This is a genomic window from Pseudomonas sp. GW822-FHT04C11 (genome assembly GCF_058800905.1).
The window spans coordinates 57,672-112,640 of the sequence record NZ_JBXAMS010000021.1; the positions used below are offsets into that span (position 1 = coordinate 57,672).

General features: G+C 59.4%; 57 protein-coding genes and 1 pseudogene (2 of these 58 running past the window's edge). 25 read left to right on the forward strand and 33 right to left on the reverse strand.

Translation table 11 applies throughout. The features are described from left to right. Nucleotides 1-1,127: the 3' portion of an ATP-binding protein gene (locus AC1RJ3_RS26445; protein WP_489112107.1), read on the forward strand. 151 nt of this gene lie to the left of the window's left edge; 1,127 of the gene's 1,278 nt are visible here — the last part of the coding sequence; its start codon lies beyond the left edge, outside the window; the stop codon is at nucleotides 1,125-1,127. An 84-nt stretch (nucleotides 1,128-1,211) separates the two neighbouring features. Here the strand turns inward: AC1RJ3_RS26445 and AC1RJ3_RS26450 are convergent, their stop codons facing one another. From AC1RJ3_RS26450 to AC1RJ3_RS26465, 4 genes are all read right to left on the reverse strand, one after another. Next, nucleotides 1,212-2,015, reverse strand: coding sequence for a MipA/OmpV family protein (locus AC1RJ3_RS26450; protein WP_347929825.1), 804 nt, complete (start codon nucleotides 2,013-2,015; stop codon nucleotides 1,212-1,214). Between the two features lie 91 nt (nucleotides 2,016-2,106). Continuing rightward, nucleotides 2,107-2,595 (reverse strand): GFA family protein, encoded by a 489-nt coding sequence (locus AC1RJ3_RS26455; protein ID WP_054597035.1) that lies wholly within the window; start codon nucleotides 2,593-2,595, stop codon nucleotides 2,107-2,109. A gap of 153 nt (nucleotides 2,596-2,748) precedes the next feature. Beyond that, a complete protein-coding gene (locus AC1RJ3_RS26460) occupies nucleotides 2,749-3,243 on the reverse strand; it encodes a Spy/CpxP family protein refolding chaperone (protein ID WP_054597036.1) in 495 nt (164 codons plus the stop codon). Nucleotides 3,244-3,339: 96 nt separating this feature from the next. Next, complete coding sequence (locus AC1RJ3_RS26465; RefSeq protein WP_493081369.1) at nucleotides 3,340-3,726, reverse strand: hypothetical protein; 387 nt, start codon at nucleotides 3,724-3,726, stop codon at nucleotides 3,340-3,342. Between the two features lie 265 nt (nucleotides 3,727-3,991). On the opposite strand from AC1RJ3_RS26465, the gene AC1RJ3_RS26470 reads away from it, so the two are divergent. The 3 genes from AC1RJ3_RS26470 to AC1RJ3_RS26480 all read left to right on the forward strand — a co-directional run bounded on the left by AC1RJ3_RS26470 (nucleotide 3,992) and on the right by AC1RJ3_RS26480 (nucleotide 7,031). Beyond that, a complete protein-coding gene (locus tag AC1RJ3_RS26470) occupies nucleotides 3,992-4,345 on the forward strand; it encodes a BON domain-containing protein (protein WP_103314370.1) in 354 nt (117 codons plus the stop codon). 504 nt (nucleotides 4,346-4,849) lie between these two features. Further along, nucleotides 4,850-6,139 (forward strand): MFS transporter, encoded by a 1,290-nt coding sequence (locus AC1RJ3_RS26475; protein ID WP_493081371.1) that lies wholly within the window; start codon nucleotides 4,850-4,852, stop codon nucleotides 6,137-6,139. A gap of 328 nt (nucleotides 6,140-6,467) precedes the next feature. Further along, nucleotides 6,468-7,031 carry a hypothetical protein gene (locus AC1RJ3_RS26480; protein ID WP_103314372.1) on the forward strand — a complete coding sequence of 188 codons (564 nt, stop codon included), beginning with the start codon at nucleotides 6,468-6,470 and terminating at the stop codon, nucleotides 7,029-7,031. A gap of 150 nt (nucleotides 7,032-7,181) precedes the next feature. Here the strand turns inward: AC1RJ3_RS26480 and AC1RJ3_RS26485 are convergent, their stop codons facing one another. Further along, complete coding sequence (locus AC1RJ3_RS26485) at nucleotides 7,182-8,054, reverse strand: undecaprenyl-diphosphate phosphatase (protein WP_103314373.1); 873 nt, start codon at nucleotides 8,052-8,054, stop codon at nucleotides 7,182-7,184. 344 nt (nucleotides 8,055-8,398) lie between these two features. Here AC1RJ3_RS26485 and AC1RJ3_RS26490 point away from each other — a divergent pair, with 344 nt between their 5' ends. From AC1RJ3_RS26490 to AC1RJ3_RS26525, 8 genes are all read left to right on the forward strand, one after another. Beyond that, entirely contained in the window at nucleotides 8,399-9,166 is a 768-nt protein-coding gene (locus AC1RJ3_RS26490) for a COG4705 family protein (protein WP_493081373.1), read from the forward strand. Between the two features lie 29 nt (nucleotides 9,167-9,195). Next, entirely contained in the window at nucleotides 9,196-9,633 is a 438-nt protein-coding gene (locus AC1RJ3_RS26495; RefSeq protein ID WP_493081375.1) for a hypothetical protein, read from the forward strand. A 120-nt stretch (nucleotides 9,634-9,753) separates the two neighbouring features. Further along, the gene (locus tag AC1RJ3_RS26500; protein WP_054597042.1) at nucleotides 9,754-10,419 is read left to right on the forward strand and encodes a response regulator transcription factor; all 666 of its coding nucleotides are present in this window, start codon (nucleotides 9,754-9,756) and stop codon (nucleotides 10,417-10,419) included. Continuing rightward, nucleotides 10,395-11,780 (forward strand): ATP-binding protein, encoded by a 1,386-nt coding sequence (locus tag AC1RJ3_RS26505; protein ID WP_493081377.1) that lies wholly within the window; start codon nucleotides 10,395-10,397, stop codon nucleotides 11,778-11,780. Before AC1RJ3_RS26500 ends, AC1RJ3_RS26505 begins: the two co-directional genes overlap by 25 nt. A gap of 83 nt (nucleotides 11,781-11,863) precedes the next feature. Then, on the forward strand, nucleotides 11,864-12,235 hold the full coding sequence (locus tag AC1RJ3_RS26510; RefSeq protein WP_493081379.1) for a hypothetical protein: 372 nt from the start codon (nucleotides 11,864-11,866) through the stop codon (nucleotides 12,233-12,235). A 3-nt stretch (nucleotides 12,236-12,238) separates the two neighbouring features. Further along, entirely contained in the window at nucleotides 12,239-12,421 is a 183-nt protein-coding gene (locus AC1RJ3_RS26515) for a DUF1289 domain-containing protein (RefSeq protein WP_123580624.1), read from the forward strand. 76 nt (nucleotides 12,422-12,497) lie between these two features. Next, on the forward strand, nucleotides 12,498-13,154 hold the full coding sequence (locus AC1RJ3_RS26520) for a VOC family protein (protein ID WP_347929830.1): 657 nt from the start codon (nucleotides 12,498-12,500) through the stop codon (nucleotides 13,152-13,154). Between the two features lie 166 nt (nucleotides 13,155-13,320). Then, the gene (locus tag AC1RJ3_RS26525) at nucleotides 13,321-14,766 is read left to right on the forward strand and encodes a SulP family inorganic anion transporter (RefSeq protein WP_493081382.1); all 1,446 of its coding nucleotides are present in this window, start codon (nucleotides 13,321-13,323) and stop codon (nucleotides 14,764-14,766) included. 41 nt (nucleotides 14,767-14,807) lie between these two features. Here AC1RJ3_RS26525 and AC1RJ3_RS26530 read toward each other — a convergent pair whose 3' ends face one another. Then, entirely contained in the window at nucleotides 14,808-16,226 is a 1,419-nt protein-coding gene (locus AC1RJ3_RS26530) for a M15 family metallopeptidase (RefSeq protein WP_493081384.1), read from the reverse strand. A gap of 205 nt (nucleotides 16,227-16,431) precedes the next feature. Here AC1RJ3_RS26530 and AC1RJ3_RS26535 point away from each other — a divergent pair, with 205 nt between their 5' ends. From AC1RJ3_RS26535 to AC1RJ3_RS26550, 4 genes are all read left to right on the forward strand, one after another. Then, nucleotides 16,432-17,559 (forward strand): saccharopine dehydrogenase family protein, encoded by a 1,128-nt coding sequence (locus tag AC1RJ3_RS26535; protein ID WP_493081386.1) that lies wholly within the window; start codon nucleotides 16,432-16,434, stop codon nucleotides 17,557-17,559. Between the two features lie 2 nt (nucleotides 17,560-17,561). Continuing rightward, entirely contained in the window at nucleotides 17,562-18,053 is a 492-nt protein-coding gene (locus AC1RJ3_RS26540; protein WP_054597048.1) for a DUF2269 family protein, read from the forward strand. Between the two features lie 171 nt (nucleotides 18,054-18,224). Continuing rightward, nucleotides 18,225-18,941, forward strand: coding sequence for a class I SAM-dependent methyltransferase (locus tag AC1RJ3_RS26545; RefSeq protein WP_054597049.1), 717 nt, complete (start codon nucleotides 18,225-18,227; stop codon nucleotides 18,939-18,941). A 264-nt stretch (nucleotides 18,942-19,205) separates the two neighbouring features. Then, nucleotides 19,206-19,436, forward strand: a complete 231-nt coding sequence (locus AC1RJ3_RS26550; RefSeq protein WP_493081389.1) for a hypothetical protein — start codon at nucleotides 19,206-19,208, stop codon at nucleotides 19,434-19,436. Nucleotides 19,437-19,478: 42 nt separating this feature from the next. Here the strand turns inward: AC1RJ3_RS26550 and scpB are convergent, their stop codons facing one another. From scpB to AC1RJ3_RS26565, 3 genes are read right to left on the reverse strand one after another with little or no spacing between them, the layout of a single operon-like run. Further along, nucleotides 19,479-20,279, reverse strand: a complete 801-nt coding sequence (scpB, locus tag AC1RJ3_RS26555; RefSeq protein WP_493081391.1) for a methylmalonyl-CoA decarboxylase — start codon at nucleotides 20,277-20,279, stop codon at nucleotides 19,479-19,481. After that, nucleotides 20,276-21,532 carry a CaiB/BaiF CoA transferase family protein gene (locus tag AC1RJ3_RS26560; RefSeq protein ID WP_493081393.1) on the reverse strand — a complete coding sequence of 419 codons (1,257 nt, stop codon included), beginning with the start codon at nucleotides 21,530-21,532 and terminating at the stop codon, nucleotides 20,276-20,278. Before AC1RJ3_RS26560 ends, scpB begins: the two co-directional genes overlap by 4 nt. Nucleotides 21,533-21,566: 34 nt before the next feature. Further along, on the reverse strand, nucleotides 21,567-22,856 hold the full coding sequence (locus AC1RJ3_RS26565) for an MFS transporter (protein ID WP_493081395.1): 1,290 nt from the start codon (nucleotides 22,854-22,856) through the stop codon (nucleotides 21,567-21,569). 210 nt (nucleotides 22,857-23,066) lie between these two features. Here AC1RJ3_RS26565 and AC1RJ3_RS26570 point away from each other — a divergent pair, with 210 nt between their 5' ends. From AC1RJ3_RS26570 to AC1RJ3_RS26580, 3 genes and pseudogenes are all read left to right on the forward strand, one after another. Then, on the forward strand, nucleotides 23,067-23,984 hold the full coding sequence (locus AC1RJ3_RS26570) for a LysR substrate-binding domain-containing protein (RefSeq protein WP_493081397.1): 918 nt from the start codon (nucleotides 23,067-23,069) through the stop codon (nucleotides 23,982-23,984). 174 nt (nucleotides 23,985-24,158) lie between these two features. Then, complete coding sequence (locus AC1RJ3_RS26575; protein WP_081013800.1) at nucleotides 24,159-24,818, forward strand: LysE family translocator; 660 nt, start codon at nucleotides 24,159-24,161, stop codon at nucleotides 24,816-24,818. A gap of 77 nt (nucleotides 24,819-24,895) precedes the next feature. Next, nucleotides 24,896-25,081, forward strand: a pseudogene (locus tag AC1RJ3_RS26580) (IS66 family transposase); the annotation flags it as partial. Nucleotides 25,082-25,121: 40 nt separating this feature from the next. On the opposite strand, the gene AC1RJ3_RS26585 reads toward AC1RJ3_RS26580, so the two are convergent. After that, nucleotides 25,122-26,456 carry an aminotransferase-like domain-containing protein gene (locus AC1RJ3_RS26585; RefSeq protein WP_493081399.1) on the reverse strand — a complete coding sequence of 445 codons (1,335 nt, stop codon included), beginning with the start codon at nucleotides 26,454-26,456 and terminating at the stop codon, nucleotides 25,122-25,124. A 112-nt stretch (nucleotides 26,457-26,568) separates the two neighbouring features. On the opposite strand from AC1RJ3_RS26585, the gene AC1RJ3_RS26590 reads away from it, so the two are divergent. Next, a complete protein-coding gene (locus AC1RJ3_RS26590) occupies nucleotides 26,569-27,183 on the forward strand; it encodes a DJ-1/PfpI family protein (RefSeq protein ID WP_493081401.1) in 615 nt (204 codons plus the stop codon). Between the two features lie 30 nt (nucleotides 27,184-27,213). Here the strand turns inward: AC1RJ3_RS26590 and AC1RJ3_RS26595 are convergent, their stop codons facing one another. Next, nucleotides 27,214-28,107, reverse strand: coding sequence for a LysR family transcriptional regulator (locus tag AC1RJ3_RS26595; protein WP_493081403.1), 894 nt, complete (start codon nucleotides 28,105-28,107; stop codon nucleotides 27,214-27,216). A gap of 176 nt (nucleotides 28,108-28,283) precedes the next feature. Here AC1RJ3_RS26595 and AC1RJ3_RS26600 point away from each other — a divergent pair, with 176 nt between their 5' ends. Together AC1RJ3_RS26600 and AC1RJ3_RS26605 are read left to right on the forward strand one after the other, a co-directional pair. Next, complete coding sequence (locus AC1RJ3_RS26600; protein WP_054597057.1) at nucleotides 28,284-28,928, forward strand: hydrolase; 645 nt, start codon at nucleotides 28,284-28,286, stop codon at nucleotides 28,926-28,928. 77 nt (nucleotides 28,929-29,005) lie between these two features. Then, nucleotides 29,006-29,581, forward strand: a complete 576-nt coding sequence (locus tag AC1RJ3_RS26605; RefSeq protein ID WP_054597058.1) for an antibiotic biosynthesis monooxygenase — start codon at nucleotides 29,006-29,008, stop codon at nucleotides 29,579-29,581. Between the two features lie 70 nt (nucleotides 29,582-29,651). Here the strand turns inward: AC1RJ3_RS26605 and yghX are convergent, their stop codons facing one another. The 18 genes from yghX to AC1RJ3_RS26695 all read right to left on the reverse strand — a co-directional run bounded on the left by yghX (nucleotide 29,652) and on the right by AC1RJ3_RS26695 (nucleotide 47,646). Then, nucleotides 29,652-30,539: a YghX family hydrolase gene (yghX, locus tag AC1RJ3_RS26610; protein WP_493081406.1), complete on the reverse strand. Its 888-nt coding sequence runs from the start codon at nucleotides 30,537-30,539 to the stop codon at nucleotides 29,652-29,654. Nucleotides 30,540-30,826: 287 nt separating this feature from the next. Continuing rightward, the gene (locus AC1RJ3_RS26615) at nucleotides 30,827-32,056 is read right to left on the reverse strand and encodes a hypothetical protein (protein WP_493081408.1); all 1,230 of its coding nucleotides are present in this window, start codon (nucleotides 32,054-32,056) and stop codon (nucleotides 30,827-30,829) included. A 389-nt stretch (nucleotides 32,057-32,445) separates the two neighbouring features. Further along, entirely contained in the window at nucleotides 32,446-33,405 is a 960-nt protein-coding gene (locus tag AC1RJ3_RS26620; RefSeq protein ID WP_347929848.1) for a PDR/VanB family oxidoreductase, read from the reverse strand. 29 nt (nucleotides 33,406-33,434) lie between these two features. Next, the gene (locus AC1RJ3_RS26625) at nucleotides 33,435-34,469 is read right to left on the reverse strand and encodes a Rieske 2Fe-2S domain-containing protein (RefSeq protein ID WP_493081410.1); all 1,035 of its coding nucleotides are present in this window, start codon (nucleotides 34,467-34,469) and stop codon (nucleotides 33,435-33,437) included. A 21-nt stretch (nucleotides 34,470-34,490) separates the two neighbouring features. After that, nucleotides 34,491-34,718 carry a recombinase-like helix-turn-helix domain-containing protein gene (locus AC1RJ3_RS26630; RefSeq protein ID WP_493081412.1) on the reverse strand — a complete coding sequence of 76 codons (228 nt, stop codon included), beginning with the start codon at nucleotides 34,716-34,718 and terminating at the stop codon, nucleotides 34,491-34,493. A 16-nt stretch (nucleotides 34,719-34,734) separates the two neighbouring features. Further along, nucleotides 34,735-35,700, reverse strand: a complete 966-nt coding sequence (locus AC1RJ3_RS26635; RefSeq protein WP_054597064.1) for a VOC family protein — start codon at nucleotides 35,698-35,700, stop codon at nucleotides 34,735-34,737. Further along, entirely contained in the window at nucleotides 35,697-37,193 is a 1,497-nt protein-coding gene (locus AC1RJ3_RS26640; protein ID WP_493081414.1) for an aldehyde dehydrogenase, read from the reverse strand. Before AC1RJ3_RS26640 ends, AC1RJ3_RS26635 begins: the two co-directional genes overlap by 4 nt. 10 nt (nucleotides 37,194-37,203) lie before the next feature. Then, nucleotides 37,204-38,007, reverse strand: a complete 804-nt coding sequence (locus AC1RJ3_RS26645; RefSeq protein ID WP_054597066.1) for an aspartate dehydrogenase — start codon at nucleotides 38,005-38,007, stop codon at nucleotides 37,204-37,206. A gap of 10 nt (nucleotides 38,008-38,017) precedes the next feature. Beyond that, the gene (locus AC1RJ3_RS26650; protein WP_493081416.1) at nucleotides 38,018-39,700 is read right to left on the reverse strand and encodes a thiamine pyrophosphate-binding protein; all 1,683 of its coding nucleotides are present in this window, start codon (nucleotides 39,698-39,700) and stop codon (nucleotides 38,018-38,020) included. Then, complete coding sequence (locus AC1RJ3_RS26655; protein ID WP_347929853.1) at nucleotides 39,693-40,490, reverse strand: SDR family oxidoreductase; 798 nt, start codon at nucleotides 40,488-40,490, stop codon at nucleotides 39,693-39,695. The genes AC1RJ3_RS26650 and AC1RJ3_RS26655 overlap by 8 nt, the downstream gene beginning before the upstream one ends. Nucleotide 40,491: 1 nt before the next feature. Then, nucleotides 40,492-41,328: an IclR family transcriptional regulator gene (locus tag AC1RJ3_RS26660; RefSeq protein WP_081013801.1), complete on the reverse strand. Its 837-nt coding sequence runs from the start codon at nucleotides 41,326-41,328 to the stop codon at nucleotides 40,492-40,494. Continuing rightward, nucleotides 41,325-42,209 (reverse strand): alpha/beta fold hydrolase, encoded by an 885-nt coding sequence (locus AC1RJ3_RS26665; RefSeq protein ID WP_347929854.1) that lies wholly within the window; start codon nucleotides 42,207-42,209, stop codon nucleotides 41,325-41,327. The genes AC1RJ3_RS26660 and AC1RJ3_RS26665 overlap by 4 nt, the downstream gene beginning before the upstream one ends. A gap of 4 nt (nucleotides 42,210-42,213) precedes the next feature. Further along, the gene (locus tag AC1RJ3_RS26670) at nucleotides 42,214-42,777 is read right to left on the reverse strand and encodes a cupin domain-containing protein (protein WP_054597070.1); all 564 of its coding nucleotides are present in this window, start codon (nucleotides 42,775-42,777) and stop codon (nucleotides 42,214-42,216) included. 13 nt (nucleotides 42,778-42,790) lie between these two features. Continuing rightward, on the reverse strand, nucleotides 42,791-43,558 hold the full coding sequence (locus tag AC1RJ3_RS26675) for an SDR family oxidoreductase (RefSeq protein ID WP_173859995.1): 768 nt from the start codon (nucleotides 43,556-43,558) through the stop codon (nucleotides 42,791-42,793). Continuing rightward, nucleotides 43,555-44,331 (reverse strand): ABC transporter permease, encoded by a 777-nt coding sequence (locus tag AC1RJ3_RS26680; RefSeq protein ID WP_054597071.1) that lies wholly within the window; start codon nucleotides 44,329-44,331, stop codon nucleotides 43,555-43,557. Before AC1RJ3_RS26680 ends, AC1RJ3_RS26675 begins: the two co-directional genes overlap by 4 nt. Before the next feature lie 28 nt (nucleotides 44,332-44,359). After that, complete coding sequence (locus AC1RJ3_RS26685) at nucleotides 44,360-45,361, reverse strand: ABC transporter substrate-binding protein (RefSeq protein WP_054597072.1); 1,002 nt, start codon at nucleotides 45,359-45,361, stop codon at nucleotides 44,360-44,362. A gap of 39 nt (nucleotides 45,362-45,400) precedes the next feature. After that, a complete protein-coding gene (locus AC1RJ3_RS26690; protein ID WP_054598309.1) occupies nucleotides 45,401-46,237 on the reverse strand; it encodes an ABC transporter ATP-binding protein in 837 nt (278 codons plus the stop codon). A 350-nt stretch (nucleotides 46,238-46,587) separates the two neighbouring features. After that, nucleotides 46,588-47,646, reverse strand: coding sequence for a LacI family DNA-binding transcriptional regulator (locus AC1RJ3_RS26695; RefSeq protein ID WP_347929856.1), 1,059 nt, complete (start codon nucleotides 47,644-47,646; stop codon nucleotides 46,588-46,590). Nucleotides 47,647-47,784: 138 nt separating this feature from the next. Here AC1RJ3_RS26695 and AC1RJ3_RS26700 point away from each other — a divergent pair, with 138 nt between their 5' ends. Together AC1RJ3_RS26700 and AC1RJ3_RS26705 are read left to right on the forward strand one after the other, a co-directional pair. Continuing rightward, the gene (locus AC1RJ3_RS26700) at nucleotides 47,785-48,708 is read left to right on the forward strand and encodes a TIM barrel protein (RefSeq protein WP_493081421.1); all 924 of its coding nucleotides are present in this window, start codon (nucleotides 47,785-47,787) and stop codon (nucleotides 48,706-48,708) included. 25 nt (nucleotides 48,709-48,733) lie between these two features. Further along, on the forward strand, nucleotides 48,734-49,903 hold the full coding sequence (locus tag AC1RJ3_RS26705) for a Gfo/Idh/MocA family protein (protein ID WP_103314407.1): 1,170 nt from the start codon (nucleotides 48,734-48,736) through the stop codon (nucleotides 49,901-49,903). A gap of 78 nt (nucleotides 49,904-49,981) precedes the next feature. On the opposite strand, the gene AC1RJ3_RS26710 is transcribed toward AC1RJ3_RS26705, so the two are convergent. After that, entirely contained in the window at nucleotides 49,982-50,662 is a 681-nt protein-coding gene (locus AC1RJ3_RS26710) for a hypothetical protein (protein WP_347929858.1), read from the reverse strand. A 358-nt stretch (nucleotides 50,663-51,020) separates the two neighbouring features. Between AC1RJ3_RS26710 and katG the strand changes: the two genes are divergently transcribed. Continuing rightward, on the forward strand, nucleotides 51,021-53,255 hold the full coding sequence (gene katG / locus AC1RJ3_RS26715) for a catalase/peroxidase HPI (protein WP_347929859.1): 2,235 nt from the start codon (nucleotides 51,021-51,023) through the stop codon (nucleotides 53,253-53,255). A gap of 186 nt (nucleotides 53,256-53,441) precedes the next feature. Here the strand turns inward: katG and AC1RJ3_RS26720 are convergent, their stop codons facing one another. From AC1RJ3_RS26720 to AC1RJ3_RS26730, 3 genes are all read right to left on the reverse strand, one after another. Then, entirely contained in the window at nucleotides 53,442-53,867 is a 426-nt protein-coding gene (locus AC1RJ3_RS26720) for a DUF1810 domain-containing protein (protein WP_493081424.1), read from the reverse strand. Nucleotides 53,868-53,907: 40 nt separating this feature from the next. Continuing rightward, on the reverse strand, nucleotides 53,908-54,207 hold the full coding sequence (locus AC1RJ3_RS26725) for a DUF4189 domain-containing protein (RefSeq protein ID WP_054597078.1): 300 nt from the start codon (nucleotides 54,205-54,207) through the stop codon (nucleotides 53,908-53,910). A 235-nt stretch (nucleotides 54,208-54,442) separates the two neighbouring features. After that, on the reverse strand, nucleotides 54,443-54,969 hold the end of the coding sequence (locus AC1RJ3_RS26730) for an alpha/beta fold hydrolase (protein ID WP_103314412.1). It continues 541 nt past the right edge of the window; 527 of the gene's 1,068 nt are visible here — the last part of the coding sequence; its start codon lies beyond the right edge, outside the window — the gene reads right to left on this strand; its stop codon occupies nucleotides 54,443-54,445.

Genomic DNA, 54,969 nt, shown 5'->3' on the forward strand with positions numbered 1-54,969 from the left:
TCGAATTGCTCCGTCCGGTCACCGGCATTGCGCGTGATGAGCGCCTGGCGGAGCTGAAAACCCACTACGGGCTGCGCCTGAAGCTGGTGCAGAGCAGTGAGCTGGATCTCACTGAGCGAGAGCAAAAACTGCTGGCTGACGGTCTGTTGGTCGTGCGCGGGGATTTCAACGAGTTTATCGCCAGCATCGATGGCGGCCCGCAGTTGTTGAACATCAAACTCCCGGAGGAGCCCAAGTGGCTGTATGTCTGGGCCTACGCTTTACTGGGCGTGTTCCTGGCTTTTGTCCTGTACTTCTGGGTGCGACCGCATTGGCGCGACCTCGAACTGATCAGAGTGGCCGCGCAACGTTTCGGCGATAACGATCTGACCTCGCGCATTCAATTGTCCAAACGCTCGAACATTCGCGTGCTGGCCGAGCACTTCAACCAGATGGCTGCGCGTATCGAAGGCTTGATTGCCAATCAGCGCGAGCTGACCAATGCGGTGTCCCATGAGTTGCGCACGCCGATTGCGCGCTTGTCGTTCGAACTCGATCAACTCAAGCAACAGGCCGATCCGAGCGAGCGCAAAGCACTGATTGCCGACATGTACGCCGATCTCGGTGAACTGGAAGAGATGGTTTCCGAGTTACTGACCTACGCCAGTCTTGAACGCGGTGCCACGGTGATCAGTCTCGAAAACATTCAGGCCCACAGTTGGCTCGACAGCGTGGTCGGCAGCGTTGCCCTGGAGGCCGAGGCGGCCGGGGTGCAGCTGTTGATTCGCGCCTGTGAGGTCGACTCTGTGCGGATCGAGCCGCGCTTTATGGCGAGGGCGGTGATCAACCTGCTGCGCAATGCCATTCGCTACGCCGAGCGACGGGTGGAGGTGTCGCTGACGCTGGGTGAAGACGGTTATGAAGTGTTGGTCAACGACGATGGCCCGGGCGTGCCGATGGAAGGACGCGAGAAGATTTTCGAGCCGTTCTCGCGACTCGACACCAGTCGCGACCGTCGCACCGGTGGTTTCGGTCTGGGCCTGGCGCTGGTTCGGCGGGTGTCGCAATCGCACGGCGGCAAGGTCGACGTCAGCGATTCGCCGTGGGGCGGCGCGTCGTTTCGCATGACCTGGGCGCAGGCTGACTAAGTCAGATCTCAGCCTTAACACATAACCGATCACCCGTAGCAGCAGGCTGCTACGAGGTCTGGGGCGTACTGCGGGGGAGGCAACTCAGAAGCTGTATTTCACCTGGCCAGCCAGCGACGTTTGCGTCCGTCGTTCGACGATCGGGCTGTCCGCTGCATCGCCATTGAGGTACTGCATCGCCAGCACCGTCGAGAATTCGGTCTGGTCGTTGATCGGCACCGCCCAGGTCAACGCTGCGCCTCGGCTGACCATCCCGCCGTGGGTGGCGTAGGCCCGGAACTGGCTGCGTGACGCCTGGGCCGTGCTCACGCCGTACCAGGTCCGCACGTAGTCGGCATCACCAAACACGCTGTTGAGGCTGCCATCCAGGCTGCCGTATTCGCCTTCATAGAGGTTGGTGCTGATACTCAGCTCCAGCCGGTTGTAGGCGGAGCCGGTGTCGCGGTCGTCATCGCTCTTTTTCAGCGCGTGCTCCAGGGTGGCGCCGACAACCACTTCGCCCAAGGTGTAGTGAATACTGGCGCCCAGTTGCGGGCGGGATTTGATCGAGCCCATACCATCCAGGCGATTCGAGCCCTCGAACCTCGACTTGCGGTCCTTGCGCGTTTCACTCAGGCCAATGTAGGTGCTGAATGCCAGGTCCCCCCATTCGTTCTGCCAACCCAGACCGCGTTCGGTGTCGAGGAAGAGGCCATAAGGGCTGACAATCTGGCCGCCGAGCAGCGGCGCAGTCACGCGTTCATCGCTGCCGCTATAGCGTGGCGCGTTAGCCACACCGGCCTGCGCGCTGTAATGCCAGTCTTCGGCTTGCACGTAATCGGTCGAGGCCAGCAGGCAGATGGACGTCAGCGAAAGACAAAAGGTTTTGCGGTTTTTCAGAGCAAGCATGAGGCACCCGGCAGGGATTAGGATGCCATCATGCTAGGGGCGTACGGGTAGGCAATCTTTGAGAGCTTTGTCGGGAAACTGTCAAAGACTGTTAACGGCTCAGGCCCAGCCGCTCGTGCCACTCGGCAATGGATTCTTGCGGGTAGACCTCGAACTGCTGATCGCCGGGATGTAGCTCGACTTCGACCCACGAGGCTTTTGAACCGAGCATCAGGTGCGTGTGTTCCGGCGGCACCGGCAGCGGGGTGTCGATGGCCGAAGCAAAGGGGTGAATCAACTCGGGCCATTCAGGGCTGAACAACCACAAACCACTGCCGCAAAGCGAGCAGAAGTGCCGTTCGGCGCTGCTGCTGTGGGCACGCCGGGCGCCGTCATCCTTGAGACGCGCGTGATAGATCGAGATGTGTTTGCGACCGCGGACTTTCAGGCTTTTCGCCTCGCCGCCGAGGTTGATCGCGTAGCCACCCGAGCCTTGGGTCTTGCGGCAGATCGAGCAATAACAACGTTGATACGGGTAGGGGTGGGCACTGTTCAGACTGAACGACACCGCGCCGCAATGGCAGGAACCTTCAAGCTGCATGGGGCAAACCTCCAAAAAGTCGCGCGGACTTCCTGGAACAGCCTAGCAGTTGAGCAATACTTCAGCCCTTGGCATCAGCCTCTGCGGGTCGCTGCGTTCCAGTGCGAACCGAGCCTGCTGCGGCCGGTTCGCCTGGTTGAAGGTCGTGGCATATCACTTGGATTTTTTCGCGGCCTCGAGCCGGTCCTCGCGTTTTTCCTGTTCATTGCGGAACAGCTTGTCGGCATTTTTTTTCTGATCGTCGGAAAACGTGCCATACAGAGCGCTAAACGTCGTTGCAAGCTTTTGCATATTGTCCGCGTGCAACTGGGCTAATTTGGCATAGGAGGCCATTGCGTCATCGGCATTCAACGATGGCAGCTTTTCCGCTCGCTCCAGAAAGGCGGTATCGGCGTTGTGCGCATTGTCGCGGATGGTTTGCGCGTAGGCCTCCCATTGAGTTGACTGCTTGTCGGTGATTTTCAGCTTGGCGTGCAGTTCCTTGATCCTCTTCTCCACAACGTCCATGTGCTTTTTGGTATGACTGGCAGCTGTCTGTGACGTTGCAGCAGGACTGTTCGTTGCCGTCGTCTGTGCCGAGACAGAAGTGCTGAGCAATGCCAGCATCAACGCTGCCGGCATAGCTGCTTTGAGTACGAAGTTATTCATGTCTTTATATCCGGATTGAGTTGTCGAACTGACGACCGTTGTATGGGATATATCAGTGTGAGCGGCGGTCGCTCGGGTTCCATACGACCAGGCAGCTTAATAGCCGGGTGGAGGATATCCATAGGAGTTGTACGAATCGGGATAGTACGGCCTTGGGTAGTACCGGACCCCCGGTGGAGGGGGCGGAGGAGGTTGCCGGTAAATCACGGCGGGCGGCGCCTGTACCGCACCCGCGACGACTGCTCCCAATATTGCACCAACCAGTATCGCCCCCAAATCGCCGCTGCCACCACCGCGATAGTCACCACCGCCGCCGCGATAGTCACGACGGTTGTCATGGCCGCCACGATAGTCGCGATGGTAAACCTGCCGGCCGTAGCCGTCCCGCTGATAGTCGTGTTGCGCTTGTGCCGGTAGCGCGGCCGCTGCCACCGTAACAGCGACAAGCATTACTGCCAGCCGTCGGTATAAAGGTATTTGCAAATGCTGAGTCATGAATCGTGCCTCCTTCAATGAGGGAATCACTGAACCCCACCGTCCACTGGATGAGCAGGAAGATCACAACCGTCTTGATATGGCGGCGATCTGCCTTGTGTCAGGTTGACTTAGCTACCGGCGCGGGTCTGTTCGGTAGCGCACCCTTGCGCCCGGTACAGAGTGATTAAAGCAGATGGGCTGGGGGACAGCGCTCGGACCGCAACGACCGCACTATAATTAATCTGTCGATGACACGAGAGAGGGTCCAACTATGAAAACTCACTCCTTCCAGCATTACTCTCATAATCTGGGAATGGCCGTTCACGACGCATGGATTACTACCCGGGTGAAATCGGCCCTGACATTTGCAGAGCCGACTCTCAGCATGCATGTCAATGTCAAAACCCACGCAGGTACGGTAGCGTTGAGCGGTCGCGTCAACACCCATAAAGAATGCGAGCGGGTGGTAGAGCTCGCCCGTTCGGTGAATGGCGTCAACGAAATCGATGCCAAAGACTTGCTGACGCATGTGTTCACTCCCGGGCATCTCCCGGAAGCGCCCAACGCTGAAGAGAGCACCGAGTATCGGTCTCAATCGTCGGAAAAAAAGATCGACGACAAGTAATGCTGGCAACCGCGTGAACGCCGCGCTCCCGGCTGGGAAGCGCGGCGCAAGGTAGATGTAGCGGTCAACTAATTCCGGACAATAAAATGCCCAGCGCTGGGTCGGCAGCTCCTGCTGAGCGTGTGGTTCCAAACAGTGGTTTATTTCCAGAGTACCGAAGCAGTCGAAACTGTCCCATTCTTACCGCGTTCTCTGGTAGTCGGCTGCTCCACTCCCTTGCGGGAGTGGGGCAGTTGGTTTCGCTATTATTTATAGCGTCAGTTTTTACGCCTATTATCATCATGCCGTTGACGAACAATATGGCGGACGTTACGTTGAATTCAATGAGCGCACTTTTCGTCACCACCACGACAACCACCACCACGACCGCCATCGGCGGGCCGCGGGGAGGTTGTGCGCTCTAAACACTTGCCACAATTTAACCGAAAGGCCCCGCCGGAAACGGACGGGGCCTTTTTTGTGCTCTTCGTCCTTCCGGTCCATAAAAACATCAGGGAGAGAAGGATGGACGATTTTGATCACCGCGCATTGGGAAATAAACTCGATTTGCGAAGCGTTCAGTCTGCGAATGACGCCAGGCAGTCAATGAAGGTTCGCCGGGCTTCGCCGCTTTTTGATCGATTGACGGGCGGCGTCGGCTTAGCAACAACGGTCCTGCTCTTTCTGCAGTTTCTCGTTAATCTCTCGGTGTTCGGGTCTTTTCCGCTGCTGGCTGCCTTTCTGAGCGTCGAGCGACGCTTGAGCGCCGGCGACGTCGCGAGTGTGCTCACCGTGAGCCTGCTGTCGAGTCGGCTGTTGCCGCTTGTTCTAGGATCTGCTACCGACCGATTTAATAGCAGAGTACTGGTTTCGTTGGGGCTGGTGTGCCGTGCTATGGGATTCATCGGTTTGGGCCATGTTCTCGATTTCCCCGCGTTGGCCGGATGTGCATTCTTGAGTGGATTCGGCGCAGCCCTCTATGAAACGACCGCGTACTCCGTGTTCGGTACCCTCAAAACAGATATTCGTTCGCGTGTATTCGTCTTGAATAATCTTGTACTTAACTTGGGGGCGCTGGTCGGGCCAACAGTGCTGTTCTTACTGCCTGCCCATGGCGGCGCTTTCCCATTTGAGGTAAGCGGTTATATCTTCGCTGCGTTGGCTTTGGTGGCACCGTTCGCGGCTGTACGGACGCGCGTGAATGAAAGACCGAAGCGTGTTGTCTCTGCGCTTTTTGAGGTTTTCCATGACAGGAAATTTCGAAGACTCTGCATCGCACTTATCCCGTTCTGGACTGTGTACACGCAAATTTATGTGTTCATCCCACTGACTTTCGCTCAGGGAGCGTCAGGGTATAACGGTGTGCGACCGTTCTACATCGCGAACGCTTTGTTCGGTGTCTTAACTGCGCTTCTGGGGATGCGATGGTTTCAACAGGCAAGGTGGCAATCCCTGATGTCAATCGGTCATCTCGCGCTGCTCGCCTGTTTCGTACTGGCAGCGCTCATTTTCCCAGGAGAATGGAACTCGCAACAGTCTCTGGTGATCCTCGTTGTCATCGCTTTAGTTTTCACGTTCGGCGAAAGCCTCATCTTGCCTGCGTCGAACATCGCACTCGCTGAACTGACGACCGAGAGCAACGCTGGAAGCTATTTCGGCGCGTCAGCAGTCTCTTGGGCGATAGGCGGAGCATTGGGAAACTATCTGGGCAGTATGGGCGCGCGATGGACGCCGATCAGCATGGGTTGGCTTGTTTTCGCTTTTGTCAGCATGATCGGGTTGCTTTGTTTCAAGAGGCTTGAACATGCCCAGTAGGGGCGGAGCCAGGATGAGCCTAAATTTTTATCATAAGCACTTTGTTTATATAGGATTATTTAGGGCAATAAAAAGGTTCTTCACGGATTACCGGGAAAGCCGTTCCTCATCTTCAAGAACACACCGGGCCGCGAGCCTTGCACCGACATAGAGCCTGACATGCTTGCCAAGGCATGTGTGTTGCCATCAAAGTAGTTGCAAGCGCTTACGGATTGTGTTTAAAGAGATGACCGCGGGCCGAAGGGTTTGTGGCGTGCTCCTGGAAGGTGCGCTGTTCGAGTGAGGCTGTCTCCAGGTCTTTTCGAAAAAAAATAAAAGGATTTAGATTATGACGTCTTTTCAAGATATCAAACCTGAGCAGGTCGATGCGCTCAAAAAGCAATCGCAGGCTGCCTTTGACGCACAAATCAAGCGCCAGCAAGAGGTTGTCAGTGCGAAGCCGGCGCTAGAAGAGGTCCTCCATCAGAAGGTGCACCCGCAATCGTTGTGTGGATGCGGATGCCAGCAGAACATTTGCGGCTACTTCTCGTTCGAAGGTTGCGGTTGCGGTTGCTATCCTCAGACCGAAACCATCCAGATTAGTGCGTCACCCGCCGATATCGGACCAAATGCTCCTCAGCAAGGAACCCGAGTGCGGTTCGTCGGCGAGGCGACAGGTACGGGTACCAGTATCAACATTCCCACTATCTACCTGCAGGGCACCGTGCCTGATGCCGAGAACCTCATCGGCGTCCCGTTGTCGCTGCAATTGTTGATTAGTGCCGGTTCCCTCACCCTGTACCTTTTTGAAGGGCAGCGCCTGCTGGCCGCACTGGTCCATCCAGCGCAGTATGCCGCGAACATCAGTGGGCAGTTCTCCGGCAGTGGAACCGGTTTTTTCCAGCCGGCGTGATGTAGTCGACCAGGAGTAAACAGCCCGACGCCGGGCAAGAAAGCCCTAGCCTCAAACGCTAGGGCTTTTTTTTGGTTCTTCCCGGGATTCCGTGAAGAACCAATAAAAAGCCCGGCACTGGGCCGGGCTCTATCAGCGTTTGAATGTTGTTTAGCTCAACAGCCCGGTACTGACCGCGACAATCAGGAAAATACCCAGTACCGCCCGGTAAATAACGAAAGGCCAGGTGGAAAACCTTTCGAGGAATTTCATCAGGCCCCAGATGGCGCAAAATGCCGACACGCTGGCGATCACCAACCCGAAAATCAGGTGCGACCACGCTTCGGCCGGGATATGTGCGTGATACAGCACCCACAGCTCTTTCAAGCCGGCCAGCGCAATAGCGGGCAATCCAAGCAGGAATGAGAAACGCGCAGCTTCTTCGCGTTTGAAGTTAAGGAAGAGTGCGGCGGTGAGTGTTGAACCAGAGCGTGAAACACCGGGGATCAGCGCGCCAATCTGCGCGATGCCGACAATCAATGCATCCCGCAGGCGCATCTGTCCCACGACGCGTTGATGGCGGCAGCTGAGTTCGGCCGCAGCCAGCAGAACGGCCATCACCAGGCACGAGATACCAATCACCATCAGGCCTCTTAACGGTGAGTTGCAGGTATTGAGCAGCGAGGACAAGGCCAGGCCCGCAATGCCGATCGGGATGGTCGCCAGCACAATCGCAACGGCCAGCTTGAACGACTGATTGTTGTAATCACGCTGTCGCACGGCGCCTATGCTGCCAGCGACGACTTCCCGTACATCACGCCAGAAATAGCTGACGACCGCAGCCAGTGCGGCCAATTGCATCGCGGCGGAAAACGCCGAGCCGGGATCGGGCCAGCCGAGCAGGGCGGGCACGATTCGCATGTGCGCAGTGGATGAAATGGGTAATAGCTCGGTGATGCCTTGAATGATCCCCAGGATGCCAATTTGCAGGTAATCCAGAGAAGCAAAGCCGATATCAAGGCCGCTGGTACAGACGTTTGTCAAAATACGTTCCTTAAAAAGTAAGGCTTTCCCACTAGCCCCGAAAACACGGCACGACGTTCGGAAAGTCTTGGCAGTGGGCAAATGATCCTGGACTGAACCGCTCTGTCAGAGGGTCGTTCATGGTGACTGCGAGCGGAATAATGGCCTTATTTGTAACTGTTTGCTACAGGCTGTTGAGATGATTTTTTTAGTCAAGAGCGCCCGCGAAGCCCCTGTGTACGGGCCTGGCCGGGATTTTATGTTCGCTTCATGACCGACAATTGAAGTTCCTCAGTCCCAGCTAAGTTTGCCTGCGTAGTCTCTCCCTTGCGCGATTTGCAGCGCTGTCAAGGAGAAGCATCCACATGAAGCCGCTTACGAAAGCTGACTGGCTCAATAAAGTCCCCGAGGTGACGCTGTCGTTCTGGGTCATCAAGATCATGTCCACCACCGTGGGTGAAACCGGCGCTGACTTTCTCGCCGTCGATGCCGGGTTGGGGCAGGGTGTGACCAGTATCGGCATGGCCGTGCTGTTGGCGATCGCGCTGTTCGGCCAACTTCGTACACGCGCCTACACCCCTTGGATTTATTGGTTGACGGTGGTGCTGGTGAGCGTCGTCGGAACGCAGATTACCGATGTACTCACTGACAAAATGGGCATCAGTCTGTATGCCAGCACGGCGGTATTTTCGGTGTTGCTGGCGATCAATTTCATGATCTGGTACGGGCTGGAACGCAGTCTTTCGATCACTGAAATCGTCACGCCACGTCGGGAACTGTTCTATTGGGCGACGGTGCTCTGCACCTTTGCGCTGGGCACCGCCGCCGGCGACCTAGCCACCGAAGCGCTGGGGCTTGGCTTCACACTGGGCGCGGTGATTTTCGGCGCGCTGATCGGCGTGACGTTCGCCGCCTGGCGCCTGGGTGGCAATACAGTCCTGACCTTCTGGATCGCCTACATCCTGACCCGCCCTTTCGGCGCCTCCCTGGGAGATCTGCTGACGCAAGCCAAGACCTATGGCGGCCTCGGCATGGGCGCCATGTGGACCAGCGCGATTTTCCTCAGCGTCATCCTGATCTTGGTCGCCGTCGCACAGATGAGCGTCGGCAATCGCAAACTCGTCACTGAATAACCGGTTCAAAAGCCTATCAAGGAATCATCATGGTCTACGTTCAAACCGCCATTCGTAAAGCCGCCGTCCTATCCGCCATTGTCGTATTCGGCCTGGCCGCCGGGTGTTCGAAACCCGCTGACGCCCCTAAAACGAGCGCTACTTCGGGCGCAGCCAGCGTTCAGCAAAGCTCGGCCTCGAAGCTCGGCGACCTGTCGGCATTCCAGGGCATTGCGGCCAACGTTGCCGATCTGGTGAATAAAAACGACCTGCCAGGCGCGAAAACACGAATCAAGGACCTGGAGTTGTCCTGGGACTCCGCGGAAGCCGGCATCAAGCCGCGTGCTGCCAGCGACTGGCATGTCCTGGACAAGTCCATCGACACCGCACTTGAAGCCTTGCGCGCCAGCAGCCCGAAACAGAGCGACTGCAAGGCAGCAATGGATGACTTGCTGAAAACCTTCAATTCGCTGCAAGGAAAAAGCTGAGCGCTTTCAATACCCATAAATCGCTTCATGCACGCTTGAACAGGTGATTCAATGCAGGCTCGACATTCGCGCAGGTAGACCCGCGTGAGTGTCGAGCCTCACTTATCACCGGAGAGGGACATGCGGATATTACTGGTCGAAGACGACCCGATGATCGGGGAGGCGATCCAGGGCGCACTGAAAGATGCCAGTTATGCCGCCGACTGGGTCAACAATGGCCTCACCGCCCTGACGGCGCTGGACACTCAACATTATGATCTGGTGCTGCTTGACCTCGGCCTGCCCGGCAAGGACGGCCTTGCGGTATTGAGCAGCATTCGGGCGCGCAACAACGGCGTTCCCCTGCTGATCATCACAGCCCGCGACAGCCTCGACGATCGCTTGCGCGGCCTCGATGGCGGCGCCGACGATTACCTGCTCAAACCCTTTGATATGGCCGAGCTGCTGGCCCGCATGCGTGCCGTTCTGCGCCGCAAGGGCGGCAGCGCGCTGCCGGTGTTCAGCAACGGCGTGGTGTCGCTGGACCCGATCTCGAAACACGCCAGCACCGAAGAAAACCCCGAGGTCCAGCTCTCCAGTCGCGAGTTTTCGCTGCTGCAGGCGCTGTTGATCAGGCCGGGGGCAATTCTCTCGCGCAGCGAGCTCGAAGACCGTATCTATGGCTGGGGCAATGAAGTGGAAAGCAATGCGGTCGAGTTTCTGATCCATGCGCTGCGTCGCAAACTGGGCAGCCACGTCATCAAGAATGTCAGGGGTATGGGATGGATGGTTTCAAAAGGCGACTGAGCGAGTCGGTTCAGGTCAGGCTGTCCGTTTCCCTGTCGCTGGCCATTCTGATCGTCGCTATCGTGGCTGGTATTTTCGCCTTCGTCTCGGCATTCGATGAAGCCCTGGAAATGCAGGACAACACCTTGCATCAGGTGGCCGTGCTGTTCGAGCGCCAGCAGATGACGCTGACCTATCCGACGCAAGGCAAGGGCATCGAGGGCGACGATGAAGAGTCCCGGGTCACCGTTCAGTACCTGAACGATGGCAACCAGGTGTCGGGCAATGTGGAGACTGGCGCACCGCTGCCACTGCCGACAACGCTGGCCGACGGCCTGTCGACGCTGGTGGTCGGTGGCGAGCCGTTTCGCGTGCTGGTCAAGACCCTGACCAGTGGCGCACGCATCGCCGTTGCACAGGAAACCGGCACGCGCGACAAGGACGCCCGCGAGAGTGCCTGGCGCGGCCTGCTGCCGTTTCTCATCCTGTTTCCCGTGCTCTTGCTGGTGGTTGCCGATCTGGTGCGCAAGCTGTTTCGGCCTATCGCGGCACTGGCGTCTGAAATCGACCAGCGCGGCGAGCAGGAACTGCACCCCATCGACGAGAACCATTTGCCTGCCGAGATCCGTCCCTTCGTGCTGGCCATCAATCGATTGCTCAACCGTGTGGCTCAGTCGATGGAGACCCAGCGGCGCTTCGTCGCCGACGCCGCCCACGAACTCCGATCGCCGTTGACGGCGCTGTCGCTGCAAGCCGAGCGCCTGGCCGTCGCCGACATGTCGACGTTGGCCCGGGAGCGTCTGTTTGCGTTGCGGCGGGGGATAGAGCGCGGCAAGAATCTGATTGATCAACTGTTGGCGCTGGCCACCGCACAATCGAACTCGACGCTGCCCGCAACGCCGGTTTCCGTGCATGGCGTCTATCGGCGTGTGTTGGAGGATCTGCTGCCGCTGGCCGAGGCCAAGCATATCGACATCGGTGTCGAGGATGAACAGGATGTGCAGGTGCTGATCAACGAGCTCGACCTGCTGGCCATGGTCAAGAACCTGGTTGATAACGCCATTCGCTATACGCCTGCGGGCGGACGGGTAGATCTTTCGGTGGGCATGGAGGAGGGTGGAGCACTGTTGCAGGTCAAAGACACCGGCCCCGGGATTGCGGCCGAGGAACGGGAACGTGTGTTCGATCCGTTTTATCGCAGCCTCGGGAACCATGAGGTCGGGTCCGGGCTGGGGCTGTCGATCGTCAAGGCGGTAGCCGATCGCAACGGGGCACAGATTCGCCTGGGGTTTGGCGATGAGGTGGCAAGACGCGGGTTGTGTGTCTCGGTGTGGTTGCCGTCATTGATTTCCCGCAGCGTTCCCCCTGCCGCCCAATTGTAGGCGCGGTATCATTTGCAAAAAGTACATATAGCCGGCCGGTGCATTCCTCGGCCGGCCATGGATATTCATTCAAGGATCAACCCATGCTTTTAAGCAAACGCGATCAGGCGCGAATCGAGCGTCGCCTGGTGGTTACCCTGACCGAGGCGTGTGAGACGGCCAAGGCGGAAATAGCAGGGTTTGCCTGGTTGACCCACGAGGTGGATTACACGGCGTTCCCCGCAAGCCTACAGGTGACCTGGGTCTTCGACACGCTGGCCAACAAGCGCCAGGCCCTGGCCGTCGGGCAAGCTGAACGAATGGTCGAACTGACGGCCGTGGCGTTGAGTGAAGCGGACATTCTCGTCAGTCCGGTTTCGGCTCACGTGCAATTTGACACCGAAGAAGAATGTCAGCGCGCTCATGCCGGAAACTGGCAGCAACGTTTGGCGCGCCAGCGCTCGACTCGGGATTGAACCATGGCCAAGGATATCGAAAACCCGTGTATTTCCGTTTGTCAGCTGCGCGGCGAGCTGTGTGTGAGTTGTGGGCGCATCAAGGAGGACATCAGGAAATGGAAGCGCATGAAGCGCCCCGAAAAAATGGCCGCTGTGCAACGCGCGAACTTGCGCCTGCAAAGCCTGAAAAAAAATAACGGGTGAGCCGCTGGCGAGTAAAGCTGTTGAGCCGTTGCTGAGTAACCAGACAGTCAAATCACAACGTTAAAGGGAGTTAACGATGGAAATGGATCATGTTTTTATTTGTGTGAATCAAGACGGTCGAGGGGCTGAAGCTCTGAAAATCCTCGGGCTTGTCGAAGGGACGCCAAACGTCCACCCAGGTCAAGGCACTGCCAATAGACGGTTCTTCTTCCGAAACGCTTTCATCGAACTTCTATATCTCACGGATGAGTCAGAAGCTCGAAGTCAGTTAACGGCGCCAACCCGACTCTTTGACCGCCTCACGTGCACAGAGGGAGTCGCCGCGCCCTTTGGTGTTTGCTTCAGACCTTCCACGGTAGGGGAGAAGCCGCTATTTCCAGTCTGGGAGTATCGACCCGTTTACTTACCCGCCGCCCTGAGCGTCGACGTGGGACATGCGCCTGTATCCGAACCGATGTGGTTTTTTCTTTCGTTTGCCAAGAGACCCGATGAGGCTCCGATTGAGCGAGCGCAGCCGTTCGAGCATCCCAATGGTTTTCGCGACATTACATCGGTGCGAGTGATCACTCCCGACAACCAGGCTTTTTCTAGCGCTGCGCAATGTGCCAACCAACTGGAAGGGTTTGCAATTGTTCATGGTCAAGAGCATCTGGTCATAGTGGAGATTGATCATGGGGCGGGCGGCCAGACGCACGATTTTCGTCCGGGGATGCCGATGATCATGAACTGGTAGTTCGGCCTGAAACGGACGCTCGAAAGCAAAACAAGCTAAAAACAGACGATCACGCAGGGGGATTACCGGTTGCTGGCCGGGGCGCCTTCAATTCCGTAATATCCGCAGCCGTCTTTTCCCACCACGCCCTGCGGCTTGTTCCGTCGGCCTGTTTTTTAGGTAAGCCATGAAATCCAAACGTCTGCGCGCTGATGCCCTGGCCGGACTCACCACCTCTTTTGCTCTGCTGCCCGAATGCATCGCCTTCGCCCTGGTCGCGCACCTGAATCCGCTGATGGGTTTGTACGGAGCCTTCATCATCTGCACCCTGACTGCATTGTTCGGGGGCCGGCCGGGGATGATTTCCGGGGCCGCCGGATCAATGGCCGTGGTGATCGTCGCGCTGGTGGTGCAGCACGGCGTGCAGTATTTGCTCGCCACGGTGTTGATGGGTGGACTGTTGATGATGGCGTTCGGTCTGCTACGGCTGGGCAAGCTGGTGCGCATGGTGCCGTACCCGGTGATGCTCGGTTTCGTCAATGGCCTGGCGATTGTCATTGCCCTGGCGCAACTGGAGCATTTCAAAAGTGGCGGGACCTGGCTGAGCGGCACAGCGCTGTATCTGATGATCGGGCTGGTGGCGCTGACGATGGCCATCGTCTACGTATTACCGCGCCTGACCCGAGCCGTGCCACCGGCGTTGGTGGCGATCCTCGGCGTCGGTCTGGCGGTCTATCTGCTCGGCCTGCCGACTCGCACCCTTGGCGACATGGCGCACATTGCCGGCGGCCTGCCTGGCCTGGCCCTGCCTCAGGTGCCCTGGAACCTGGAAACCCTGCGCATCGTTGCCCCTTATGCGGTATTGATGGCTCTGGTCGGCCTGCTGGAAACGCTCCTGACGCTCAACCTTACTGACGAGATCACCGAGAGCCGTGGCTACCCGGATCGCGAATGCGTGGCCTTGGGCGCGGCCAATATGGTCTCCGGTCTGTTCGGTGGGATGGGCGGATGCGCCATGATCGGTCAAACCGTGATCAACCTCAGTTCCAGCGGCCGTGGTCGCCTTTCTGGTGTGGTCGCCGGAGTGATGATCTTGCTGTTCATCCTGTTCCTTTCACCGCTGATCGAGCGCATCCCGCTGGCCGCACTGGTCGGGGTGATGTTCGTCGTGGCGCAGCAGACCTTCGCCTGGGCCTCGCTGCGGGTGCTCAACAAGGTGCCGTTGAACGACGTATTGGTGATCATTGCGGTAACGATCATCACGGTGTTCACCGATCTGGCCATCGCTGTGCTCTGCGGGATTGTCGTTGCCGCGCTGAACTTCGCCTGGCAGCAGGCCCGCGAGCTATACGCCGACAGTTACCTGGAAGCCGACGGCAGCAAGCTCTACCGCCTGCATGGCACGCTGTTCTTCGCCTCGACTGCACCGTTCCTCAACCAGTTCGATCCCGCCAACGACCCGCCCGAGGTGACTCTTGACTGCCGCCACCTGAGCTTTGTCGACTACTCGGCCATCACCGCGCTGAAAACGCTGCGTGAGCGCTACATCAAGACCGGCAAACAGTTGCGCGTGTATCACTTGTCCGAACGCTGCAAGAAAATGCTCAAGCGCGCTGGTGTGGCTCACGACTGAGGTCGGCGCCATGGGCGCAGCTCGAGTTTGAGTTTGCGATATCAACGCTGGGGAAGGTTCCAGCGTTCGCGAAAGTGCTCGTACTCCGCTTCGGGCAGTTGAACCAGTAGAGGCGACTGACGCGGATCCAGCCAGCTGAACAAGTGAGCAATATCTGCCGGGTCCATGGCTGTGCAGCCAAGCGTCGGTGAGGTAGGGGCACGCCAGATGTGGAAGAAAATGCACGAGCCCGCGTCGGCGGACGCCGGCGTGTTGTGCTCGATGACAATGCCTTGTCGATACATGTCGTCATCGCGACGCATGTGTTCGGAGCTGTTCCAGTCCTTGGCAATCGTCGACCCGTCGACAAGCTCGTTATAGCGCTTGGAATGGCTGTCATCCACGCATTCGGTGGTCGGTGTCAGCGCAAGGTAAGGCAGCCTGGTGTCGGCCGTGCTGTCGTAGCCAAAGGCGGTTCCCAATTTGAACGGGCCAGCAGGCGCTTTCCCGTCGCCTTCACGTTTGACCGGCCCTTCGCGTTGCTCGACGACACCGAGACCCTTGCCCCAGGCCAGCCCGCTTTTGCCGACAACCACCGGAAACGGCGCGCCGTATTTCTGAAATGTTTTCCCTAGCCGCTCGTAACGTTGGGCGGTCCCCTGGACATCAGTCCAGTTTTTTGTCGTGACCACAATCAGCTGGTTGCTGGTGTCCAGCGCCTGAGCCGTAATAGGGAAATCCATGACGTTCTTCAGCGCATCATTCCCGGTGTAGGTGAAGTGCCACCACTCTTTCGAGTACCCGGAAAATCCCTCTTTCTGCATGGCGTTGCTGAGCCGCTGGCGATTCTCTTTGGCGGTCGCGTTGATCGTTGAACTGTCGGTATGCGCTCGTTCATCGAAGCAATCGAACCCTGTGCCCATGTCGACGGCACCATCATGCCAACGCTGCTCATAGGGCGCGGCGCAGTCGACTTGCGCCGCCGAGGGGCTCCATGTCTGGGCGGGCAGAGCCTCCGGCCCGGTCAGCGTCAGATCCACCGTGCCGCCCTTGGAGTGATTCGAAACCCGGGCCACATAGCCCAAATGCCAGAAGTCTTGCTTGTCTACGCGGGGATAAAACTCGGCCTTGCGCGGGTCACCCGGTTGCGTCGCAAAGCGCCCCATGTCGGCAACAGCACGGCTGGGTCGATAGCAGTCGAATACCTTCAAACCGTAGCCTTGCGTGCGCAACGCCGCTTGTACCCGGGCAAGCGCCTTGGCGGCGTCCAGCGACAACAGACACTCCGCAGCGCCGTAGCCGTCAAGCGGGTGTCCGGTGAAGTTGTGGGCGCTGGCATAGCGGATGTCTTGCTCGATACCCGGATCAATCGCCCGCAGATAGACCATATGCTCGGGTCTTGGCTCGGCGCTCGCCAGGCAGGGCGCGATGATGGCTAGCATCGAGAGGCACAGCGGTTTGATTCTGCACAGCAGGCGCATGCGATGCCTCCAAAGATGCCGGATTTCAATCCAGAGCAGGCTAATGGTTGTACCCTTTTTTCTCAATCAGGGTTAGCGGGGTGAGTCGCCTGGTTGGGTAGATGGCATTGCCGCTTGCCTAGCCATCTGATATCAGAGAAGCTCCGCGCCAGTCCATGTTCAGGGCGAATTAGCCACATGATCGAATGGTTTAGGGAAGAGATGAATGATGCTCAGGGTGATGGTAATCGGTGGCTACGGAAACTTTGGCAGCATCGTTTGCCGGCATTTAATTGCGATGCCAGGTGTATCGCTGGTGATTTCGGGGCGTGACTCACAGAAGTTGTTGCGCAAAGTCGATGAGCTGAAAGCCCAGTCGGGCACCACCTGTGAAAGCTGGTGCGGCGATGCCATGGACACTGCATTCAAGTCCGTCCTCGACTCGATGGGTATTCAGTTGGTCATCCATACCGGCGGCCCGTTTCAGGGGCAGACCTATGCCGTTGCGCAGAGCTGTATCGATGCGGGCGTGAACTATTGCGACCTGTCTGACTGCCGTGCTTTCGTCACCGGAATTGGCGCGCTCGACGCACAAGCCAAGCGTGCAGGAGTGGCTATCTTCAGCGGTTGCAGTTCGGTGCCGACCTTATCGTCGGCAATAATCGACCAACACCGACATCGCTTCAAACGTATCGACTCGATCGACCATGGCATTTCATCTTCGGCAAAGATGCCGGGACTGTCGACCGTCGAAGGCGTGCTCGCCTACGCAGGTAAACCGATCAAGCAACTCAGGAATGGACAGGTGCATGAAGTGTTGGGCTGGCAGGACCTGACGCTTCGCAAGATGCCACAACTGGGTACCCGGGTCCTGGCCAATGTCGACGTGCCGGACATCGATATATTCGCCCAGCGTTATGGTGCCAAAACCCTGAGTTTCAAAGCAGGATCAGGCCTGAAACTCGGCGGTGTGGCCAATTATCTGCTGGCTCAGGCGATGAGAGCGGGGCTGGTTCGGGACCCTGCGCCATGGGCTGCAAGATTGCATCGCTGGGGCCGGAGGTTCGAGCGATTCGGTGATGGTAAAAGTGCAATGTACATCGACGTCCAGGGCATCGATGTTGATGCAAAACCGCTGTCCATGACGGTGCAACTGACGGCTATGAATGACAAGGGGCCGGAAATCCCCAGCTGCGCAGCGGTTGCCTTGGCCGCAAAAATTGTCCAGGGGTACTTGCCCGAGCCCGGTGCCCGAGCTTGCGTGGGCGAGATCACCGTTGATGAGTACATGGCTGCGATCAACGACCCGGCGAATCTGCACTTGTCGGTAAAATTCTCTGACGAGCAGGGCTGACCATGCTCTACCTGTGTCTGAAGTACATCCACGTCATCGCCGCCATTTTCCTGTTCGGATTCGGCATGGGGTCTTACCTCTACTTGATCGCCGCCAGCCGCACGGCCAATCCTCAAGTGATCGCGCATGTGGCGAGAATGGTCGTGCGGTTCGACACCTGGATTACCACACCGGCAGGTTTCATTCAGATCGTGACAGGCTATCTGTTGGTGAGGCTTGCCGGACTTCCCCTGACCACGGAATGGGTTCTGACGTCGCTGATCATCTTCCTGTGTGTGGGCTCGCTGTGGCTTCCGGTGTTGGTGCTTCAGAAGCGGCTGCAGATGATGGCCTTGAGCGCGGTTGAGACGGGGGTGGGGCTTGCTGAGGAGTACAGATCCGTTTACAGGAAATGGTTCTGGATGGGCGTACTGGGGTTTTTGGGAATGTTCGTGATTGTGATGATTATGGTGACGAAGATGACGCCGAGGGACTTGATTGAAGTGATGGGGTAGGAGGGTGAGGCAATGCCGGACGCGGGCTATCACCAAACGACGCAACCAACCCAGGCAGACGAGCAATCACTCAAGCGTTACATTCCTGGTGGGAATGGATAGCATAAAATTAATGAATTTTAATTATCGCTGAGCATGGCGTAGCTTGATTTGAGGACATGGAGAATCGCCTTGAAATCATCGCCTCTGAACGCAGCTGAAAAATTTGATACCTCACGGGCCAATGAGTACGGACGACAGAGCCGTATTGCATTGGCAGGCTATGACGCCTGCCACGATCTTGCAGCATGCATGCTGGCGGCAATCCTCGGTGACACAAACTCGGCGAGAATACTGGTCGTTGGTGCAGGCGGTACGGCTCAGGAGATTATTGCAATGGCAAGGTTGGAGCCGAGTTGGCGTTTCACTGCCGTCGATCCCTCTCAGCCGATGATCGAGGCCGCGACGCAGCAGCTGGAGGCAAACGACTTACTTGAGAGAACGGACGTGCATCTTGGTCAGGTTGACGACCTGCCACCGGACGCGTCATACGACGCGGCGACGCTGATCGGTGTACTCCATCATCTCGCTGGAGACGACGCCAAACGACAACTTCTACGTTCCATTCGGACTCATCTAAAGCCGGGTGCGCCGTTGATTGTCGCGGGCAATCAATATGCCTATGCCAGTCAACCATTGTTGCTTGCTGCCTGGGGGCAACGGTGGCGACAGCAGGGTGCGAGCCCGGATGAAGTGAAGGTCAAGCTTGGGAAAATCCTTCAAGGCGCAGACCCTCCACACTCCGAGGCGGCAGTTCAAAAACTGCTGCATGACTCGGGATTCGGAGACGCTACTCGTTTTTTCAGCAGCCTTTTCTGGGGTGCTTGGGTGACGTGTAAAACTGTCTGAATGGAGCCGATTGTCGGTTATTGGCCGATAGGCGTATCTCGCCAACGGGAGCATTGGATGGTGATTGCGGACGATATCGGTAACGTCGTGTGGCGAGTGACGCCCGTACCATCATCGAAAGACGAGTGATGAAGCGAACGTCCACGTCAGGGAAATAAAACACAAACGATGAATAAAGATGGTCTTCGAATCTATCGAAGCCCGAGGACCGACAGGACAAACAGGGCGATCACAACTGCCCCGACGATGTAGACGATGCTGCTCATGAAATCCACCTCTCATACTGAACGGGATTGCGACACCAGGGTATTGCCAATACAAGGTACGGCACTGTTGTTCGAAATTCCGTTCGGCAGCACACATAGCACCGTTGTTCATTCGCTACCTCCATTGGCCTGTACATTGGAAGCAGCGGTATGGCTTGAGTTCGGTTTTTTACCGGTGTTCCCGATGGGTGTCGGCTCTCGTGATTTTCATCGGGAATCAACCGTATGATGCGCGTAGTTCACCAGGCTTGATTGTCTGCCTCGGAGCGTCCTACTGACCGCCAAACACCGCTGGCCTGCGCTCTGCAAACGCCGCCAGCCCCTCATCAAAGTCGCTGCTCTCGCACGCCAGTCGACGCAGTTCTGCGATTTGTTCCATCGCCTGGACGGGCATCGGTTGCAGGTCTTCGAGGATGCGCAATTGCTCCTTGACCGCCGCAATGGCCAACGGTGCTTTGCCGGCAATCGTGCGTGCCAGTTCCAGCGCAGTCGCTTCCAGCACGTCGCTATCGACCAGCCGGTTCACTACACCGAAGTGTTCAGCGCGTTCTGCATCGAGCTTGTGCGCGCAGAAAAACATTTCCTTCAATACGTGAATCGGCAGGTTGTTGAAGAAGCGCAGCAGCCCGCTGGTGGTGTAGGGCAAACCGATGTTTGCCGGTGTCATCGAAAAGCTCGCACTGCGATCCGCGACCACCAGGTCGCAACTCATCGCCAGGTCGACCGCGCCACCCCATACCGAGCCGGAGATCATGGCGATTACCACACCGGGGTAGGCGCGGATGCGGCGCAAGACTTTTTCGAGTGGCTTGCCGTAGGCAACCGGGTCGTGGTCGTGTTGCAGTTCGCGGATGTCATGGCCGGCGCTCCAGACGGGCTGGCCGATTTCGCTGCCGAGTATCACCACCGGTATACGTTGTGACGCCAGTGCGGCGAGGCTTTCGTCGAGGGCGTTCAGCAGTTGTGCGCTGAGGGCGTTGCGGTGGGTGGGGTTGCTGAAGACCAGCCGACCGATTCGTTCATCAAGCATGTTGACGGTCACGGTGACGGAAGAGGTTTGCGTCGGGATCATTGTGCGGTTCCTGTTGATTGTGCGGATGCCATTGCTGGCGAATCACTGGTGTCCTGATACACGGCTTTCGCGGCCAGCAGCGCGTTGATCGACGCCGTGTCGAAACCTGCTTCGCGCAGGACTTCGAGGGTGTGTTCACCGAGCAGCGGCGGTGGTCGCTGACTGACACCGGGCGCAGGTTCTGCGGCGTCGGTCGCGCTGAACACCGGGGTCACGACCTGGCGCAGCGCGCCGAGTGTCGGGTGCATGAGTGTCCGGGTCAGCTGGCTATGCAGCACCTGCGGATCGTCGAACACTTCGTCGAGTGTATTGATCGGGCCTGCGGGTAAACCAGCCTCGATGAACAGCTCGGTCCACACGCGTTTGCTGCGGGTTTTCAAGCGGCTTTCCAGAATAGCTTTCAACTCGTCACGTCGCTCGACCCGGGCTTCATTAGTGGCGAAGCGCGGGTCGTCCGGCAGCGCGGGTAAATCAAGCAGCGTGCATAAACGTCCCCACATGGCCGAGGTGATCGGCGCCAGATTGAGCGGGCCGTCCTGCGTCTGGAACACCCCGTAAGGCGCAATGACCGAGTGGGCGTTGCCCGTGCGGCGGGGGACATCGCCGAGGCTGAGGTAGCGTTGCCCGTGCACGCTCAGCAACCCGACCAGGCTGGCCAGCAACGAGGTGCTGACGTGCTGGCCGCAACCGCTGCGTTCGCGCTCCAGCAGGGCGGCCAATACCGCGGTCACCAGCCACATGCCCGAGGTCAGGTCGCCGATGGCCGTGCCGGTGCGGGTCGGGTCGCCATCGACAAACCCCGTCAGGCTCATCAGCCCCGAGTAACCTTGGGCGATCTGATCGAAACCCGGCCAGCTGCTCATCGGTCCGTCACTGCCAAAGGCGTTGATACTGCCCATGATCAGCCGCGGATTGCGTGCGCTGAGCACCTCATAGCTCAGGCCCATGCTATCGAGGGTGCCGGGTTTGAAGTTCTCGATCACCACGTCGGCCTCATCGATCAGCCGCTGGATCGCGGCCAGCCCCTGGGGATTGCGGAAGTCGATGCAGATGCCGCGCTTATTGCGATTACACGACAGATAGTAGGTGCTCACGCCACGGTCGAACGGCCCCCAGGTCCGGCTCATGTCGCCGGTTGGGCCGGGCTCGATCTTGATCACATCGGCGCCAAGGTCCGCCAGCACCATGGTGCAGAACGGCCCCGACAGTGCGCGACTCAAGTCGACGATCTTCACGCCTTGCAAAGCTTGCATACGGTTCTCCACTGAATGTTTGAGCGCTGCGGTTTTATTGCGGCAACGGTTGATCACGGGTTTCGACGGCAAACGGCAGGATCAGAATGCCGGCCACGAAGGCCGCAGCGGTCCAGGCGATGGGGGCGCCAAGCGAGCCGTGCCAGTGGATCGCGGCGGCCAGCAGGAAGTTGACCCCGGCGCCGATGAAGCGGCCGACCGAGGCGTTGAAGGCGAACGCCGTGGCGCGGATCCGGGTCGGATACTGCTCGGGCAGCCAGAGCGAGAAAATCGCGAAGTTGCCGCCGAAGAAGCCGAGAAACACCAGCGACACCATGAACAGGTGCAGGCCGTCGTCCATGTAGAAGACCCAGCCGAAGGCGACCACGATCGACGTCGCCATACCGGCGAAGTAGATGCCCAGCGCAAGCCGTCGCCCAAGCCGCTCGGCCAGCCACGGCGCGACAAGGCAGCCGAGGATAGTGCTGAGCGACAGCACCGCCGCGCCAATGGAGGCCAGGTGCACAGCGCCGACATGGTCGATGCCTGCGCGAGTCGCCAGGGTCACCACGGCCGTTGCTTCATAAACCGAGCCGGCCCACAAACCGACGATCGCAACTCCGACCAGGGCCGAGCTGGTCAGCGTGCGTCGGCGAAAGGCCGGGGCAAAGATTTCCCACCACGAACTGCGTGCAGAAGTGATAGGGGAATGTGCGACAGGGTGCGCCACCTTGTGCGTCTGGGCAGGCTCCTTGACCTTCAACGCGGTGTAGATCGCCACCGCCGCCGGTGCTAGGCCGCACAGAAACATCACACGCCAGCCGTAGGTTGCGCCGACGGTGTAGTTCAGCAACGCGGCAATGAAAAATCCGAAGTAGTAGCCGGTTTGCAGATAGCCCGCGCCCATCTTGCGCCGGTCCTCCGGCCAGCTCTCGGCCACATAGGTGCCGGCCAGTGCCCATTCGCCACCGACGCCGATCCCGGCGATCAGTCGAAACGCCGCCAATTGCCAGATGTTCTCCGAGAACGCCGCGGCCCCGGTAAACAGCGAGTACACCAGGATGCTGGCTGCCAGCATCTTCACCCGGCCAAAACGGTCGGCGAGCGGCCCCCAGATAAACGACATTCCCCAGCCGATCAGAAACAACCCGAACAGCAGAGAACCGTACATGGCGATATTGGCGGGGGTTGGGGTGATGCCCGAGTTGGGCAGCAACTCGGTCAGGGCGGGAATCAAAACCAGGGCGAAGATCACCGAATCCACGCCATCCAGCACCCATCCCAGGTAGACCGTCCAGAAGCCGCGAATCTGCTCGCGGGTCAGGGGTGTTTTGATCGGCTTCACACTTGTTGCTGATGCGGTTAATGCTCTGGACATTAAGATCTCCCATTGACCTTGATCAGGCCTATTGAGGCGCTGCGAGGCGGGGGACGCCGTCAGCGCTTCGTTTATTGTGAAATCAGTCTAGGCAGCGCATCTCATAAGCTACAAATATGAAATTCCTTTGGTCCCATCGGATTTTTATATAGAGTCAGATTCTTTGGACGCCCCCCCATGGACCTGCGCCAGTTGCGGTATTTCATCAAGGTGGTTGAGTGCGGCAACATCACCCGCGCCAGCGAGGCACTGCATATCGCGCAGCCCGCGATCAGCCAGCAGATGCGCAATCTGGAACGGGACATGGACACGCAATTGCTCGAGCGCAGCGTGCAGGGCGTGGTCCCCACCGCGGCCGGGCAGACGCTGTACCGGCATGCCATCGAGCTGCTGCGCCAGGCCGACGGCACCCGTGAACTGCTGCGTCAGGACGCCGAACTCCCGCAGGGCAAGGTCTCGGTCGGCATGCCGTCGAGTACGGCGCGGATGTTGGCGATTCCGCTCGCACGCACGATCCGCAGTCGCTACCCGGGCATCAAGCTGGAATTGATCGACGCCCCGAGTGCCGAGCTGGGCGGCCTGATCACGGTCGGGCGGGTGGCGCTCGCGGTGAATGTCGACGTGGTCGAAACCCGCGGGATGATCTCGCAGCGACTGCTCACCGAAACGCTGTACCTGATTGCGTGGCCGGAGTTTCCGTTACCCGAGGGACCGGTGACGATCGACGCCCTGGCGAAGATGCCGCTGGTGCTGCCCTGTGCCCCGAACACCATTCGCAGTCGAGTCGAATCGGCATTGCAAGAGGCTGGTCTGCACTGTGAGGTCGAGTTCGAAGCCAACTCCACGGACTTGCTGTTCTCAGCCGTTCTGGCAAAGCTGGGCGTGACGATCCTGCCTTGGGCAGCTGCCCATGCTGAACTGGATCAACATAAACTCAAGCTCGCCAGGATCGATCATCGGCTGTTCACCCGTGAGCTGTCTCTGTGCTGGCCAGACACCGCCGTGCAGAGCAACGCGGTGCAAAAGGTCAAGGCGACCATTTTCGAACTGTTCGAGGCGTTTGGACGCCACCCGGGGTGGGCGGACGAACAATGATGAGTCCGGTTGCGTGGGATTCGGGCAATAACCTGAAGTCGTGATCGACTTAGAGCATGTGTCCTTTGCGGGAAAACAAACGTATTTCGGTAACCGTTCGGCAAGCACATATTGTCAAATGCAGTGGCTTTGACTTTGCCGCCTGGTACGGGCAGAGTTTGGCGCTACATGAGGATGGATGCCTCGGTGAGGCTTAAGGAGAATGCCGTGTTTCCGATCAATATTTGGCTTGCCTATACTGCCGCGTGCTTGCTATTGGTTCTCGCACCAGGCCCGGACAATCTGCTGGCCGTAGGCCGAGGACTCAGTCAGGGCAGGGTAGCCGCTATCGTATCGGGCATGGCATCTGGGGCGGGAATTCTATTTCATGTGGCAACCGCTTCGCTGGGACTGACTTTGCTTATGCAGACGTCCGCAGTTGCCTTCTGGGTCGTCAAGCTTATCGGCGCCGGTTATTTACTATGGCTTGGCATAAAAGTCCTACGCTCTCGTAGCCTGATTAGCTTCCAGCCAGCGACTCGGCAATCACTGCCGAGCATTTTCCTCACGGGATTACTCTCGGCTGCACTCAATCCGAAGCCTGGTTTTTTCGTCCTTGCGTTTATCCCGCAGTTCGTAGACCCACAACGCGGCTCAGTGAGCGTGCAGATGCTGGTGTACGGCATATGGTTCGCCGCACTTACGGCAGTGGGATTCGCACTTATGGGCGTATTTGCCACTGCACTGTCCCGATTTTTGCGTCAGAGGCCACGGCTGGTAAATGGCCTGAACGTAGGGGCAGGACTCACCTTCGTTGCTTCGGGAGTATCGATAGCGGCGCTCAGCCAAAAATAGGATCCGTGTATTGGCGTTGCGGGGCCAAGATTCCAGCCTCGCTGAGCCTCGGTGATTATGAAAGCTGACGACTTTAAGACCTGGAACCGAATTTACGGCATCGAATACGGCAAGAAAAAGCCATGCCGGTGATGGGTATGCTGCACACCTGGATGATCTTCCAGCGGAATATAGTGCTCGAAGGTTCAGCTATCAGTAGAGCGCTGGATTACAGCCTGAAACGCTGGGCAGCGCTGTCGCGCTACCTTGATGACGGCGCCGTATAAGGCCTGCTTGCTCATCGTTCAGCGACGCTTGGCCACCTCAATAAGAATGAGCGTCAACCACGCGCTTCACCGTGTCGAGGGCAATTTGCAGGGCATCCAGTTCCAGCGAGCCGAGCGCAAGCCTGATCGCGTGAGGAATAGGGGCAGATGTCGCAAAGGGTTCCGCAGTCGACACCGAAACGTGCTCGCGCATCAGCGCCATCGCCACCTGGTCGGCGCGAACCTCTTCACCCAACGGCAGCCAGAGAAAATAGGAGGAGGGATGGCCGATGTACTTCAAGTCGGTCAACGTGGCTCTGGCCATGGCCTGTCGCTTTGCGGCGTCCTGACGCTTTTCGCGCTCCAGGCGATTGACCGTGCCGTCGTCGAGCCAGTGACAGGCGATTGAAGTCATCACCCCGGGCGTGTTCCAAATGGTCGCGCGTATGGCTCTCTCGATAGCGGGGATCCAGGCGGAGGGCGCCGCGACAAATCCGACGCGCAGCCCGGTGGCGACATTTTTCGAGAGGCCTGTCACGTACACGGTTCTTTCCGGTGCAAGCGCTGCCAAGGGGGGCGGTGCGTCCTCTGCGAGGAATGCATAGGCGGCGTCCTCGATGATCAGCAAGTCATGCTCGCGGGCGATGCTCACCAAGCGTTGCCGCCAGCTTTTGCTGGCGACCCACCCCAGTGGATTGTGCAAGGTTGGCATGGTGTAGACGGCGCGGACCTTTCGGCTCTGGCACAGTCGAACCAGGGCATCCAGATCAGGTTCACCGCCTGCAGCAGGGAGGGGGGCCAGTTCCAGGCGCAGGGTATCGGCGAGGACTTTGAAACCGGGATAGGTCAAGGCATCCGTCGCGACGACATCGCCTGGGCGCAGCAGCCCCATGACAGTCACTGCCAGCCCGTGTTGAGCCCCGTTGACGATCAGTACGTGCTCGTCGCTGACGCTCAAGCCTCGGCATTGGAGATGCCGGGCGACTGACGCACGCTCATGCTGTCGCCCGCCATGGGGCTGATAACGGAGCAATGCCTCCAGATCGCCCGAAGACGCCAGTTGGCGCAAGGCGCCACGCAGCAGTTCTGCCTGTCCTGGTAGAGAAGGGTAGTTGAAGTTAAGGTCCAGAACACCGGTGGCGACCGCTTGCTGATCGATGCCTAATCCTGATGGCAACGAGGTCTCCCGGACAAACGTACCTCTCCCGGTTTCGCCGCTGACCAGGCCCATTGTTTCAAGCTCTGCGTAGACACGGGTCGCCGTGGCTAATGCGAGGCCTTCGTTGGCCGCAAGCTCCCGGTGCGTGGGCAGGCGCGTTCCAGGTGACAGGCGTCCTGCGCGAATGTCGGCCGCGAACGCATCCACCAACGATTTATACCGGGAGCGAGCCATGGAGATGTATCCATTACAATAATTTGATTGTACTAATTATTCGCCATAGCCTGCGCCTGTACAACCGCCTCCCTCAGGCGGATACCAGCCACATTTGCAGGAAGGCTCAACCATGCATATCGCCATTCTCACCTTCGAAGGCTACAACGAACTCGACTCCCTGATCGCACTCGGCGTGCTTAACTGCATCAAGAAACCTGGCTGGCGCGTGTCGATTGCCAGCCCTGCGGCCCGTGTCCGTTCAATGAACGGAGTGGTGATCGAATCCCAGGCAACGCTTCGCGAGGCGAGCGAAGCCGATGCGGTGATTGTCGGGAGCGGCATGCAGACTCGCGAGGTGGTGGCTGATACCGCCCTTATGGCGCAGTTACAACTTGATCCCTCGAGGCAGCTCCTGGGCGCGCAATGTTCCGGCACGCTGGTGCTGGCCAAGCTTGGCTTGCTGGAGGGTGTATCAGCCTGCACGGACTTGACGACGAAACCGTGGGTCCAGGCGGCTGGCATCGATGTCCTTAACCAGCCGTTCTTCGCCAAAGGCAACATCGCCACCGCCGGTGGATGCCTCGCTTCGGTCTATCTTGCGGCCTGGATCATTGCCCGTCTGGAAGGCGTCGAAGCGGCAGAAAGTGCACTGCACTACGTCGCGCCAGTCGGGGAAAAAGAACAGTACGTTGAGCGCGCAATGCGCAATATCGCCGCGTATCTGCCCGATGGGCAGGTTGCTTGAGGCGATTACAGCGAGAATCAAACCGCCGACTCAACTCGGCTTTTGCGCAAGCTGCGCCACCAAAAACTCGATAAACGCCCGGGTCTTCTGCGGAACCCGATGTGCAGACGAGTAGACCGCGTTGATGGTGATCGGAGGGGCCTGCCATTCGCACAACACGGCGACCAGCCTGCCGGCCGCCAACGCCTCTTCGACAATGAAGCTCGGCAGCAAGGCGATCCCCATGCCGGCTTCTGCGGCCTGGGCCAGCAGGTCGCCATTGTTGGCATGCAGAGGACCGGTGACGTGTACGCGCTGCGTCTCGTGGCCGTTGCTCAATTGCAGGCTGACGCCACTCTGCAGGTAGCCATAATTCAGGCATTGGTGGGTGCTCAGGTCCTTTGGCGTTTGCGGTGTACCCGCGCGCTCAAGATAGGCCGGGGAGGCGACCATGATCCGCGGAGCGGGCGCCAACAGTCGGGCCACCAGGGAGGAGTCCGGCAGGCTCGCGATGCGGATGGTCACATCGAAGCCGCCGCGTACCGGGTCGACCTGCTGGTCGCTCAGGACCAGTTGCAGCTCAATGTTCGGATGCTGCTCATGAAACAACGGGATCAACGGCCCGAGCCGCCGCAGACCGAACGACATCGGCGCGTTGACCCGCAGCACGCCGCGTAGCTCGCCAATGCCGTTACGCGCCCGTTGCTCGGCTTCGTCCACGGACGCGATCACTTCGCGGGCCGCTTCGTAGTACTCCGCGCCGGCCTCGGTCAGGTGCAGGCTGCGCGTCGTGCGCTGCAGCAACTGCACACCGATGGCCTCTTCCAGCGCCTGAATCTGTTTACTGACTTTTGAGCGTGGCACATCCATCGCTCGGGCTGCGGCGGCGAAGCCGTTTGCTCCGACGGTGGCGACAAAAGCACGCATGCATTCGATCCGGTCCAAGATTGTCCCTGTTTTGGAAATAATGATTATGCATTTTAGGTAATTGTTTCGGTTTTATCCAGAAATTACATTAGGTTCCAAGCCGGTAGCACATCACCTCCAACCGGAGTACGCACCGAGCCTTGCAGCCAAACGAACCCATCTATCCAGAACAGCGACATCAAAAGGAACACGCCATGTCTATTCGTGAATTGCTCAACCCAACCAACTCCGCTCTGATCCTGATCGACCACCAGCCGCAGATGTCCTTCGGCGTGCAATCGATCGATCGTCAGACCTTGAAGAACAACACCGTTGCACTGGCCAAAGCTGCGAAGATCTTCAACGTGCCGACCATTTTGACGTCGGTCGAAACCGAAAGCTTCAGCGGCTACATCTGGCCGGAATTGCTTAGTGTGTTTCCCGATCATCAGCCCATCGAGCGCACCTCGATGAACTCCTGGGAAGATAAAAAACTGGTAGAAGCGGTGAAGGCCACCGGTCGCAAAAAGCTGATCATGGCCGCGCTCTGGACTGAGGTGTGCTTGAACTTCCCGGCTCTGGAAGCGCTGGCCGAAGGCTACGAGGTGTACATCGTCACCGACGCATCGGGCGGGACAACCAAAGAAGCGCACGACATGTCGGTGCAGCGGATGATTCAGGCCGGTGCGGTGCCGGTGACCTGGCAGCAAGTGTTGCTCGAGTACCAGCGCGACTGGGCACACAAAGAGACTTACGACGCAGTTATGGACCTGGTGCGCGAGCACAGTGGTGCCTACGGCATGGGCGTGGATTACGCTTACACCATGGTGCACAAGGCGCCGCAACGTCAGGTCAAGTGAGCCGCGAAAAATACCGTTGCTCAACGGCGCAGTTCGCTGCGCCGTCACTGCCAGGGGGCATGCTCGGAGAGTCAGTCATGAACATCGAATTGTCGGAAGGCGTGGTCACACTGCTGGTGCGCCATCGGGTCAAAAAGGGTGGGGATGAGGCGTATGAAAACTGGTTGCGTCACACCATCGCCATAGCGCGCACGTATCCAGGGCATCTGGGCATTGATGTGATGCGCGGACAAAGCCAGGGGCTGGCGCAGTTCACCAGCGTGCTGCGCTTCGCCACGACCGAACAGTTGCAGCATTGGCTCGATTCCGAGGATCGCCGCAAGCTGGTCGAAGAGGCGCGGCCATTGCTCGCGGATGGCGACCAGACCGAGGTCAAGGCCGACCGTGAGTTCTGGTTTACTCCGACTGATGAGGCTGCACCGCCCCCACCGCGCTGGAAGCAGGCCTGCGTGACCTTTTTGGTCATCCTGCCCCTGAGCTTTCTGGTGCCGATGCTGTTCAAACCGCTGTTTGGCTGGGTGCCCTGGCTGGGCGGCTATGTGCAAGGCAATGTGCTGATCACGGCCAGCATTGTGCTGTTGGTGGTCTACGTGTTCATGCCTCGGGTGACACGTCTGTTTGGAAAGTGGCTGCAGCCGCGATCCGGTTCCTGAGCGAGGTTCCTGCCGGGTGCAACGCCTCACTGACCGTGCGCAAGTTCTCGTGTTGCGGACGTTTTCAACGCTAAGCCAGGTACCGCCGGAACCAATCCAGCGTCCTGCTCCAGGCAAGCCTGGCGGCGGCTTCATCGTATCGAGGCGTGGAGTCGTTATGGAAACCATGGTTAGCGCCAGGGTAGATGTAGGCTTCGTAAGTCTTGCCGGCAGCTTTCAACGCCTGCTCAAAGGCGGGCCATCCTTCATTGGTCCGCGTGTCCAGTTCGGCATAGTGCAGTAGCAGAGGTGCTTGAATACGGATGACCTCTTCAGCCTTCGGCTGGCGGCCATAAAAGGACACGGCAGCACCCAATTCTGGATAGGCCACGGCCGCGGCATTGGCGACGCCACCGCCATAACAGAACCCGACGATGCCGATTTTTCCAGTAGTCGAGTCATCCTTCATCAGCCACTCGATGGCGGCGAAAAAGTCATTCATGAGCTTTTCAGGGTCGACAGTCTGCTGCAGTTCCTGACCCTTTTCATCGTTGCCGGGATAACCTCCGACCGATGTCAGGCCGTCGGGGGCGAGGGCGATGAATCCTGCCTTGGCCAGCCGTCGGGCGACATCCTCGATGTAGGGATTGAGCCCGCGATTTTCATGCACGACCACCACTGCCGGCACCTTGCCGCTGGCTTTCGCCGGGCGCACCCGATAGCCACGGACGTGCCCGTGTCCCTTGGGTGAGGGATAGGTGAGGTATTCGGCGATGATGTCCGGGTCGGTAATGGGCACCTGCTCGGCGAGCGCATAGTTGGGGCTCAGGGCGGCGAGGAGTGCGCTGGCCGTTAAACCTCCTAACGTGAACAACACCGCCCGATCCAGAAACTCTCGCCTGTTGATCATGCCGTGGGCGTAGTAGTCGTAGAGTTCCAGCAGTTCAGGGGCAAAATCTTTTGCAGTAAGACGGTTCATCTGTGCGCTCCCTTTGAATCAACCGGGTTGTCACTGTGATGTCCAGCAATGCAGCGTAGACAATAATTCGCCCATGTTGCAGCTCGGCAACCAAACCCTACGGCTCAAGCAACTGCCATGGCGCGCCTTGCGCAAATAACCTGAGGCCCGCCAGTTTCCTGAATTGTCACGGTGCTAACCATTTGGAACTCCAGATACACATTGGTCGTATCGGGAGTCTAAAGAGTCAATGCATAAGCACTAGTCAGGGCAGTTGCAGTTCATTGCTGCAGCAGATGCAGTAATAGTCAGAAGTAATACCCGATGTTGACATTGGTCCGGTAATACCAGGCATTGCTGCCGATCGAACTGGTGTTGGTAAAGCCGGAGCCGTTTTCCGCACCGCCATAGGGGTTGGCATTTTTCGCCCAGGTCAGGTCGACCCAGGCCATGATCGGCATGGCCAGGAACTGCGCACCGACGGTGTACATCTGCGAGTCGTCCCAACCTTTCTGGTCTTTCTTCAGGCGACTGTAGTCGTTGTACAGCTTGATCTTTTTCAACTGACCCAGTTTGGGCGTGAGGATGTCGTAGCTGACGTTCAGCGAAGCAATGGTGGCTTTGGCGGCAATCAGGTACGCGGGTGTCAGGCCGTTACCGCCCATCAGCACTGAGTCGTTACTGACACCGGCCGGGTTTTTCGGATCGTACTCGTAGCGGATGCCCTGGGTGGAGACGGTCCATTGGCCTGCGTTGATGATGGCGTGAATGCCGCCGGCCCAGTAGTCGCCGTCTTCTTTGGTGGTGGCGTTGTACAGCTGGGCGGCGGCTAGTGACGCGCCGATTTCGGTTTTCCAGCCATCGTTGACAAAGGTGCGCGCGACGCGGGCGTTGACCTGGTTGTGTTTTTCGTTGTCCTGGCGTGACTGGATGGCGGGAATCGCATTGTCCTTGAGGTCGGCGAAACGCCCGATTTCCGGCGAGTAGCGAATGTCGGAAGGCAACATCCGTGGGAAATACGCGAGTTGCACATCCCAGTCCTTATCCTTGTAGCTGTACTTCAAACCCGAGCCGGCGCTTACGCCATAGCCCATGAAAAAGGGCAGGTGATAACTCCAGCCAAACTGCGGATACGGTTCCAGGCCAAACGGCTTGAACGGTGCGCCCACTTGCAGGTTTGAATTACTGTTCAGGCGATAGCCGACGAAGCCACGATCGACGGAGCGTTTGCCGTCATCCTGGAACCAGTAGCCGACATCACTGAAGAGGTTCTTGTAGGTCGCTTGCACATCGAGGCGGAACGTGTCGAAGAGAAACCGGCCATTGTTTTCAGTGGTGGTCCAATGTTCGTCGCGGTAGTTGGTCCGCAGGGCACCGCCGATATCCAGGCTACTTTCGCCATCATCGCTACGCCAGGCGATATGCGGAAACGGCTTTTTAGCGGTACTCGACGTCTCCGGCGAGGCAGGACCGGGTTCGCCTGCGAAACTGACGCAACTGGTCATCATCAGCCCCAGGCATATAACGTAATTCTTCATATTGAACTCTCCTGCAAAGTTGAGCACTGCACAATGATCGGCAACACTTTCCCGCTTGCCTTTAATGTGGCAATGGGCGGATGACGTCGAGTGTTGCGGTAGTGAGTGCGTTTTTTTTGTTTTACTGTTTCATGGGTAATACGGCGTATAGCCTATAAACTTATGGGGGATAGAGCAGAAATTATGCCAACTGCCGACTTCTTCCGTTGCAGGTAATAATTTCAATAAAAACAATTGTTTATACGTGGAACATGTTTTTTTGTGTTGCCCGTGAAACGTAGGCCTCAGGGGGTAACGAAACTGCACATTGTTGTGCGTCTTTATTTCACGTCCATAAAAAAGGCCGACAAAAATGTCGGCCTGTTTATTCGATAAAGTTGAACCCGGTGTTATAGATCAAGTACCAGTCGCCGACTCTTGCATCCCGATACACACACCATCATCGATTTATTCGCCGCGCGCTCGGCTTTGGTCAGTACGCCATCGCGGTGGTCGATATCGCCCTCCAGAACCCGTGTTTCGCACGAACCGCAAACCCCTTCGCGACAGCTGTGCTCAATGTCGCAGCCCGCCTCAAGCAACACGTCGAGCAAACTCAAACCCGGCTCAATCGAAAGCGTCTTGCCGGATTTTTTCAGCTCGACGCTGTAACTGCTCTGCGCGTCTTCGGACGGCGGCAGTTCGGCCGCCGCGAAGCGCTCTATATGCGCATGGGGATAGCCGAGGCCTTCGCAGGTGCTTTCGAACGCATCGAGCATCGGCGTTGGACCGCAGCAATAGAAGTGCGTGTCGCTGGGCTGATCCGCCAGATAGGCACTCAGGTCTGGCGGCATGCCCTTTTCGTCGTTGAAGTGGTAAAGCACGTTGGCGCTCAGGCCACTGAGCTCTTCCACCAGCGCGGCCTCCTGCCGCGACCGGGCGCAGTAGATCAGCTCGGCGGATTTTCCCAGTGCCAGCAGCTGGCGGAACATGCAGTAGATCGGCGTGATGCCGATACCGCCGGCCACCAGTACGCTGTGCCTGGCGCTCAGGTCGAGCTGGAAGTTATTGCGCGGGGATGAAATCGGCAGTTGCATGCCGACTCGCAAGTGCCCGTGCACGTATTCGGAGCCGCCACGGCTGTTGCGATCGCGCAGGATACCGATCACATAACGGCCTTGGTCGGTCGGCGAGTTGAGTAGCGAATAACTGCGCACCAAACCATTAGGCAGATGCAGGTCAATGTGCGAGCCGGCGTCGAACGGGGCGAACACCGTGTCGCCAAACGGCCGCAACTCGACACTGATGATGCCTTCGGCTTCGTAGCGCAAGGTATGCACGAGCGCGGTGAGGGGGGAGGAATGGGACATCGTTCACCTCTTTTCGACAATAGGCAGATTCATGGCAACTGCTTCGCGTCGATCAACTCCAGTTGGGCCTTGGCAGCGTTTTTCAGGTAGCGACGCAGACGCACCACACCGAGGTCATGCTGGTAGAGGTTTTCCCGCTGGTTGGCGTCCGGCTCCATGAATTCGAGCAACACCCGATCCTGTTCCAGCACTGCCCAGTGCCGTTCTTCCAGACGATTCTTGTAGAGGAAGCGCCAGGTGTCGCGCTGCCAGCCGGTCAGTGGACGGCAACGCCAGTGGAACACCGCCGACAACGAACGGCTGCTCGGCGTGTAGCTGCCGATGATGGTGAAGTTGCCGCCCGGGCCACCGGTTTTCGGATAAGGGATTTCCAGACGCAGCCAATGGCAGCCATTGTCCATGAACTCGGTCCAGTCGAAATTCACCCCGCGCTGGCCTTCCTTCTCGAAGAAGAAACCATTGTCCGTGTCGCGGGTGACGAACTTGGCAGTAGCTTCGCCTTCGCTCATGGAGTGCGACATCTTGTGCAGGTAGGTGCCGTGCATCGGGTCCATGACGTTATCGATGACGTAGCGGTAGTCGCCTTTCCACTCTGTGTAGCAAACGAAGCTGCTCCATTCAGGGGAGGTCAGTTGCTCGGGCAGGACCAGTTCCGGCGGAGTGTCGACGTGCGGTTCGGCAGCGTTGTAGAGAAAGATTGCGCCGGCGGCTTCACGGGTGTGGAACATCCGCGTCGGGCGGCTGCCTTCGAGCTTGCATCCCGGGCTGCCGGGGACTTTGGTGACGGTGCCGTCGCAGCGTACTTCGACGCCGTGATAAGGGCATTGCAGGCGATCGCCCAGCACCGGGCCCTGGGACAATGGCGCGCCGCGATGCGGGCAGTGATCTTCGAGGGCATGGACGCTGCCGTCGTTGTCGCGCCACAAGGCGATTTTGTAGCCCAGTCGACGGATCGACACTGGTTTTTCGCCCAACTGATCGGATGGCAGGACCGGGAACCAAAGGTTCTTCAAACCATTGGCCAAGAGGTTTTCGGCAGGATCGACGGTTGTATTCATAGTCATTTCTTATTTACCTCCGGTGGGTCATTCGCCCAGCCGAGCCATCAGGGTTTTATAGGTGTCCGCGGTCCACTCTCCGGTGGTCAGCGGGCAGGGCGGCCCGGCCAGGTTCAGGTGCGCGAGCAGGTCGGGCAACTCGGTCACCCCATTGCCAAAGGCGCGTTCGATGGAGTCGCCGAGCAACTCTTCGAATTGGGTGTTGGGCCGTTTACGGGCCTGATGTGGCTCCAGGTAGGGTTCGGTATTGCTCATCTCATTGACCTCCGGCTTAAGGTTTCGGTTTGTCGGTAAGGAACTTGCCTTGCGGCGCTTCGACATGTTGCTGGCGTCGGGTATTGCCATCGATGCCGCCGGCTATCGCCCATTCGGCAAACATCGTCGGGCCAGGCTCAAAGGCGCGCGGCTGCCATTCGCCGGTCAGTTGGTCTTCATCGGCGTAGTACTCGACCAGCGCGCCGGCCGGGTTCTTGAAGTACCAGAAAAACGCCGAAGACACCGGGTGCCGACCGGGGCCGATTTCCGTTGCCCAGCCGCTGCGGGAGATGTGCATGCCGCCGCCGAATACTTCGTGCACGTCGCGCACGGTGAAGGCGACGTGGTTCAGGCCCGCACGAGGGGCGGGCAGTTGCAGCATGAACAGGTCGTGGTGACCGCCTTCTTCGGCAGTGCGCAGGAAGGCTCCGCGATCCGGATAGCGGTCGGAGGCCTGGAAGCCGAAACGCTCGTGATAGAAAGCTTCGCAGGCGTTCACGTCTTTGACGAAAAACACCACATGACCGACTTCGATCGGCGTGGCGCGCTCGTAGATCGGTGCGGCCTTGTTGATTCGGCCTTTGGTTTGCCAGGTGTTGTGGCCGCTGCACTCGATCTCCAGTTCACGCTTGCGGGTCACTTGCAGGCGGATCGCCAGGCCATTGGGGTCGGTGCAACCGATACGGCCATTGGCATTGATGAAACCCGGATCCTGAGCGATGCGCTGGCTGTAGAGCGCAAGATCAGCCGCGCTTTCAACCCCCCAGACCACTTCGCGTACCGTCGAACCGGCTTCGATGGCGGGCGGCAGGCCTGCCTTGTTGATGTCGGCGAGCACCACTCGGCAGCCGTTGAGGGTTTCGAAGATCACCTCGTCGGCTTGCTCGCTGACTTTTGTCAGGCCCCAATCGCTGAAAAAACGCGCACTGGTGTCGAGGTCCTCGACGCCGTAAGTGACTTCATCAATGCCTAAGACGCTCATAACCCTACCTCTTGTTGCACACCGGCCCAGGCCAGTGGCTGTTCATTCATGCCCCAATAAAGGCTCTTCTGTTCCATGTATTGCAGGATGCCGAGGCGACCTTTTTCTCGGCCCAGGCCACTGTCGCGCCAGCCGCCGAAGGGGGTGGAAATCGAGAACTGTTTGTAGGTGTTGATCCACACCGTGCCGGCCTGGATTTTTCGACCCAGCGCCCAGGCGCGTTTGTAGTCGCGCGTCCAGATCCCGGCGGCGAGGGCATACAAACTGTCGTTGGCCTGTTCGATTAATTGCGCTTCGTCATCAAACGGCATGGCCACCAGCACCGGTCCGAAGATTTCTTCCTGGCAGACCTGTTGGCTGTTGTTCAAGCCTTCGAGGATGGTCGGCGGGTAGTAATAGCCCTGGTCGTAAACACCACCGCTCGGGCGTTGCCCACCGAGCAGCAAACGTCCACCTTCGGCCAGCCCCAGCGCGACGTAGCGCTCGACCGACTCACGGTGGCCTGCGCTGATCAGCGGGCCCATTTGCGTGCGCTCATCCGCCGGATCACCGACACGCAGTTCGGTTGCCGCCGCTACCAGACGCGCCATGAACGGCTCGTACAGAGCACGGGCGACGAATAACCGCGAACCGGCGATACAGGCTTCGCCCGAAGAACTGAAGATGCCGTACAGCACACCCGCCACGGCATGGTCGAGGTCGGCGTCATCGAGAACGATGGTCGGTGATTTACCGCCCAGTTCCAGCGACACCGGCATCATCTTGTCTGCGGCGATGTGAGCAATGTGTTTGCCGGTTTTAGTGCCGCCGGTGAACGACACGCGCTTGACCAGAGGATGACGGGTCAACGCATCGCCGAGCAGCGAGCCCTTGCCAGGCAGCACACTGAGCAGACCTTTCGGCAATCCGGCGTCTTCGCAGATGCGCGCCAGTTGCAAGGCCATCAACGGGGTGATTTCCGCCGGTTTGATCACCACCGCATTGCCGGCAGCGAGTGCCGGAGCGACTTTCTGCGCTTCGCTGGCAATCGGTGAGTTCCACGGCGTGATCGCGGCGATGACCCCCATCGGCTCGTAAACACTCATGCTGACGAAATCACCCCGCGATGGCGTGATGGTTTCTTCGAGGGTTTCACAGGCCGCGGCGAAGAACTGGAAAGTTCCGGCGGCGCTGGCGACCAGAGCACGGGTTTCGTTGATTGGTTTGCCGTTGTCCTGACGCTGCAATTGCGCCAGTTCTTCGCTGCGCTGACGGATCAGCTCGGCAATGCGATACAGCACGCTGGCCCGTTCATGGGGTTTGCGCTGTGCCCAGCCGCTGTGCAAAAACGCCTGGTGGGCGCCGTGCACGGCGTCCTCGACGTCTTCGACACTGGCGGCATTGAGCCAGGCAACCGCTTCGCCGGTGGCGGGGTAGCGTGTGGCGTAGCGCTCGCCGCGACCCAGTCGCCATTCGCCGGCAATGCAGATCGGTAAAGTCTGTTCGAGAGTCATCGACGGTCCCCTAAATCGAAATTGCATGGGCGTGGTTGCCCAAGGCGCGGACGACGCTGTAGACGGTCAGCGCCGAGGTCTTCGGGTTGGCCAGCAGCGGCTTGCCACGCAAACTCAATTCGAAACCGCCAAAGGCGCCGCGCGCTTCGAAGTGATGGACGTTTTCCTCGCTCAGTGGGTCGGCGATCAGCGTCACGTGGGTGCGATCGAGGCCGAGCCCGGCCAGCGACAAGGTTGCGGCGACGTTGGCGTTTTTTGGATAAAGGCGTGCCGCTTCGCGGGCGCTACCCTGAAAAATCACCGTGGCTTCGGTAATGCTGTCCAGATCACAGGCCTGTTCGGCGGGGGTGTTTTTCCAGGCGCGTGCCGGTTTGCGACCGGTGTAATTGACCGAATCCAGTCCGCCGACCTTGGCCGCGGACAAGGCGTCGATGCCACCGATGGCACCAGGCAGCAATTCGATGCGGGTCTGGCCACGTTCTGCCGCTGCTTCAAGGCGTTCGACCAGGCCGACTTCGGACAGCGCACCGACCGAGACGATCAGGCACGCAATGCCACGCTCCAGCGCTGGCAGCACATGTTCTTCGATGGCGCGGTGGCCGGCGCACTCGACCAGCAGGTCGGGGCGGGCGTCGGCTGGCAACGCGGTCAGCACCTGCGGCGGCTGTTTGAAACACGCCAGCCGCTGGCGCACCAGTTCTTCGGATCCGGCCGAGGCAATGACGTAATCAACGCACAGCTGCGGGTCCTTCTCCAGTAACTCGAGCACGCCGACGCCAATGGCGCCGCAGCCGATCATGGTGATATGCAACATGACGAAGTCCTCAAGCCGTGGCTTTCTGCGCTTTGGTTTCGCTGTTGGGCGGACCGGCAAACTGGGTGGCAAAGCTGCCGACGCTGAGCATGTCGACTTCCAGCAGGAACGGCCCGGGTTGAGCCAGTGCGCTGTCGACGACGTTGCCGAAATCCTTCAGGTCGGTCACGAGGCCGTGGCGCAGGTTCAGCGATTCAGACAGCTTGGAATAGTCCGGCGTGTGCAGGTCGACGTAGCAGTGACGGCTGCCATAGACCGCGTCCTGAATGTTGCGGATCACGCCGTAACGCTGATCGTTCATCAGCAGAATCACCACGTTGGCCTTTTCCTGCACCAGCGTCGCCAGCTCGCCGAGGTTGAGAATGAAACCGCCGTCACCGGCCAGGGCGAAGACCTTGCGTTCAGGCGCCGTTTGCGCAGCAGCCACCGCGGCACCAATACCCATCGACAGGCCCTGGCCAATGCCGCCGCCCAGCGCATGCACGCCTGCGCGCGGATGGAACAGGGTCAGCAGGCGGTTGCCCCAGATGCTGTTGGACAGCGTGACGTCGCGAACCCAGGAAAAATTGCGCCCGGTAAGGGCTTGCAGTTGCTCGACCATGGCCGAGTACGGGCCAAGGTCGGCCATCAGTTGGGTGCGGGACTTTTCGCGGACGTCCTTGAGTTCGGCGAGGAACATCGGGTCGATCTGCAGGCGACCTTCGAGACGGTCGGCCAGGCCTTCGAGGGCCAGCGCCGAATCACCGCAGATGAACAGCTCGCTGTTGTAGCTGCGACCTTCGATGGCCGGGTTGGCGTCGATACGCAGGGTATTGCGGGGCAATTTCAGCGCGTACTTGAACGTCTCGTTGCTGCGCAGGCGCGAACCGGCGATCAGCAGGGCATCGCAGCTTTGCAGGAACTGCTCGACCCGTTTGTTTTGCGAGAACGCGCCAAGGCAGCGTTCGTCATCTTCATTGACCACACCGCGACCCTGGGTCGAGGTGATCACGCCGACGCCCATGTCCAGCAGGCGCTTGACTTGGGGGCCTGCATGTCGTGCGCCGCCGCCAAGCCACAGCAGTGGACGTGTGGCCGTGACCAGACGCTCGGCGACCAGGTCCAGCACTTCGGGCGCGGGCACGGCAACCGGAATCGGCAGGGGAGACAGGTCGGTCGGCATCGGGATAAAGGTCGACTGGATATCGATCGGGATTTCCACGCTGACTGGCCCGGTAGGCGCGGTCAACGCGGTTTGCACGGCCAGCTTCAGGGTGCTGATGGCGGTTTCGACGCTGCGCACACGGAACGCGGCCTTCGAGACGGCCTTGAGCATGGTCAATTGGTCACGCGCTTCGTGGATGTATGCGAACTCTTGATCCAGGTACGGCGTTTCGATCTGTCCGGTAATGTGCAGCAGCGGCGTGCCGGCGGTCAGGGCTTCGACCATGGCCCCGGCGGCGTTACCGGCCGCGGTACCGGTGGACGTCAGGCAGACGCCCAGACCACCGGTGGTGCGGGCATAGGCGTCTGCCATGTTGGTGGCGCCGGCTTCACCACGGGCCATGACGAAGCGGATGTTGCCCCGAACGGCGAACGCATCGAGGATCGGCATGTTGTGGATCGAGATCACGCCGAATGCGGCTTTGACGTCGCATTGTTCGAGAAACGCGGTGATGGCAGCGCCTACGGTGACAGTATTTTCATTACGCATGGCGGGACAGGCCTCCAGAAACATCGATATGGCTGCCTGTGGTGTAAGCCGACAGAGGCGAGGCCAGAAACAGGATCGCGCGGGCCGCTTCAATCGGCAGGCCCAGACGCCCCAAGGGAATGTGTTTGCGTTGCGCCAGTTGGGCGGTCCATTGGGTCCAGTCAAGATCCCGCTCTTCGCGGGCTTCAAAACGTCGGCGCCATTGCCCGGACTCGACCAGGCCAATGAGAATGCCGTTGACCCGAATGCCTTCACCGGCAAATTCGGTGGCCATCGAACGCACCAGGTTCATGACCCCGGCGCGAGCGGCCGAGGTGGCGACCATGTGCGGTTCCGGCTGGCTGGCCAGTAGCGAATTGACGCAGACGATGGCCGCGTTCGCTTGGCTTTCAAGCTGTGCCTTGAACGCGCGGACCGGGTTGATCACCGAGAAGAATTTCAAGTGCAACTCTTCGGTCCAGGCGCTATCGGGGGTGTCGGCGAAGGTCGACACCCGACCTTGTCCGGCGTTGTTGATCAGCACGCTGGCCGGCCCCAGTGCGGCCAGGCTGGCGGCGGCAAAGGCGTTGACCGAGTCCGCGTCGAGCACATTGCACACGTGGGCCAGCAACCGTGCCTCGGGGAAGCGTTGACGCAATCCGGCTTCGGCACTGCGCAGGCGATTTTCGTCGCGACCGCAGAAGGCCACGGCTGCGCCGGCTTCGAGCAACAGCTCGACGCAGGCCAGGCCAATCCCCGAAGAGCCGCCAGTGACGATTGCGGTGCTGTCTTGCAGTTGATAGAGACTCATCTCAATCCCTCATCAAGGCCGTTACGCGGTTCTGGCCGTCGTGGGCGGCAGCGCTGTTGTAGTCGAGCAACCGCGACAGCTCGTCGGCACTGCGACGCACCTGCAGGAGCAATTCGTTGAAGTTGACGTGACCGATCTGAACGGTCGGAATCGTCACGCCCAGTGCAGCGACGATATGCCCGGTCTGATCGCGCACCGGGGCGGCGACGGTCGAAATCGCTGACTCGAAGAAACCTTCGCTACTGACGAAACCGCGCTGACGGTCGGCTTGAACCATGTCAAACAGCTCCAGCACGGTTTTCGGCGTGCAGGGCGAGAATTGCTCCAGGTGATCTTCCGGGTACAGTTCACGCAATTCGGCCAGCGACAGGTCTTCGAGCAGGATGCGCCCCAGGACAGTGGCGTGGGCGGGGAGGCGAGTGCCGACATTCACCGCGTTGGAGAACACCGACGGTGGTGAGACTTTAGCCACGTAGACGATCGAGCGGCCATCGCGCACCACCAGATTGCTCGGGTAGTTGAGGCGGTCGCACAAGCGGGCCAGCAGCGGTTGGCCGAGTTCGGTCAGCTCCAGCGAGGCCAGGTACTCGAAGCCCAGGCGCAGCACCGACATGCCGAGGCGGTATTCATTGCCGCTGCGGGTGACAAACCCCATGGTTTCCAGTGTCGTCAGCAGGCGAAAGATCGTCGAGCGCGGCAGTGCCAGACGCCGGGCCAGTTCCGGCGCGGTCAACGTGCGATTGCGCCGGCTGAACTCGCAGAGCAGCAGCAATCCGCGCTCCAGGCCCGGCACGATGTACTTGTCCTGAGCATCCTTCAGCAGATCTGAATCGTTCATAGCGATGCACCTGTCAGGGATTCTTTGATGGCAAAGGCCAAGCGGCCCGCCACCACACAAGGTTGTTCGATGGGGCTGGCATGCCCGGCATCGGTAATCAGGTTGAACGTGCCTCCCAAGGCCTTGGCCAGGGGCAGGCAGTTTTCGGGAGCGGTGATGCCGTCGGCTTCGCCGCAATGCACTTCGCAAGGCATCGACAGTGGCGCGTGCCGCAGCAGGTCCTCGCTGCACAGCAGTTCTATGGCCTGGCGATAGCCATCGGGATTGAGCCGGGCCATGTTCCACTGCACCCAGGCGTGTGCCTTTGGGCTGGCAGTGGGCGAAAGCATGTAGGCGCTGCGTTGTTCGGCCATGCGTTGAATGCCCAGTTGTTCCAGGGCTTGCAGGCGTTTGCTGCGCACTTCCTGGCGCTGCAAGGCGCGCGATGGATGACCGTAGCCCCGGGCCGGACTGATCAACACCAGCCGGCTGATCCGCTGTTGGTGCACGCCGCTGGCGAACGCTGTGGCAGTAATCGCCCCGAGCGAGTGACCGACCAGCACACAGCGCTGGATGCCTAGCGCATCGAGCATCTGCAGCAGTCGTTCGGCGTAGTCCGAAGCGTCGGGGGCCAGCGATCTCAGCGGCGTGGAGTCACCGTAGCCGGGAGCGTCCCAGGCAATCACATGTGCGCTCTGGCCAAGCGCTTGCGCCACCTCTAACCACGACGCCGAGCCCGAGCCGATCCCGTGCAACAACACAATCGCCGGCCCGGTTCCGCATTCGCGAAAGGCCTGGCGACCGCCAGCGATCCCCAGCGTACGCAAAGGAAAGTGCAGGGCCAGCTGCGCCTGGAGGTCAGCCGTGAGCGGCGGGACGAGATTATCGATGGCGTACGACATGGGCTTATCCGCGCTTGATCGAGGCCAGAGGGTGTTCTGGCGGGTAGGTCGGGGTCAGCGGTTTTTTCGCACCGAGCATCACGCACATCAGCGCATCTTCATCGCCGATGTTGATCTCTTCGCGGTACACGCCCGGTGGCACGGAAATGACGTCACGGTCGGTCAGGATCGTTTCGAAGCGCTCACCGTCCTTTTCGATCACCACTTTGAGTTTGCCGCGCAGCACGAAGAACACTTCTTCAACGTCGGTGTGCAGGTGCGGCGGGCCTTCGTGACCGGCCGGAATCACCATGGTGGAGAACGTGAAGTTCTCCGAGGGAATGGTGTTCATGTCGGTGCTGATACCGGTGCCGCCGGTACCGATGTAACGCATTTGTGCGCGGCGGAATTTCGGGTCGTAGTCGGCCTGGAATTTCAGCGCGTTCCAATCGTACTGACGCGTTTCGTAGCGGGCGATACGGGTGTTCATCCAGCTTTCGAGGTCACTGCCGGCCGGCTGTTCCCAGCTTTTCGGGGCGTCTTGCTGCTCAGATGAATGTGCAGATGAGTGTGCAGATAGATTAGTCATGGCAGTCTCCTGATCAAGGCATTACGAACCCGCCGTTGACCGGCAGGGTTTGTCCAGTGATGAAACGGGCGAGGTCGGACAGCGCGAAGAGCACGGCGCCGCTGACGTCCTCGGGGAGTTGCGGGCGTTGAATGGCCCGCTGCTCGTTGTACAAACGGTGACGTGCTTCAGGCACATAGGCGGTGGCTTCGACCAGCACCAGGCCAGGCGCGATGGCGTTGACCGTGATGTTGTCGGTACCCAGTTCGCGGGCCAGGCTGCGGGTCATGGCGATGATTGCGCCCTTGCTTGCGACATACGCCAGCAGGTTCGGCGCGCCCCACAGCGGCGTGTCGGATGCCAGGTTGACGATGGCGCCATGACCGCTGGCGCGCAGGGCCGGCAGGCACGCCTTGGTCATCAGCCAGGTGCCGCGGACATTGACGTGCATGACCTGATCCCAGGTATCGAGGCTCAGCTCTTCGCACGTCTTGCCACCGGAATTGGTGATCGAGGCGTTGTTCACCAGACCGTCGAGGCCACCCAGCAGCCGGGTGGTTTCAGCCACGCAGGTGTCGATCGAGTCGGGTTGCGCCAGATCGACGGCCACGCCATGAACGGTCAGGCCTTCGGCGACCAGCTCGGCGGCCGATTGCTGAACACGCTCGGCGAGAATGTCGGCGATCACCACGTGGGCGCCGGCCCGGCCGATGGCCTGGGCAAAGGCATAACCCAACCCGCGGGCGCCACCGGTGACCAGCACCCGACGGCCTTCGAGCAAACGATTGAGGGTCGTCATCATTGGGTACTCAGCATGGCTTTGGGCATGTAGTGCAGGACGCGTTTCTCGGTCCAGACCACCGCGCCATAAGCGAGTACACCGATCAGCGTGAGCATGACGATGGCCACGAACACACCCGCGGTATTGCCCTGGCCTTCGGCATCGACCAGCAGGAAGCCCAGGCCCTGGTTGCCACCGACCAGTTCACCGACGGTGACGCCGATCACGGCCAGGGTCGACGCTATGCGCAGGCCGGAGAACAGTGCGGCCATGGCCGAAGGGAATTCCACCAGGCGAAAGATCTGCCAGCGGCTGGCGTTCATCGTCCGGACGAGGTTGATCATGTCCGGGTCAACGGTGCGGATAGCCGACAGTACGTTGATCATCACCGGGAAGAACACGATCAGGATGGCGATCAGGATCTTCGGATAGATGGTGTAGCCCAGCCACATGACAAATAGCGGAGCGAAGGCGACTTTCGGGGCGATTTGCAGCGCCAGAATGTAGGGCGACAGCATGGCTTCGGCGGCGGGCGAGAGTCCCAGCGAGACACCGATGGCCACGCCGAGCAGGGCTCCCAGACCGAAGCCGACAATGATTTCGAACGCGGTAATCAGAGTGTGTTGCAGCAGACCTCCGGTTTGCCACATCACCAGGCTTTCCTGGGCCACACGGCTCAGTTGCGGCATGACGAATTCGGGCATGCCGAGCAGTCCCGGGCCCCACTGCCAGAGCACCAGGAACAGGATCAGCAGTGCAACGCTGCCCAGCACGGAGTTATTAAGGTTTTTCATCGTGTCGGTACCTTGTTGTCACTCGCCGTTATTGCGCGGCTGTTTGGGTGTCGATGAATTGATTGGTGTACAGCTCGTCGAGTTTTGGCTCATGGCTGACGATGCCTTCGCTGACGTAGAACTGACGGACCGCTTCAAGTCGTGCCGGATCGATTCGGCCCAGAACGGCCTGATTGGCATAGACATGCTCGACGTAGAGCCTGAAGATTTTCTCCAGCGACGCTTCCTTGCCGGCATAGGCGGGGACAGCCTTGGCGAAGGTGACCGCGGCGGCTTTGGGGTCCTGAATGATGTCGCGCATGCCTTGCAGGGTGGCCTGGACCACGCCGCGAACAATCTCGGGGTGATGCTCGATGGCATCGTCGGAAGCGAGGATCGCCTGGGCCATGCTCTCGAAAATCTGCGATTGAGGGATCAGCTTGATCTTCGCGCCGGCTTCTTCGGCGTTGACCACCCAGTCCGGCACGCCGGCCATTGCCTGGGCTTTGTCGGCCGAGAACAACTGCCAGACGCCCGAAGGCCCGGCTGCCTGAATATTCACATCGTTTTTGCTCAGGCCGGCCCGGCGTAGAGAGGCGAGCAAGGCGTAGTAGGTGGTGTCCGAGTAGGACATCACGGTCATCGTCTTGCCTTTGAGGTCGGTGATCGAGTTGATGTTTTCGGCAGCATTGGTGGCAATCATCGTCACGCCGCCGGCGCCCAGCACCGCGACGGCGCGCACCGGAATACCGTTGGCCCGCACCACAATCGGGGTATCGCCCAGAGCACCGCCGAGCATGGCGTTACCGGCACCGATCTGTTTCGCCACATCCACACCGCCCTTGGCAGCGATGAAGGTCATGTTCAGGTTCTGGGCGGCGTAGTAACCCTTCTGCTGCGCGATGATCCACGGGGCGAACGCCGGCAGGTTCGGCGGCGCCGGCAACAAGTAAGTCACGTCGGTCGACTGCGCCTGGGCGGCGAAAGCCATGCCCAGGCCGAGCGCGATACCGGTGACCTGGCTGAAGCGTTGAAACAGAGACTTGAACATGCGTACTCCTGATTCGGTTGATGGCCACAACGGCGTTGATCAATGCAGCTCGGTGTCTTCGCCGACTTGCAGCAACTCCATCAGGCGACCGACCAGCGGGCCGATTTCCGGCAGCTTGCGGCGCTCCAGCGGGTTGTCACGAAACGGCAAATCGACAGTGATCTCTTCGATGATGGTGCCCGGGCGGGCACTCATGACCAGCAGCCGGTCGGACATGGCAATGGCTTCGATCAGGTCATGGGTAATGAACAGAGCGGTTTTCTTTTCATCGAACAGCATCCGCGCCATGTCCTGCTGCAGGATCATCTTGGTCTGCGCATCGAGGGCCGAGAACGGTTCGTCGAGGAACAGCACTTGCGGGTCGATGGCCAGGGTGCGAGCCAGGGCAGCGCGTTGACGCATGCCACCCGACAGCTGGAACGGGTAGTGGTCGGCAAAGCCTTGCAGGTGGCAACGATCGAGCAGATCTTTGGCTACGGCCTGACGCTTGGCCGCCGGCACACCTTGAATTTCCAGACCCAGTTCGACATTGCGACGAATGCTGCGCCACGGCATCAGCAGGTCTTTTTGCAGCATGAACGCGACCTGACGGACCGGGCCGGTGACCGCTTCACCAGCGACGAAGACCTCGCCTTCGGTCGGCCGATACAGCCCGGAGCCCATATTGAGAATGGTGCTCTTGCCGCAACCGGAAGGGCCGATGATCGACACCACTTCACCGCGGCGAATCTTGAAGTTGACCTCGCGAATGGCAAATGGCGCTTCGGACTTTCCTTTGGCCGGGAAACATTTGCCGACATTGCGAAATTCAATTTCGGTGGGCTCCTGATCTTCCTTGGGAGCGGGCTTATTCCATTGAGGGGCGATGGCGTACATCTCGTTCACAGCCATTGGAAAGGGTCTCTGGTCTGTTTTATAGGTGATACGTTGTTTAGTGCATGAACAATGCCAGAGACTTGCCAAGTTGGTTTTTTGTTTAAAAACCCTTTCTTATTAATGAGTTACTGAAAATTCAGTATTTATTGGATGTTTCATATATAAAACGTGGTTTCTTATATGGCACGAAATTGCACGTTGAATGTGTAGGGCAGGGGGAATTACGAGAAGGGGGCGCTTTTATAGGTAACGCCGGATGCGAGGAAATGACGGATTTGTTTTAAATATGAAACGAACTGCTGAATGTGCGTTGTGCAGTTGAGAGTTTCGTTCCTGTTATCGCTTGGTCTCTAAACGCTTTCAGACACGTCAATCTGAAGTGCAAGCATGAGCTTCGTGGCGATGGCTGACGATGGGTCTATCGCTGCATCCACCATCACGTTCACGGCAGTCTGCGCCAGTGCCACGACGGGATGCGACAGTACGGCTTGAACAATGCCGTCACGCAGGGCCGCTTGGGTGATGGGTGTCAGGTCGTGGCATACAACTGTGGGAAGCGCGACGTTCTGGGCTTTCAGTTCGCGCAGGGCGTTGATGACGCCCTCGATACCGCCGCCGGCCACGTACAAGCCGACAAGGTCGGGCTGGCTGCTCAGGAGGTCGAGCGTGCCGGCATAGGCGAACTCTTCGTCCTCCAGGGTGAGGCGCGTTGCCAATAGCTCCCAGTCCTGGGATTGCTCCGCAAGAAAGGAGCGCACGCTCATTTCGCACAGTTCCTGGCACTGAAAACGCTGCGTTCCTACCATCACCGCCACAGGCCCCGCGTGGGGCGCCAGGTTCTTGATGAACCAACCAGCCGTGCGCCCCATTGACCGGTTGTCGACACCGACATAGCTGGCGCCAGCCGACGCACTCAGCTCGGAAACCAGAGCAACAACGGGAATGCCGGCGGCACGCAACTGCGCCATCGCTTCGCGCACGGCGGGATGATCTGCCGCCACCAAACCCAGAGCATCGACCTCTCCTTGTAGCTTGAGGATGCGTTGTGCAGTGGCGGCCGGGGCGAGGTCATCGATGTAATGAATCATCACCCGAACCTGGGCGCGGACGCTGGATGCCGCTGCCTCGGCCAAGGCCTTGGCCAGCCCTTGATAAAACGCCACGCCACGCTTTTGTAGCAGAAACCCCAGGCGTACGGTCGGTCGCTGCTGAAGCAGGCGTTGCTCGATCACATTGCGACCGTAGAAGCCCAGCCGGGCAGCGGCTTCGGCAATGCGCCGCGCAGTATCGGCGCGAACGTTGGCACGCAGATTCATCACCCGATCCACGGTGGACAGGCTAACGCCGGCGGCCTCGGCGACATCTTCCATGGTTGAACGACGGCCGGCCGGGTGATGGGTCTCTGACATGAAATGAAAGGCTCTTTAATATTTTTGACGGGTTCTGACAGGTATGGCTGCAGGACTATAGCAGTCGTGCACCCTGGCAACTTAGGATTTCTCCGAGCGAAACAGCACCACTCATAACAACAATCATCGGAACCTGACATGACCCTCCATATCTCCACTGCACCCTGTTGCTGGGGCGTAGACGACGTCAACAATCCTCATCTGCCAGCGTGGCAACAGGTGCTCAGCGAAGCCGCGCAAGCCGGGTATCGCGGCATCGAACTGGGGCCGTATGGCTACCTGCCGCTAGACGCTGCGGCAGTCGGCACGGTGCTCGCCGAGCAGGGCCTGCATGTGGTGGCCGGCACTGTATTCGACAATCTGGTCGATCCGGCCAATCTGCCGAACGTGCTGACACAAACCCGAAATATTTGTGCCTTGCTCAAGCAACTGCCAGCAGTGCCGCAGGAACCGGGGCAGCGCTTCGCCATGCCTTGCCTGGTGGTTATCGACTGGGGGCATGAGGAACGTGACTACGCGGCCGGACACTCCGAACGAGCACCGCGTCTGGCACCTGACGCCTGGCGGGGCATGATGAATCACATCCGGGCCATTGCTGATCTGGCCTGGCTGGAGTTCGGCGTTCGTACGGTGATTCACCCGCATGCCGGCGGCTACATCGAGTTCGCCGACGAGCTGGCGCAATTGGTTGCCGACATTCCCTACGAAGTGGCCGGTCTATGCCTGGACACCGGCCATCTCTACTACGCCGGCATGGACCCGGTTCAGACCCTGCGCCAGTACGCGGATCGTCTGGATTACCTGCATTTCAAAGACATTGATCAGGCGGTGTTCGATCAGGTATTGGGTGAGCACATCAGCTTTTTCGGGGCCTGCGCCAGGGGCGTGATGTGCCCGATCGGCCAGGGTGTCATCGACTATCGCGCCTTGCGTGAGCTGATCACCGAGCTCGGTTACCAGGGCTACATCACCGTCGAGCAAGAACGCGATCCGCGTAACGTCCATGGCAGCCTGCGCGACGTTGCTGCCAGCCGCGCCTACCTCTCTCAAGCAGGTTTCTGATTTCTCTCACGCAAGGGACTTATCGATGATCAATGGCAGCAAGCGTATTCCCGAACCTCTTCGTTGGGCCATGGTTGGCGGTGGACGCGACAGTCAGATTGGCTACATCCACCGCAGCGCGGCATTGCGTGACCAGTCGTTTGTGCTGGTCGCTGGCGCCTTCGACCTGAACCCGGAGCGCGGTCGGGCGTTCGGCGTGGAACTGGGAGTCGACCCCGAACGCTGCTATGCCGACTATCGCAGCCTGTTTGAAGGTGAGGCAGGGCGGCCGGATGGCATCCAGGCGGTTTCAGTGGCGACGCCCAATGGCACCCATTTCGCAATCACCAAGGCCGCCCTGGAAGCAGGGTTGCACGTGGTCTGCGAAAAGCCGCTGTGCTTCACCCTCGAGGAGGCGCAGACGCTGCGGGAAATTGCCGTGTCAAACAACAGGGTAGTGGGGGTGACCTACGGCTACGCCGGACATCAACTGATCGAACAGGCCCGGCACATGATTGCCCAGGGCGAACTGGGCGAGATTCGCATGGTGCACATGCAGTTTGCCCATGGTTTTCATTGCGAGCCGGTGGAGGCGCAAAGCGAGGCGACCCAATGGCGAGTCGATCCGCGTTTCGCCGGCCCCAGCTATGTACTGGGAGATGTCGGCACCCATCCGCTGTACCTGTCGGAAGTCATGCTGCCCGAACTCAAGATCAAAAGGCTGCTATGCACCCGTCAGAGCTTTGTCAAAAGCCGCGCACCGCTTGAGGACAATGCCTACACGCTGATGGAATACGAAGGCGGGGCAATGGGCAGTGTGTGGTCAAGCGCCGTGAACGCCGGCTCCATGCACGGCCAGAAAATTCGCGTGATCGGCTCTAAAGCCAGCCTCGAGTGGTGGGACGAGCGGCCAAACCAGCTGTCATTCGAAGTCCAGGGCAAACCCGCGCAAGTGCTGGAGCGCGGCATGGGGTATTTGCATCCCGATGCAGTGCTCGATGACCGAATCGGTGCGGGGCACCCGGAAGGGCTCTTCGACGCGTGGTCCAATCTTTACTACCGTTTCGCCGTGGCTATGGACGCCGCCAACCGCGGCAATCATGAGCGCTTGGCGACGTTGCGCTATCCGGATATCCATGCCGGAGTCGAAGGTGTTCGCTGGGTCGAGCGCTGTGTCCAGTCTGCGGACAAAGGCGGGGTCTGGGTCGATTACTGAGACGAGTTCAGCGGTGTGTCACCCTCCATAAAAACAAAGGGATTAACTCACCGCCAGCTAAAAGACTACTGAACGAAGTCACCGGCAATCGAAGTCAGTTCGGTCAGATGGTTGCCGGGCTTTGCTGAACAGTAGCTTCGAGTGGGCTGCAGTCCACCGCCTGTTGCGTCGCATATCGAGGGTTGCCAGGTCATTAGTGAGCCGCGTCGGTGACTCCCCGGTGACTTCGCACAGCAGCGCTGTTATAGCTTCCCCGTTAACCGTGCCGTGCTCTTGTAGAAGATCCGCGACAGCGGTGACAGCGGGCCAGTAGTGACGCACCAGACAGCAGGAGCGGGCGATTGCCCGGGATTCGGCGTCGAGTAGCTTTCGTGCAGGCAGCAAACTGATCAATTCGTAACCCCGGCACCGGTCCCCCCTGCCGCTGGCCCAGGTGAACTTGTCCGATTTGGTGCGCCTGTAGACTGCTTCGGCCACCGGGCCGGCGAAGCAGTCGAGAAGGTCGCGCTCAATAGAATCGATCATTGAGGGTAGGTATTCAGCAATCCCGGGCGCGTCGAAGGATGGGTGCGGGACCAGGTAATCAGCCTCGACCAACCCCTCTACGTTTTGCGGGTTGCCGCGCAGATCAATCATTGGGCCGGTGCAGGCTTCTGTCCTGGTGCGCACAGTGATGCGCTCGATGTGCTGACCATTCCACCAAAAAGCCAGGGCGTGGCCAGCTTCGTGGACGGCCGTGCAGCGCCGGCACTTATTCATGGTCTGGTGCTCTCCCGTACAGGCGTACGTCGTGTAACAGGTCTATTCCTTCCTTGGGTGTCAGGTAAAAGACTAGGCCTATCAGGACCGAATACGCCACCTATTAGCTGACTGCTTTATAGGGGGCTAACCTTAACGGAGCGCTGGTGAAAACTGGCCGGTTGAGACCTGATAAGAGATACGAATAAGTCAGAAGCGTACTAGGCTTGCCGTGGGCCACCGTGCTGGCAACTCGATTGCCGCTATCCGGATTGCCCGTGTGACCACGACGATCAATTGATCGAATTGTTGGCCCTGCAGCTTATGTCATTGATTTCGCTCGTCGCTATCGCGCGCCCACGCGGGGCCGGATAGCCGGATGAACACGACCAAAGGTAGCTCACACATGGCAACTGAATCGAAATGCCCGTTCAATCACGCCGCCGCGGGCGGTGGCCCGTCGAACCGCGACTGGTGGCCGAACCAACTCAATCTGAAGATCCTGCACCAACACTCATCCCTGTCCGACCCCATGGACGAGGGCTTCAACTACGCTGAAGCGTTCAAAAAACTGGACTTTTCAGCGCTCAAGAAAGACCTGCATGCGCTGATGACCGATTCGCAAGACTGGTGGCCTGCGGATTTCGGTCACTATGGGCCGTTCTTTATTCGCATGGCCTGGCACGCCGCAGGCACCTACCGCACCGGTGATGGGCGTGGTGGTGCCGGCTCCGGCCAGCAACGCTTCGCGCCGCTCAACAGTTGGCCGGATAACGTCAGCCTCGACAAGGCACGCCGACTGCTCTGGCCGATCAAGCAAAAGTATGGTCGTAACATCTCCTGGGCCGACCTGATCGTCCTCACCGGCAACGTCGCACTGGAGTCCATGGGCTTCAAGACCTTTGGTTTTTCCGGAGGCCGTCCGGACGTCTGGGGACCGGATGAGGACGTCTACTGGGGCTCGGAAAAAACCTGGCTTGGGGGCGACGTGCGCTATGGCAAAGATGAGAGCCCTACTGTCCAGGAGCGCAACCTGGAGAAACCGCTTGCTGCGGTGCAAATGGGCCTGATCTACGTCAACCCGGAAGGCCCTGAGGGCAACCCGGACCCGGTCGCTGCTGCGGTGGATATCCGCGAAACCTTCGCTCGCATGGCGATGAATGACGAAGAAACCGTGGCATTGATCGCCGGCGGCCACGCCTTCGGCAAGGCCCACGGTGCCGGGCCTGCAACCCATGTCGGCGCCGACCCCGAAGCCGCTGGCCTCGAACAGCAGGGCCTGGGCTGGAAGAGCAGCTTTGGCACTGGCAAAGGTGGCGACACGATCGCCAGCGGCCTGGAAGTGACCTGGACCACTACGCCCACGAAGTGGAGCAACAACTACCTGGAGAACCTGTTCGGTTTCGAGTGGGAACTGACCAAGAGCCCGGCCGGTGCGAACCAGTGGACAGCGAAAAACGGCGCTGGCGCGGGCATAATTCCCGATGCTCACGACCCGTCCAAGCGGCGTAATCCGACCATGCTGACCACGGACCTGTCCCTGCGATTCGACCCGATCTATGAACCGATTTCACGGCGCTTCCTGGCCAATCCGGATCAGTTGGCCGACGCGTTCGCTCGCGCCTGGTTCAAGCTGATCCACCGCGACATGGGGCCGCTCTCGCGCTACCTCGGTCCGGAAATGCCGAACGAAGAGCTCATTTGGCAAGACCCTATTCCAGCGGTCGACCATGCACTGGTCAACGACAGTGACATCGCCTCACTCAAGAGCAAGCTTCTGGCGTCGGGCCTGACAGTCTCGCAGCTTGTATCAACTGCCTGGGCGGCGGCGTCCACCTTCCGAGGCTCCGACAAGCGCGGTGGCGCCAACGGTGGGCGCCTGCGCCTGGCCCCGCAGAAGGACTGGCCGGCCAACCAGCCTGCGAAACTGGCGAACGTGCTGGCGACCCTCGAGAAAATCCAGAGCGAGTTCAACAGCGCGCAGACTGGCGGCAAGAAGATCTCGCTGGCGGACCTGATCGTGCTGGCCGGCTGTGCTGGTGTCGAACAGGCGGCGAAAAATGCCGGTCACACCGTCACGGTGCCTTTCACTCCAGGGCGGATGGACGCGAGCCAAGAGCAGACGGATGTCGAATCCTTCGGGTTTCTCGAACCCATCGCCGATGGCTTCCGCAATTACCTCAAGACCCGATACCGCGTACCGGCCGAGGCGTTACTGATCGACAAGGCGCAACTGCTGACTCTCACCGCGCCAGAAATGACGGTGCTGATTGGCGGCCTGCGCGTGTTGAACACCAACGTCGGACAAACCTCGCACGGGGTCTTCACCAAGAGAACTGAAGCGTTGACCAACGACTTCTTCACCAACCTGCTCGACATGGGCGTGGAATGGAAGCCGGTCTCGGACGCCAATGAAGAGTTTGAAGGACGCGATCGCAAAACCGGCGACCTCAAATGGACAGGCACTCGTGTCGATCTCGTCTTCGGCTCAAACTCGCAACTGCGGGCCTTGGCCGAAGTCTATGCCAGTAGCGATGCGCAGGAGAAGTTCGTGAAAGACTTCGTGGCAGCCTGGACCAAGGTGATGAATCTCGACCGTTTCGACCTCAGGTAACGCGAGCGTTGGACCCTGGATCCCGGAGTGGGCCACCTCGACCTGATCGTTCAGGTCGGGGGGCTCCGGGAACAATCGACAAAATGAGAAGCATCGTCTACACGATGGGACAATCAGCCGGCGCGAGACATCGGTTGCTCTGTGCGCCGATCACGGCGTTCCGTCGCGATGTAGCTCGCGTCGACCTTATTCTTCAAGAAGGGACAGGGTCCTGGCGTCTGGCTCACCGGCGAAAAACTGGTCGAGGGCCTGCTGGAACAGGGGCTGTTCGGGCTTGATACTGGCGAATAGCGTGAGACAGGAGCGCAACTTCAGGTCATCGGGGTGGCCAAGGATGGCCAGCGCACTCTTGTCACGGTGTTGCAGGAGGGTACTGACGCTTTCCTCCAGCCGTGGCCCCAACACATCATGCAGCAGATAGGCCCGGGCTTCGGCAGCACCAGAAATGGCAAAGCGCCGGGCCATCTCGCTATGCCCGAGACCTTGCAGTTGCGGGAAGATGAACCACATCCAGTGGCTGGTCTTGTGCCCGGCGCGCAACTCTTCCATGACTCGGCTGAAAACCGGGCGCTGGGCCTCGACGAAACGAAGAAGATTGAAGGGATCGTGCATGCTTGTACTCCCTCAATTGGCAAGCACTGCAAACGCGCTATTACTTTTTGCACTCCGCTGTCACCACATGGCAGGTACTCGGCGTGCCACCGGATTGGCCTGCATAGCGTTTGCAATTATCCAGGGATTTTTGCCGAGCGATGCCCAAAGTGGAGCCCCAGGCCAAGCCGCCTTCGCCGGCAGAGGGTAGCGCTTTGGCGTAGCAGTTCGAGGCTGTGCTTGAGGTCGAATAGCGGTTTGCGGCAGTTTTGCTTGAGCATCCGGCTGTTAGCGCCAGGTTGATGGCGAGCAGGGAGATCAGGGCCCATGACGAGTATTGACGTGCTGTGATTCTGGTCATGCCGTTTCCCCTGTATCAAGAGTGTGGTCGTGTTCTATTCAGATTAGACAGTGTTGCGCCTGCCCTTGGGCCGGTTCAGCGGACCGAGTGCATTTGGGGGCGTTTTTGCCGGGCTGGCTCTTTTCAGTTGGTGATTGTCCAAAAGAGCCGCGCAAAGAATAACGGCTCGTCAGATATCACGAGCCGCTGTTGAGAACGTGCTTATCGGGGGAAGTTCACGAATGTCGGATCGGCCTCAAAGGTGATCCGCATCAATCACCGCCTTGGCGAACGCCTGCGGAGCCTCCTGCGGCAGGTTGTGGCCGATGCCGCCGCTGATCAACCGGAACTCGTATTTACCGGTGAAGCGCTTGGCGTAATCCTCAGGGGCAGGGTGTGGCGCGCCGTTGGCGTCGCCTTCAAGGGTGATGGTCGGCACGCTGATGGACGGCGCCTTGGCCAGTTTCTGCTCTAAAGCTTCGTATTGGGGCTCGCCTTGAATCAGGCCCAGGCGCCAGCGGTAGTTGAACACGGTGATGTCGACATGGTCGGGGTTGTCCAGTGCCTTGGCGCTGCGATCGTAGGTGGCGTCATCGAACGCCCATTTCGGCGAAGCCGTTTGCCATATCAACTTGGCGAAGTCGTGGGTGTTTTTCTCGTACCCGGCGCGACCGCGGTCAGTGGCGAAGTAAAACTGATACCACCACTGCAATTCAGCCTTCGGCGGCAGCGGGTTCTTGCCGGCCGCCTGGTTACCGATCAGATAGCCGCTGACCGAGACCA

Excerpts from the sequence above, each read along its gene's own strand:
- AC1RJ3_RS26450 (WP_347929825.1), bottom strand. The coding sequence starts at position 2,015 with ATGCTTGCTCTGAAAAACCGCAAAACCTTTTGTCTTTCGCTGACGTCC.
- AC1RJ3_RS26455 (WP_054597035.1), bottom strand. The coding sequence starts at position 2,595 with ATGCAGCTTGAAGGTTCCTGCCATTGCGGCGCGGTGTCGTTCAGTCTG.
- AC1RJ3_RS26460 (WP_054597036.1), bottom strand. The coding sequence starts at position 3,243 with ATGAATAACTTCGTACTCAAAGCAGCTATGCCGGCAGCGTTGATGCTG.
- AC1RJ3_RS26470 (WP_103314370.1), top strand. The coding sequence starts at position 3,992 with ATGAAAACTCACTCCTTCCAGCATTACTCTCATAATCTGGGAATGGCC.
- AC1RJ3_RS26475 (WP_493081371.1), top strand. The coding sequence starts at position 4,850 with ATGGACGATTTTGATCACCGCGCATTGGGAAATAAACTCGATTTGCGA.
- AC1RJ3_RS26480 (WP_103314372.1), top strand. The coding sequence starts at position 6,468 with ATGACGTCTTTTCAAGATATCAAACCTGAGCAGGTCGATGCGCTCAAA.
- AC1RJ3_RS26490 (WP_493081373.1), top strand. The coding sequence starts at position 8,399 with ATGAAGCCGCTTACGAAAGCTGACTGGCTCAATAAAGTCCCCGAGGTG.
- AC1RJ3_RS26495 (WP_493081375.1), top strand. The coding sequence starts at position 9,196 with ATGGTCTACGTTCAAACCGCCATTCGTAAAGCCGCCGTCCTATCCGCC.
- AC1RJ3_RS26500 (WP_054597042.1), top strand. The coding sequence starts at position 9,754 with ATGCGGATATTACTGGTCGAAGACGACCCGATGATCGGGGAGGCGATC.
- AC1RJ3_RS26505 (WP_493081377.1), top strand. The coding sequence starts at position 10,395 with ATGGATGGTTTCAAAAGGCGACTGAGCGAGTCGGTTCAGGTCAGGCTG.
- AC1RJ3_RS26510 (WP_493081379.1), top strand. The coding sequence starts at position 11,864 with ATGCTTTTAAGCAAACGCGATCAGGCGCGAATCGAGCGTCGCCTGGTG.
- AC1RJ3_RS26515 (WP_123580624.1), top strand. The coding sequence starts at position 12,239 with ATGGCCAAGGATATCGAAAACCCGTGTATTTCCGTTTGTCAGCTGCGC.
- AC1RJ3_RS26520 (WP_347929830.1), top strand. The coding sequence starts at position 12,498 with ATGGAAATGGATCATGTTTTTATTTGTGTGAATCAAGACGGTCGAGGG.
- AC1RJ3_RS26525 (WP_493081382.1), top strand. The coding sequence starts at position 13,321 with ATGAAATCCAAACGTCTGCGCGCTGATGCCCTGGCCGGACTCACCACC.
- AC1RJ3_RS26530 (WP_493081384.1), bottom strand. The coding sequence starts at position 16,226 with ATGCGCCTGCTGTGCAGAATCAAACCGCTGTGCCTCTCGATGCTAGCC.
- AC1RJ3_RS26535 (WP_493081386.1), top strand. The coding sequence starts at position 16,432 with ATGATGCTCAGGGTGATGGTAATCGGTGGCTACGGAAACTTTGGCAGC.
- AC1RJ3_RS26540 (WP_054597048.1), top strand. The coding sequence starts at position 17,562 with ATGCTCTACCTGTGTCTGAAGTACATCCACGTCATCGCCGCCATTTTC.
- AC1RJ3_RS26550 (WP_493081389.1), top strand. The coding sequence starts at position 19,206 with ATGAAATCCACCTCTCATACTGAACGGGATTGCGACACCAGGGTATTG.
- scpB (WP_493081391.1), bottom strand. The coding sequence starts at position 20,279 with ATGATCCCGACGCAAACCTCTTCCGTCACCGTGACCGTCAACATGCTT.
- AC1RJ3_RS26560 (WP_493081393.1), bottom strand. The coding sequence starts at position 21,532 with ATGCAAGCTTTGCAAGGCGTGAAGATCGTCGACTTGAGTCGCGCACTG.
- AC1RJ3_RS26570 (WP_493081397.1), top strand. The coding sequence starts at position 23,067 with ATGGACCTGCGCCAGTTGCGGTATTTCATCAAGGTGGTTGAGTGCGGC.
- AC1RJ3_RS26575 (WP_081013800.1), top strand. The coding sequence starts at position 24,159 with ATGGATGCCTCGGTGAGGCTTAAGGAGAATGCCGTGTTTCCGATCAAT.
- AC1RJ3_RS26585 (WP_493081399.1), bottom strand. The coding sequence starts at position 26,456 with ATGGCTCGCTCCCGGTATAAATCGTTGGTGGATGCGTTCGCGGCCGAC.
- AC1RJ3_RS26590 (WP_493081401.1), top strand. The coding sequence starts at position 26,569 with ATGCATATCGCCATTCTCACCTTCGAAGGCTACAACGAACTCGACTCC.
- AC1RJ3_RS26600 (WP_054597057.1), top strand. The coding sequence starts at position 28,284 with ATGTCTATTCGTGAATTGCTCAACCCAACCAACTCCGCTCTGATCCTG.
- AC1RJ3_RS26605 (WP_054597058.1), top strand. The coding sequence starts at position 29,006 with ATGAACATCGAATTGTCGGAAGGCGTGGTCACACTGCTGGTGCGCCAT.
- yghX (WP_493081406.1), bottom strand. The coding sequence starts at position 30,539 with ATGAACCGTCTTACTGCAAAAGATTTTGCCCCTGAACTGCTGGAACTC.
- AC1RJ3_RS26615 (WP_493081408.1), bottom strand. The coding sequence starts at position 32,056 with ATGAAGAATTACGTTATATGCCTGGGGCTGATGATGACCAGTTGCGTC.
- AC1RJ3_RS26620 (WP_347929848.1), bottom strand. The coding sequence starts at position 33,405 with ATGTCCCATTCCTCCCCCCTCACCGCGCTCGTGCATACCTTGCGCTAC.
- AC1RJ3_RS26625 (WP_493081410.1), bottom strand. The coding sequence starts at position 34,469 with ATGACTATGAATACAACCGTCGATCCTGCCGAAAACCTCTTGGCCAAT.
- AC1RJ3_RS26630 (WP_493081412.1), bottom strand. The coding sequence starts at position 34,718 with ATGAGCAATACCGAACCCTACCTGGAGCCACATCAGGCCCGTAAACGG.
- AC1RJ3_RS26635 (WP_054597064.1), bottom strand. The coding sequence starts at position 35,700 with ATGAGCGTCTTAGGCATTGATGAAGTCACTTACGGCGTCGAGGACCTC.
- AC1RJ3_RS26640 (WP_493081414.1), bottom strand. The coding sequence starts at position 37,193 with ATGACTCTCGAACAGACTTTACCGATCTGCATTGCCGGCGAATGGCGA.
- AC1RJ3_RS26645 (WP_054597066.1), bottom strand. The coding sequence starts at position 38,007 with ATGTTGCATATCACCATGATCGGCTGCGGCGCCATTGGCGTCGGCGTG.
- AC1RJ3_RS26650 (WP_493081416.1), bottom strand. The coding sequence starts at position 39,700 with ATGCGTAATGAAAATACTGTCACCGTAGGCGCTGCCATCACCGCGTTT.
- AC1RJ3_RS26655 (WP_347929853.1), bottom strand. The coding sequence starts at position 40,490 with ATGAGTCTCTATCAACTGCAAGACAGCACCGCAATCGTCACTGGCGGC.
- AC1RJ3_RS26660 (WP_081013801.1), bottom strand. The coding sequence starts at position 41,328 with ATGAACGATTCAGATCTGCTGAAGGATGCTCAGGACAAGTACATCGTG.
- AC1RJ3_RS26665 (WP_347929854.1), bottom strand. The coding sequence starts at position 42,209 with ATGTCGTACGCCATCGATAATCTCGTCCCGCCGCTCACGGCTGACCTC.
- AC1RJ3_RS26670 (WP_054597070.1), bottom strand. The coding sequence starts at position 42,777 with ATGACTAATCTATCTGCACACTCATCTGCACATTCATCTGAGCAGCAA.
- AC1RJ3_RS26675 (WP_173859995.1), bottom strand. The coding sequence starts at position 43,558 with ATGATGACGACCCTCAATCGTTTGCTCGAAGGCCGTCGGGTGCTGGTC.
- AC1RJ3_RS26680 (WP_054597071.1), bottom strand. The coding sequence starts at position 44,331 with ATGAAAAACCTTAATAACTCCGTGCTGGGCAGCGTTGCACTGCTGATC.
- AC1RJ3_RS26685 (WP_054597072.1), bottom strand. The coding sequence starts at position 45,361 with ATGTTCAAGTCTCTGTTTCAACGCTTCAGCCAGGTCACCGGTATCGCG.
- AC1RJ3_RS26690 (WP_054598309.1), bottom strand. The coding sequence starts at position 46,237 with ATGTACGCCATCGCCCCTCAATGGAATAAGCCCGCTCCCAAGGAAGAT.
- AC1RJ3_RS26695 (WP_347929856.1), bottom strand. The coding sequence starts at position 47,646 with ATGTCAGAGACCCATCACCCGGCCGGCCGTCGTTCAACCATGGAAGAT.
- AC1RJ3_RS26700 (WP_493081421.1), top strand. The coding sequence starts at position 47,785 with ATGACCCTCCATATCTCCACTGCACCCTGTTGCTGGGGCGTAGACGAC.
- AC1RJ3_RS26705 (WP_103314407.1), top strand. The coding sequence starts at position 48,734 with ATGATCAATGGCAGCAAGCGTATTCCCGAACCTCTTCGTTGGGCCATG.
- AC1RJ3_RS26710 (WP_347929858.1), bottom strand. The coding sequence starts at position 50,662 with ATGAATAAGTGCCGGCGCTGCACGGCCGTCCACGAAGCTGGCCACGCC.
- katG (WP_347929859.1), top strand. The coding sequence starts at position 51,021 with ATGAACACGACCAAAGGTAGCTCACACATGGCAACTGAATCGAAATGC.
- AC1RJ3_RS26720 (WP_493081424.1), bottom strand. The coding sequence starts at position 53,867 with ATGCACGATCCCTTCAATCTTCTTCGTTTCGTCGAGGCCCAGCGCCCG.
- AC1RJ3_RS26725 (WP_054597078.1), bottom strand. The coding sequence starts at position 54,207 with ATGACCAGAATCACAGCACGTCAATACTCGTCATGGGCCCTGATCTCC.